Annotated in this window: 50 protein-coding genes and 1 pseudogene (1 of these 51 running past the window's edge); 23 read left to right on the forward strand and 28 right to left on the reverse strand. The window is 65.1% G+C overall.

Annotated features, from left to right (window positions below):
* Positions 1 to 176: 176 nt before the first annotated feature.
* Positions 177 to 935 (forward strand): GntR family transcriptional regulator, encoded by a 759-nt coding sequence (locus QA642_RS29985; protein WP_283080065.1) that lies wholly within the window; start codon positions 177 to 179, stop codon positions 933 to 935.
* Here the strand turns inward: QA642_RS29985 and QA642_RS29990 are convergent.
* The gene (locus tag QA642_RS29990) at positions 932 to 1,348 is read right to left on the reverse strand and encodes a nuclear transport factor 2 family protein (RefSeq protein ID WP_271572600.1); all 417 of its coding nucleotides are present in this window, start codon (positions 1,346 to 1,348) and stop codon (positions 932 to 934) included. The two genes, QA642_RS29985 and QA642_RS29990, sit on opposite strands and share 4 nt — an antisense overlap.
* Before the next feature lie 148 nt (positions 1,349 to 1,496).
* On the opposite strand from QA642_RS29990, the gene QA642_RS29995 reads away from it, so the two are divergent.
* Positions 1,497 to 2,738, forward strand: coding sequence for an amidohydrolase family protein (locus tag QA642_RS29995; RefSeq protein WP_283080066.1), 1,242 nt, complete (start codon positions 1,497 to 1,499; stop codon positions 2,736 to 2,738).
* Positions 2,739 to 2,940: 202 nt separating this feature from the next.
* Positions 2,941 to 3,279 (forward strand): hypothetical protein, encoded by a 339-nt coding sequence (locus tag QA642_RS30000; RefSeq protein WP_283087007.1) that lies wholly within the window; start codon positions 2,941 to 2,943, stop codon positions 3,277 to 3,279.
* On the opposite strand, the gene QA642_RS30005 is transcribed toward QA642_RS30000, so the two are convergent.
* The 7 genes from QA642_RS30005 to QA642_RS30035 form a co-directional block, all read right to left on the reverse strand.
* A complete protein-coding gene (locus QA642_RS30005) occupies positions 3,269 to 4,186 on the reverse strand; it encodes a DUF1932 domain-containing protein (protein ID WP_283087008.1) in 918 nt (305 codons plus the stop codon). The genes QA642_RS30000 and QA642_RS30005 overlap by 11 nt on opposite strands.
* The gene (locus QA642_RS30010) at positions 4,183 to 5,052 is read right to left on the reverse strand and encodes an ABC transporter substrate-binding protein (protein WP_283080067.1); all 870 of its coding nucleotides are present in this window, start codon (positions 5,050 to 5,052) and stop codon (positions 4,183 to 4,185) included. Before QA642_RS30010 ends, QA642_RS30005 begins: the two co-directional genes overlap by 4 nt.
* Before the next feature lie 18 nt (positions 5,053 to 5,070).
* Positions 5,071 to 5,754, reverse strand: coding sequence for a 4-carboxy-4-hydroxy-2-oxoadipate aldolase/oxaloacetate decarboxylase (locus tag QA642_RS30015; protein ID WP_283080068.1), 684 nt, complete (start codon positions 5,752 to 5,754; stop codon positions 5,071 to 5,073).
* A complete protein-coding gene (locus tag QA642_RS30020; RefSeq protein ID WP_283080069.1) occupies positions 5,751 to 6,464 on the reverse strand; it encodes a PIG-L deacetylase family protein in 714 nt (237 codons plus the stop codon). Before QA642_RS30020 ends, QA642_RS30015 begins: the two co-directional genes overlap by 4 nt.
* A gap of 67 nt (positions 6,465 to 6,531) precedes the next feature.
* Positions 6,532 to 7,830, reverse strand: a complete 1,299-nt coding sequence (gene dctA / locus QA642_RS30025) for a C4-dicarboxylate transporter DctA (protein WP_283080070.1) — start codon at positions 7,828 to 7,830, stop codon at positions 6,532 to 6,534.
* Entirely contained in the window at positions 7,827 to 8,711 is an 885-nt protein-coding gene (locus QA642_RS30030; protein WP_283080071.1) for an amidohydrolase family protein, read from the reverse strand. The genes dctA and QA642_RS30030 overlap by 4 nt, the downstream gene beginning before the upstream one ends.
* A 30-nt stretch (positions 8,712 to 8,741) precedes the next feature.
* Positions 8,742 to 9,452, reverse strand: a complete 711-nt coding sequence (locus QA642_RS30035) for a TetR/AcrR family transcriptional regulator (RefSeq protein ID WP_283080072.1) — start codon at positions 9,450 to 9,452, stop codon at positions 8,742 to 8,744.
* A gap of 111 nt (positions 9,453 to 9,563) precedes the next feature.
* On the opposite strand from QA642_RS30035, the gene QA642_RS30040 reads away from it, so the two are divergent.
* Together QA642_RS30040 and QA642_RS30045 are read left to right on the forward strand one after the other, a co-directional pair.
* Positions 9,564 to 10,544: a tripartite tricarboxylate transporter substrate binding protein gene (locus tag QA642_RS30040; RefSeq protein WP_283080073.1), complete on the forward strand. Its 981-nt coding sequence runs from the start codon at positions 9,564 to 9,566 to the stop codon at positions 10,542 to 10,544.
* A 10-nt stretch (positions 10,545 to 10,554) separates the two neighbouring features.
* Positions 10,555 to 11,349, forward strand: a complete 795-nt coding sequence (locus QA642_RS30045) for an ABC transporter substrate-binding protein (RefSeq protein ID WP_283080074.1) — start codon at positions 10,555 to 10,557, stop codon at positions 11,347 to 11,349.
* A 14-nt stretch (positions 11,350 to 11,363) separates the two neighbouring features.
* Here QA642_RS30045 and QA642_RS30050 read toward each other — a convergent pair whose 3' ends face one another.
* Positions 11,364 to 12,509 (reverse strand): mechanosensitive ion channel domain-containing protein, encoded by a 1,146-nt coding sequence (locus QA642_RS30050; RefSeq protein ID WP_283080075.1) that lies wholly within the window; start codon positions 12,507 to 12,509, stop codon positions 11,364 to 11,366.
* A 123-nt stretch (positions 12,510 to 12,632) separates the two neighbouring features.
* Between QA642_RS30050 and QA642_RS30055 the strand changes: the two genes are divergently transcribed.
* Complete coding sequence (locus QA642_RS30055) at positions 12,633 to 13,886, forward strand: DUF763 domain-containing protein (protein ID WP_283080076.1); 1,254 nt, start codon at positions 12,633 to 12,635, stop codon at positions 13,884 to 13,886.
* A 6-nt stretch (positions 13,887 to 13,892) separates the two neighbouring features.
* Here QA642_RS30055 and QA642_RS30060 read toward each other — a convergent pair whose 3' ends face one another.
* From QA642_RS30060 to QA642_RS30075, 4 genes are all read right to left on the reverse strand, one after another.
* Positions 13,893 to 14,126: a hypothetical protein gene (locus tag QA642_RS30060; protein ID WP_254124285.1), complete on the reverse strand. Its 234-nt coding sequence runs from the start codon at positions 14,124 to 14,126 to the stop codon at positions 13,893 to 13,895.
* 86 nt (positions 14,127 to 14,212) lie between these two features.
* Positions 14,213 to 15,448: a cytochrome P450 gene (locus QA642_RS30065; RefSeq protein ID WP_283080077.1), complete on the reverse strand. Its 1,236-nt coding sequence runs from the start codon at positions 15,446 to 15,448 to the stop codon at positions 14,213 to 14,215.
* 80 nt (positions 15,449 to 15,528) lie between these two features.
* The gene (locus QA642_RS30070; protein ID WP_283080078.1) at positions 15,529 to 15,855 is read right to left on the reverse strand and encodes a hypothetical protein; all 327 of its coding nucleotides are present in this window, start codon (positions 15,853 to 15,855) and stop codon (positions 15,529 to 15,531) included.
* A gap of 200 nt (positions 15,856 to 16,055) precedes the next feature.
* Entirely contained in the window at positions 16,056 to 16,829 is a 774-nt protein-coding gene (locus QA642_RS30075) for a ferredoxin--NADP reductase (protein WP_283080079.1), read from the reverse strand.
* 157 nt (positions 16,830 to 16,986) lie between these two features.
* Here QA642_RS30075 and QA642_RS30080 point away from each other — a divergent pair, with 157 nt between their 5' ends.
* On the forward strand, positions 16,987 to 18,183 hold the full coding sequence (locus QA642_RS30080) for an amidohydrolase family protein (RefSeq protein ID WP_283080080.1): 1,197 nt from the start codon (positions 16,987 to 16,989) through the stop codon (positions 18,181 to 18,183).
* Positions 18,184 to 18,300: 117 nt separating this feature from the next.
* Here the strand turns inward: QA642_RS30080 and QA642_RS30085 are convergent, their stop codons facing one another.
* The 8 genes from QA642_RS30085 to QA642_RS30120 form a co-directional block, all read right to left on the reverse strand.
* Positions 18,301 to 18,768, reverse strand: coding sequence for a MarR family transcriptional regulator (locus tag QA642_RS30085; protein WP_283080081.1), 468 nt, complete (start codon positions 18,766 to 18,768; stop codon positions 18,301 to 18,303).
* Positions 18,769 to 18,782: 14 nt separating this feature from the next.
* The gene (locus QA642_RS30090) at positions 18,783 to 19,487 is read right to left on the reverse strand and encodes an ABC transporter ATP-binding protein (protein WP_283080082.1); all 705 of its coding nucleotides are present in this window, start codon (positions 19,485 to 19,487) and stop codon (positions 18,783 to 18,785) included.
* Positions 19,484 to 20,275 carry an ABC transporter ATP-binding protein gene (locus QA642_RS30095; RefSeq protein ID WP_283080083.1) on the reverse strand — a complete coding sequence of 264 codons (792 nt, stop codon included), beginning with the start codon at positions 20,273 to 20,275 and terminating at the stop codon, positions 19,484 to 19,486. The genes QA642_RS30090 and QA642_RS30095 overlap by 4 nt, the downstream gene beginning before the upstream one ends.
* On the reverse strand, positions 20,272 to 22,161 hold the full coding sequence (locus QA642_RS30100; protein WP_283080084.1) for an ABC transporter permease: 1,890 nt from the start codon (positions 22,159 to 22,161) through the stop codon (positions 20,272 to 20,274). The genes QA642_RS30095 and QA642_RS30100 overlap by 4 nt, the downstream gene beginning before the upstream one ends.
* 131 nt (positions 22,162 to 22,292) lie before the next feature.
* On the reverse strand, positions 22,293 to 23,495 hold the full coding sequence (locus QA642_RS30105) for an ABC transporter substrate-binding protein (RefSeq protein WP_283080085.1): 1,203 nt from the start codon (positions 23,493 to 23,495) through the stop codon (positions 22,293 to 22,295).
* Positions 23,496 to 23,567: 72 nt separating this feature from the next.
* Positions 23,568 to 24,152, reverse strand: a complete 585-nt coding sequence (locus QA642_RS30110) for an amino acid synthesis family protein (RefSeq protein ID WP_027557295.1) — start codon at positions 24,150 to 24,152, stop codon at positions 23,568 to 23,570.
* Between the two features lie 15 nt (positions 24,153 to 24,167).
* Complete coding sequence (locus QA642_RS30115) at positions 24,168 to 25,067, reverse strand: UPF0280 family protein (RefSeq protein ID WP_283080086.1); 900 nt, start codon at positions 25,065 to 25,067, stop codon at positions 24,168 to 24,170.
* Positions 25,064 to 26,521 (reverse strand): 6-hydroxynicotinate reductase, encoded by a 1,458-nt coding sequence (locus tag QA642_RS30120; protein WP_283080087.1) that lies wholly within the window; start codon positions 26,519 to 26,521, stop codon positions 25,064 to 25,066. The genes QA642_RS30115 and QA642_RS30120 overlap by 4 nt, the downstream gene beginning before the upstream one ends.
* 243 nt (positions 26,522 to 26,764) lie before the next feature.
* Here QA642_RS30120 and QA642_RS30125 point away from each other — a divergent pair, with 243 nt between their 5' ends.
* Together QA642_RS30125 and QA642_RS30130 are read left to right on the forward strand one after the other, a co-directional pair.
* Positions 26,765 to 27,247, forward strand: a complete 483-nt coding sequence (locus tag QA642_RS30125; protein ID WP_283080088.1) for a (2Fe-2S)-binding protein — start codon at positions 26,765 to 26,767, stop codon at positions 27,245 to 27,247.
* Positions 27,247 to 30,765, forward strand: coding sequence for a molybdopterin cofactor-binding domain-containing protein (locus QA642_RS30130; RefSeq protein WP_283080089.1), 3,519 nt, complete (start codon positions 27,247 to 27,249; stop codon positions 30,763 to 30,765). Before QA642_RS30125 ends, QA642_RS30130 begins: the two co-directional genes overlap by 1 nt.
* A gap of 255 nt (positions 30,766 to 31,020) precedes the next feature.
* Here the strand turns inward: QA642_RS30130 and QA642_RS30135 are convergent, their stop codons facing one another.
* The gene (locus QA642_RS30135; RefSeq protein WP_283080090.1) at positions 31,021 to 31,989 is read right to left on the reverse strand and encodes a catechol 2,3-dioxygenase; all 969 of its coding nucleotides are present in this window, start codon (positions 31,987 to 31,989) and stop codon (positions 31,021 to 31,023) included.
* 448 nt (positions 31,990 to 32,437) lie between these two features.
* Here QA642_RS30135 and QA642_RS30140 point away from each other — a divergent pair, with 448 nt between their 5' ends.
* The 4 genes from QA642_RS30140 (at position 32,438) to QA642_RS30155 (ending at position 37,979) form a co-directional block, all read left to right on the forward strand.
* Positions 32,438 to 34,177 carry a DUF87 domain-containing protein gene (locus QA642_RS30140; protein WP_283080091.1) on the forward strand — a complete coding sequence of 580 codons (1,740 nt, stop codon included), beginning with the start codon at positions 32,438 to 32,440 and terminating at the stop codon, positions 34,175 to 34,177.
* Positions 34,178 to 34,390: 213 nt separating this feature from the next.
* Positions 34,391 to 34,972 carry a peroxidase-related enzyme gene (locus QA642_RS30145; RefSeq protein WP_283080092.1) on the forward strand — a complete coding sequence of 194 codons (582 nt, stop codon included), beginning with the start codon at positions 34,391 to 34,393 and terminating at the stop codon, positions 34,970 to 34,972.
* A gap of 10 nt (positions 34,973 to 34,982) precedes the next feature.
* Entirely contained in the window at positions 34,983 to 35,444 is a 462-nt protein-coding gene (locus QA642_RS30150) for an MgtC/SapB family protein (RefSeq protein ID WP_283080093.1), read from the forward strand.
* Between the two features lie 321 nt (positions 35,445 to 35,765).
* Positions 35,766 to 37,979 (forward strand): alkaline phosphatase family protein, encoded by a 2,214-nt coding sequence (locus tag QA642_RS30155; protein WP_283080094.1) that lies wholly within the window; start codon positions 35,766 to 35,768, stop codon positions 37,977 to 37,979.
* Between the two features lie 115 nt (positions 37,980 to 38,094).
* On the opposite strand, the gene QA642_RS30160 is transcribed toward QA642_RS30155, so the two are convergent.
* The 3 genes from QA642_RS30160 to QA642_RS30170 all read right to left on the reverse strand — a co-directional run bounded on the left by QA642_RS30160 (position 38,095) and on the right by QA642_RS30170 (position 41,103).
* The gene (locus QA642_RS30160; protein ID WP_283080095.1) at positions 38,095 to 40,647 is read right to left on the reverse strand and encodes a cation-translocating P-type ATPase; all 2,553 of its coding nucleotides are present in this window, start codon (positions 40,645 to 40,647) and stop codon (positions 38,095 to 38,097) included.
* A complete protein-coding gene (locus QA642_RS30165) occupies positions 40,644 to 40,886 on the reverse strand; it encodes a hypothetical protein (RefSeq protein ID WP_283080096.1) in 243 nt (80 codons plus the stop codon). The genes QA642_RS30160 and QA642_RS30165 overlap by 4 nt, the downstream gene beginning before the upstream one ends.
* 73 nt (positions 40,887 to 40,959) lie before the next feature.
* Positions 40,960 to 41,103: a hypothetical protein gene (locus QA642_RS30170; protein WP_283080097.1), complete on the reverse strand. Its 144-nt coding sequence runs from the start codon at positions 41,101 to 41,103 to the stop codon at positions 40,960 to 40,962.
* A 277-nt stretch (positions 41,104 to 41,380) separates the two neighbouring features.
* On the opposite strand from QA642_RS30170, the gene QA642_RS30175 reads away from it, so the two are divergent.
* Entirely contained in the window at positions 41,381 to 41,536 is a 156-nt protein-coding gene (locus QA642_RS30175; protein ID WP_283080098.1) for a hypothetical protein, read from the forward strand.
* 15 nt (positions 41,537 to 41,551) lie between these two features.
* Here the strand turns inward: QA642_RS30175 and QA642_RS30180 are convergent, their stop codons facing one another.
* Positions 41,552 to 42,181 (reverse strand): ParB-like protein, encoded by a 630-nt coding sequence (locus QA642_RS30180; RefSeq protein ID WP_283080099.1) that lies wholly within the window; start codon positions 42,179 to 42,181, stop codon positions 41,552 to 41,554.
* Positions 42,182 to 42,498: 317 nt separating this feature from the next.
* On the opposite strand from QA642_RS30180, the gene QA642_RS30185 reads away from it, so the two are divergent.
* From QA642_RS30185 to QA642_RS30210, 6 genes are all read left to right on the forward strand, one after another.
* Positions 42,499 to 42,840: a hypothetical protein gene (locus QA642_RS30185; RefSeq protein WP_283080100.1), complete on the forward strand. Its 342-nt coding sequence runs from the start codon at positions 42,499 to 42,501 to the stop codon at positions 42,838 to 42,840.
* A gap of 222 nt (positions 42,841 to 43,062) precedes the next feature.
* The gene (locus QA642_RS30190; protein WP_007592476.1) at positions 43,063 to 43,350 is read left to right on the forward strand and encodes an acyl carrier protein; all 288 of its coding nucleotides are present in this window, start codon (positions 43,063 to 43,065) and stop codon (positions 43,348 to 43,350) included.
* Positions 43,351 to 43,360: 10 nt separating this feature from the next.
* Entirely contained in the window at positions 43,361 to 43,831 is a 471-nt protein-coding gene (locus QA642_RS30195; protein WP_283080101.1) for a 3-hydroxyacyl-ACP dehydratase FabZ family protein, read from the forward strand.
* A complete protein-coding gene (locus tag QA642_RS30200; protein ID WP_283080102.1) occupies positions 43,828 to 45,033 on the forward strand; it encodes a beta-ketoacyl-ACP synthase in 1,206 nt (401 codons plus the stop codon). Before QA642_RS30195 ends, QA642_RS30200 begins: the two co-directional genes overlap by 4 nt.
* Positions 45,034 to 45,085: 52 nt before the next feature.
* Entirely contained in the window at positions 45,086 to 46,363 is a 1,278-nt protein-coding gene (locus QA642_RS30205) for a beta-ketoacyl-ACP synthase (protein WP_283080103.1), read from the forward strand.
* Positions 46,364 to 46,372: 9 nt separating this feature from the next.
* Entirely contained in the window at positions 46,373 to 47,305 is a 933-nt protein-coding gene (locus QA642_RS30210) for a lipid A biosynthesis lauroyl acyltransferase (RefSeq protein ID WP_283080104.1), read from the forward strand.
* Positions 47,306 to 47,435: 130 nt separating this feature from the next.
* Here QA642_RS30210 and QA642_RS30215 read toward each other — a convergent pair whose 3' ends face one another.
* Positions 47,436 to 48,134, reverse strand: coding sequence for a tetratricopeptide repeat protein (locus QA642_RS30215; RefSeq protein ID WP_283080105.1), 699 nt, complete (start codon positions 48,132 to 48,134; stop codon positions 47,436 to 47,438).
* 345 nt (positions 48,135 to 48,479) lie between these two features.
* On the opposite strand from QA642_RS30215, the gene QA642_RS30220 reads away from it, so the two are divergent.
* Positions 48,480 to 48,899, forward strand: a complete 420-nt coding sequence (locus tag QA642_RS30220) for a hypothetical protein (protein ID WP_283087153.1) — start codon at positions 48,480 to 48,482, stop codon at positions 48,897 to 48,899.
* A 50-nt stretch (positions 48,900 to 48,949) separates the two neighbouring features.
* Here QA642_RS30220 and QA642_RS30225 read toward each other — a convergent pair.
* Positions 48,950 to 49,075 (reverse strand): annotated as a pseudogene (locus QA642_RS30225) (winged helix-turn-helix domain-containing protein); the annotation flags it as partial.
* A 283-nt stretch (positions 49,076 to 49,358) separates the two neighbouring features.
* On the opposite strand from QA642_RS30225, the gene QA642_RS30230 reads away from it, so the two are divergent.
* Together QA642_RS30230 and QA642_RS30235 are read left to right on the forward strand one after the other, a co-directional pair.
* A complete protein-coding gene (locus QA642_RS30230; protein ID WP_283080106.1) occupies positions 49,359 to 53,906 on the forward strand; it encodes an autotransporter domain-containing protein in 4,548 nt (1,515 codons plus the stop codon).
* Positions 53,896 to 57,409: the 5' portion of an autotransporter domain-containing protein gene (locus tag QA642_RS30235; protein WP_283080107.1), read on the forward strand. It continues 713 nt past the right edge of the window; 3,514 of the gene's 4,227 nt are visible here — the first part of the coding sequence; the start codon lies at positions 53,896 to 53,898; the stop codon falls past the right edge of the window. Before QA642_RS30230 ends, QA642_RS30235 begins: the two co-directional genes overlap by 11 nt.

A 57,409-nucleotide genomic window follows, 5' to 3' on the forward strand; every position in this document is an offset into this window, starting at 1 on the left:
CAAGCTGGATGCCAGCCGTCCATTCCACCAAAATCAATGATTTGACCAATCGACGCGCCGATCGGCCGGATTCGGTTTGGGCAATCCAGGCACCAAACTGCATGCAATTGGTGCGCTGGATTGGCGCAGGTCTATGCTAAAGAGAGCCTTCGACCCTTCCCCTCAAGGATTCGCCGATGGCGGCGCGCCCCACCAGCAAGACTTCTGAATCGTCCGACAAGGTCAGCGTGATCTGCCGCGCGCTCCGGCGTGCGATCATCGAGCAGGCACTCGAGCCTGGCGCCAAGCTGCCGGAGGATTCGCTCGGCGAGCGTTTCGGCGTCAGCCGCACCATTGCCCGCCATGCACTGGGGCAGCTCGCCGCCGAGGGCCTGGTCGAGCTGCGCCGCAACCGCATCGCGGTGGTGGCGACGCCGAGCTGGCAGGAGGCGCGAGATGCCTTCGACATCCGCATCGAGCTCGAGCGCCTTGTCGTCCGCCAGCTCGCGGGCAAGCTGACCAAGCCCCAGATCGCCGAGCTGAACGCCCATGTCGATGCCGAGGACCGCGCGCGCGGCGGCACGGATGCGGTCTCGATCCGACTCGCCACCGAATTCCACATCCTGCTCGCGCAGATGACGAACAGCCCGATCCTGGTGCGTTATGTCAGTGAGGTCGCCTATCGCTGCTGCCTGACGCTGTCGCTCTACAGCCGGCCGCATTCGACCGAATGCGCCATCAATGAGCACCGCGCCATCATCTCGGCGCTCGCCAAGGGCGACGAGGCCAAGGTAATGGACTTGATGCATCATCACCTGGATTCCGTGGCCAATCGCGCGCTGGTCGCCCCCACTCCGCAGCGCGGCCGCGACCTGCTCGATATTCTCGCGCCCTATGCCGACGAGGTGACGAGCGACCGCGTCGTCAAGCTGCCGAAGATTGCGAGAAGAGGTTAGGCTTCGATGCCGCGCTGGACGAGGATGCGCTCGGCACTGTCGTTCCAGACATCCATCTTCACGATCTGCCCGCCCCTCACGACGAAGCGATCGACATAGCGATTGCCCTCGAACGGCGTACCGTCCATCCACTCGCCATAGAGCGTGCCGACGCTGTAGACGACCGTTTCGTCGGCGCCGGGGCAGACGTCGAACCGGTCCATCTTCTTCTTGACCCAGCGATAGCGCTTCGCATTGAAGCCGGTCGGCCCGCGCGGATGATCGAACTCGCGCCCGCCGGTGAACGTGATCACCGTCCCCGGCTTCATATAGGCTGCCGCTGCGTCGGGATCGGGTATCATGGAGGCCGTCAGATAGGCCTCCACGATCTCGGCGTCGGTCATCGGGCGTTCGGCTTTGGCGGGGGTGGACATGACGGGTTCTCCGTGGTGCCGGTACTCTACAATTCAGACCTCAAAGTGCATGCATATTTTTTGGACAGTTTGATGCCTCCACTGCACACAATCTAGAGCTGCCCGCTCCTCCAGCTTCCGCTAGGCTATCACAGCTGAATCCGCCGCCATGACCACCCAAGCCGCCTTCGACCTGATCTTCCGCAACGCGCTGTTGCGCTCATCCGCCGCACCCGTCGATATCGGTGTGAAGAGCGGCCACATTGCCGCGATCGAGCCAAAGCTCGCCTGTGAGGCCGTCGAAATCGATCTCGGCGGGCATCTGACCCTGCCCGGCTTCGTCGACACCCACATTCATCTCGACAAGGCCTGCCTGCTCGGCCGCTGCGGGCACGATCACGGCAGCGTCTCGGAAGCGATCCGTGCCGTGGCCGGCATGAAGAAGGATTTTACCATCAAGGACGTCTACACGCGCGGGGCAAAAGTGCTCGAGCGAGCGATCGTGCACGGCACGACGCGGATGCGCACGCATGTCGAGATCGACCCGCGCATTGGCCTCCGCGGCTTTGAAGCGGTCAAGGCGCTGAAGCGTGACTATGCCTGGGCGATTGACCTGCAGCTCTGCGTCTTCCCGCAGGAAGGCCTGACCAACGATCCCGGCGCCGAGGAGCTGCTGGTCCAGGCGCTGCGCGATGGCGGCGAAGCGGTCGGCGGCTGCCCCTACATGGACACCGACCCGAACGCCCATCTCGCGCGCATCTTCGATCTTGCGCAGGAATTCGACGTCGACGTCGACCTCCATCTCGACTTCGACCTCGATCCCTCCTGGTGGCATCTCGACGAAGTCTGCCGGCAGACCGAGCGGCGCAACTATGGGGGACGCGTCGCGATCGGCCATGCGACAAAGCTCTCGGCATTGCCGCCGGAGCGGCTGAAGGCCGCCACAGCGCAACTGGCGAAAGCGGGCGTTGCCGTCACCGTGTTGCCGGCGACCGATCTCTACCTCATGGGCCGCGAAGCCACCCACAACGCGCCGCGCGGGTTGACGCTGGCCCACAAGCTCGCCGGCGACGGCGTGCTGTGCTCGGTCGCGACCAACAACGTGCTCAATCCCTTCACGCCGTTCGGCGACGCCTCGCTGCTGCGCATGGCGAACTTTTACGCCAATGTCGCGCACGCCGCGGTCAGCGATTTCGACACCTGCCTCGATCTCGTGACCGAGCTGCCGGCCCGGCTGATGAATCTTGGCGACTACGGCATCAAAGTCGGCAACCCTGCCGATCTCGTCGTGCTCGACACCCAAGACAGCCGTTTTGCCATCGCCGAGCTGCCGGATGTCGTGATGGGGTTCAAGCGCGGCCGGCAGACGTTTGAACGGCAGCGCCCGGCACTGTTCCGGCCCGAGCACTGAACCACCGCCGCGCGGTTCCGACGGTAAGATGGTCGGGAGGCGCGCATCCTCATTGCGCTGCATCCATCCGCTTTCGGCTGCAATCGCTCACAAAATCCGAACCCGGTAGAATTCCGGACCGTAGCCGTGCGCATTGCACATTGGGCCTGCAGGATCATACTACAGGGCGCTCTGATCAGCGTTCTCTGAGGAAGTTATGGATTTGTTCAGCGCATTCGGCAGCATCGACTATCAGTCGATTCGGGCCAGCACGCCCGCCGAGACGGCCATCAAGCGATTGAACGGCATCGGCGAAGTACTGTCGGGCCTCGATGTCTCGGCGATCCGGACGGAGGGCGAGATGGCTCACGCGCTCTTGGCGCTCGATACGGCCGACAAGTGCATTCGCGTGATCCTGACCGAGTTCCGCGCCGAGCACAGCACCGAGGTCGTCCGCAAGGCCAAGAGCCTGATCGGCTTGATCGAGCAAGCGCGCGACGAAATTTCCGGCTATGGCGACGGCGGCAACACCCTGGGCCGAACGCGCGCGGTCAGCGCCTGATCTTCGCGAGGATGCGGTCCGCCTCGGTGCGCCAATCGGCGCTGCGGGCGAACTCCTTCGTTCCCTTCGTGCCAAACAGCCCTTCATCGGCGAGATCGGCAACCCACGCCTGGCGCTCGGCCGTGCCCTGCGCCGACCACGGCGTCAGCCCCGCCTCGCGCACGGTCTCGGCGACTTCGCGCACCTCCTCGGCACGGCGGCGGCCGTGCTCGATCACGCGCTGGAAGAAATAGGCGCCCTGCTTCTCCCAATTGATGGCGGGAAACGTTTCCGCCAGCGAAGCCAGCACCGCATCCTCGACGCCATAGGCGCGTGCGGTGGTGAAGCTTTCGATGACCATGGCCTCAAGGCCCTTGATCATGATGCTGCGGCACATCTTGACGGCCGAGGACACACCTAACTTGTCGCTCGCAACCTTCGCCGCAAAGCCGATCGCATTCAGCAGCGGCTCGAGCTCCTTCGCGCCGGGACCACCGAGCAGCAGCGGGACCTTGATGCGATAAGGCGGCACCGAGGTCATGACGGCGCCCTCGACGTAGCGCCCGGCGGCACCGTCGATCAACGCAGCGGCGCGCTGCTTGGCGCCGGGCGAGGCTGAATTGAAATCGAGAAACCAGGTGCCCTGGTTGATCGCGGCCGCGCAGGCCTTTGCGACCGGAACGGCCTGGCTCGCGGTGACGGCAGAGATGATGAAATCGGATTTTACGGTCAGCTCGGCGTGAGACGCCGCGAGCGCCACGCCGTGCTTCGCCGCATGCTCAGTCAGCGGCGCGCCCTGCTCGCCTCCGAGCTTGATGTCATAGGCTGCGACCTTGATGTCCTGCTGGCGCAAATCCTCGGCCAAGATCCTGCCGACCTCGCCATAGCCGACCAGCCCGATCTGCCACCGTCTCGGATCCGCCATCAGTTCAATCCTCGTGTCGTCTCGTCGAACAGCTCCTCGACCGCATAGCGGCGCGGGATCAGCGCCTGCTGGAATGCGTAGTCGACGATCAGCTCCAACGGCTTTCGGTTCGCCTCGATCCCGAACGGTACGAGGTCGGGTGTCGTCGCAACGCCCATCTGCAGCTTGTTCCGCTTGAGCAGATCATAGACGCCCACGACCACATCGGGACGCGATTTCGCGAGGCTGGCGGTCACGACCACGAGATGATTGACCGGGACGACACCGCGCCGCGCGTACCATTTGGCGGCCTCCGCAGAGGGATCGGGGAAGAGCGGCTTCAGCTTGGGATTATCAGACGTCTCACCAAGGACGGCATCGAGCTCGCCGTCGATGAGCATCTGCAAGACCTTCTTGTCCTTTGGCGCGCGCTCGGTGGCATCGACATATTCGGCGACGTGCGGATCCTCGGACGTCACCCAGTTGATCTTGTCGAGGTTGACGCCGTAGTCGTTGGCGAGGATGCCCCTGATCCAAGCGCCGGTCGTCGTCGTGAAGGAGCGGATGCCGACGCGCTTGCCTTCGAGATCGGACGGCCCGAGCAGCCCCTTCGCGGGATTGTAGAGGGCGTAGGCATGCTGGAAGCGGCCGAGCATGGTCGCCGGCAGCAGCACCAGCGGCTTGCCGTGCGCCTTTGCCATCAGATAGGTGACGATCGCCATCTCGCAGACGTCGAAGGCCTGCTCGCGCACCATCGGCTTGAATGCCGTGTTGGTCGGCGTGTACTCGACAAAGTCGAGATCGAAAAGGTCGGAGCGGAGCGCGCCGCTCTTCACCGCCTGGACATGGGGGTGACTGCCGAGCACGGCCTTCAGCTTGAGACGATCCATCCGCCCGCTCCGCTTGCCTTACATGTCCTCGGGATTGTCGACGTAGATGAGACCGGCCTTCGCCAGCGCTTCTCGCATGTTGTACATGTCGAGGCCCAGCTCGCCCGAGGCGAGACGCTTGCGCTTGCCGCCTTCGTCCGCGTTGCGCTTCCTGGCCTTCTCCGCGACCTCGGCCGCATAGCGCTTCGGCACCACGACGACGCCGTCGTCATCGGCGACAATGATGTCGCCGGGATCGACATTGACGCCGGCGCAAACTACGGGAACGTTGACCGAGCCGAGCGTCGCCTTCACCGTGCCCTTGGCCGAAACCGCGCGCGACCACACCGGAAAGTTCATCTCGTGCAGCGCTTTGACGTCGCGGCAGCCGGCGTCGATGATCAATCCCTGCACGCCCCGCGCCTGGAGCGAGGTCGCCAGCAGCTCGCCGAACATGCCGTCGGTATTGTCGGTGGTGCAGCCGACGACGAGGATGTCGCCCTTTTTGCACTGCTCGACCGCGACATGGATCATCCAATTGTCGCCGGGCTGCGCCAGCACGGTGACCGCGGGGCCGGCAATCGACGCCCCCGCCCAGATCGGACGCAGATAGGGCTTCATCAGCCCGATACGGCCATAGGCCTCGTGCACGGTCGAGACGCCGTATTCCGCCATGCCGGCGGGATCGGCGCGCTTGATGTTGCGAACGACGACGGGCTTCATACGAGCTCCTCAGCAACGGTCGGGAACAGGCGCTGATAGGCCTCGCCATAGGTCATGGGCACGCCGGTATTGCGGCTGCCCTGGATGCCGCGGTTGAGCGCGACGCGCTCGTAATAGCCCCAGAGATGCTTCTGCGCCGCGAGGATCTGGAACGCCTCGTACTTCTGCGTCCAGACCTCGTCGATCTTGAGCAGCAGGTCCGGCTTGTAGTTGCACTGCTCGGGCTGGTGCGGCTCGAACAGGAACACGGGCGGCGCCGAATATTTGTACTGCGCGCCGGGCTTGTGGCCCATGGCCTGCGCGACCACGCGCGTCTCCTGGGCGAAATGCGCCGCGTTCGGATGGTCGAAATTATAGGGGTCTTCCAGTGCGTGAGTCAGCACGAAGCTCGGATTGAGCTCGCGGTAGATATCGACCATGCGGTCGAAATGCGCTTCGGTCAGCTTGAGCGGATAGTCGCCGCAATCGAAGAACTCGATCTCGGCACCTAACAGCTTGGCCGCCCGCTCCGCCTCGTCCTTGCGGCCGGCCTTGACCGATTCCAGCGTCGCACCCTTCTCCTTCCAGGCGAACTGGCTCTCGCCGCGCTCGCCGAAGGACATGCACACGATCTTCATGCGATAGCCCTTCTTCGCATGCAGCGCGATGGCGCCGCCGGCGCGCCAGACGAAATCGCCAGGATGGGCGGTGACGACAAGACCTGTTTTCATGGGACAAACTCCCCTCTTTCGTTCGTAGGCATTTCGGCTGCCTGCGTCATGCAGGAAGCCGGTTCATTCAAGCCGCGGCGGCAGGTTGCTCGCCGTCGAGCACGCGCTTCAACCGCTCGCCGTCGAGCGCGCCTTCCCATTTGGCAATCGCGATGGTCGCAACCGCGTTCCCGATCAGATTGGTCGGCGTCAGCCCCTGCGACATCAGGCGGTGAATGCCGAGCACCAGCGCGACGCTCGTCACCGGAATGGAGCCGGTCGCCGACAGCGTCGCCGCCAGCACGACGAAGGCCGCACCCGCGATCCCGGCCGCACCCTTGGAGGTCACGAGCAGGATCAGCAAAAGCTCGATCTGCTCGGCGAGCCCGAACGGCGTGTTAGTCGCCTGTGCCAGGAATACCGAGGCGGCGGCGAGATAGAGACAAGTGCCGTCGAGATTGAACGAATAGCCGGTCGGGATCACCAGCCCCACCACGCTCTTCTCGCAGCCGGCCTTCTCCAGCTTGGTCAGCATTCGCGGCAGCACCGTCTCGGACGACGTCGTAGCGATGCAGATCAGCAGCTCTTCCCAGATGTAGCGGATCAGCTTGAGCAGCGAGAAGCCGCAGAGCCGCGCGATGGGGCCGAGCGCCACGATGATAAAGACCACGCAGGTGAGATAGAAGCCGCCGAGCAGCTTGCCGAGCGAGGCCAGCGAACCCGCGCCGAACTTGCCGACCGTAAAGGCGATGGCGCCGAACGCGCCGATCGGCGCCGCCCACATCACGAAGCCGACGACGGCGAAGACCATTTTCGCCGCGATGTCGATCAGATGGACCAGCGGCGCGGCCCGATCGCCGAGCTGCACCAGCGCGAAGCCGCACAGCACGGAGATGAACAGCACCTGGAGGATGTTGCCTTCCGCAAAGGCGCCGATGAACGTCGCCGGCACAATGTTCATCAGGAACGGCACGAAGCCGATCGCGCCGGTCTGCTTGACATAAGGCTCGATGGCGCTGGCATTGATACTGGCGGGATCGATGTTCATGCCGACGCCGGGCCTCAGCAGATTCACCGCGACGAGACCGATGATCAGCGCAATCGTCGTCATGATCTCGAAATAGATGATCGCCTTCACCGCGACGCGCCCGACCCGCGCCATGTCGGCCATATGGGCAATGCCGTGCACGACGGTGCAGAAGATGATCGGCGCGATCAGCATCCGGATCGCCTTGATGAAGGCATCCCCTAGCGGCTGCATCTTCGCGCCCGCCTCGGGGCTGACGATCCCAAGCGCGATGCCGGCCGCCATGGCGATGAGCACCTGGATCCAGAGCTCCCTCCACCAGGCGCGGCCACGCGGCTTGTCGATCGCCATCGCGGTCATTGATCGAACTCGAACAGGCGCGCGGGATTGTCGACGAGGATTTTTTGCTGGAGCTCCGGCTCCGGCGCGAACAGCGGGATCAGATCGACGAGGTCGCCGTCATTCGGCATCACCTTGACGTTGGGATGCGGCCAGTCGGTGCCCCAGATGACGCGGTCCGGCGCGGTCTCGACGATTTTTCGCGCGAATCGCACCGCGTCGGTGAAGGGTGGACCGGCTGAGGAGACCCGCTCCGAGCCGCAGATCTTGACCCAGCACTTCTCGTCGCGCTGCATCAGCTCGATCAAAATCCTGAACGGTAGTTGGTCGAGCCCTTCGGAAGCCTTCACCCGGCCCATATGGTCGATGGTGTAGCTCAGCGGCAGCCTGGTCAGCATGTCGGCATATTCAGGCAGATCGATCGCATCGAAGTGCAGGTCGATGTGCCAGCCGAGCGGCGCGACCATCGCGATGATGCGGTTGAACACGTTCTTGTCGGGAACGCCACCGAGATGGTGGACGAAATTGAAACGGCAACCGCGGAACCCACCCTCGTGCAGCACACGAAGCTCGCGCTCGGTGATGGTGTCGTCGATATTGGCGACAGCGCGGTAGGCGCCATTGCTCTGCGCGATCGCATCGAGCGCCACCGTATTGTCGGTGCCGTGCACGCTGGCATTGACGATGACGGCCCGCTCGACGCCGAGCTTGGCGTGCAGCGCACGAAAATCCTCCAGCGGCGCATCCGGCGGCGTGTAGGACCGATCGGGCGCGTAAGGATATTTCGCGCCGGGCCCGAAGATGTGGCAATGCGCATCGCACGACAGTTTTGGCAACTTGAACTTCGGCGTGCGCGTGTTCGGATCGGGCGGCGGAATGGTCGGCGTGTACATCATGGTCATCAGGTAAGCCGCCGAACGTGAGCGCTGCTTTCAAGTCTTGCTGCTGACGACCGCTCGCCGCCGTGCCGGCGCGGCCTGATCGAGCGCCGGCGCCTGGAACGCGGCAACGGTCGCCTGCACCAGTTGCTCGATCGCGCCCGCGGCATCGCTGCCGTCGGCCTCGCCGCGCGACAGGCGCGAGACGCGGTCCGGCGTCACCAGCGAATAATAGAGTGCGCCGAGCAGGAAGTGGCTGCGCCAGACGATGTCGGTGCGCGGAATGTGCGGCAGGCTCTCGTGGATCGCGTCGATGAAGGCATGGCTGGTGTCGTCGAAGGTCTGCGCGATGATTTTTCGCGCGACTTCGTTGCCCTCGGCGGACATCACGGCGCGCAGGCGCGTGAAGCGTGCGCCCCCGCCGGCGAGATCGCTGCCGGAGGTGAAGGCCGGCACAATATAGGCGCGAACGATCGCTTCCAGCCGGTCCTGGAGATCGCGCACGCGTTTTGCTGCGGCCAGCAGCTCGGAGCGGCGCAAATTCATCGGCCCGCAATGGCGCCGGTAGATCTCCAGCAGCAGGCCGTCCTTGGTCTTGAAATGATAGGTGACGCTGCCGGGATTGGCTCCGGCGGCCTGGGCGATATCGCGCACCGAGACGGCGTTGAAGCCGTTGGTGGCGAACAGCTCTTCCGCCGCGGCGAGGATCGCCTCGCGCATGTTCGGCTTGCGGGCCGTTTCCTTGCTGGTGGGCTTGCGTACCATGTGATTTGTACTATCGTACAAAAGATCAGGTCTCGTCAACAAAAACCATGGGCAGCGTCAGGACGGCTCGGAGACGCCGTCAGGCGCAAATGCCCGCAAGGAGTGCTGGGAATGCTGGGTTTGAACAAGACAATCGGCGGTCTAATGCTGGGTGCCGGTCTGCTGCTGGCGGGCGGCGCCGCGCAGGCTGCCGAAACTTATCCGAGCAAGCCCGTTCATATCCTGGTGCCATACGCCGCCGGCGGCGCGGTCGACGTCCTCGCCCGCACGTTGGGACAGGCGCTCGCAAAAACCTGGGGCCAGCAGCCGGTGATCGACAACCGCCCCGGCGCCGGCGGCATCGTCGCCTCGCAGGCGCTGACGCAGGCTGCGCCGGACGGCTACACGCTGATCCTGGTCGCCAGCGGCCATCCGCTCAACCAGTTCATCTATCCGAGCGTGCCCTACGACACGTTCAAGGATTTTACCGCGATCACCGAAGTCGCCTCCTCGCCGCTCGCGATCGTGGTGGCCAAGGACAGCCCCTACAAGACGCTCGGCGATCTCCTCACTGCTGCGAAGAAGGACCCGGACAAGCTCTCCTACGGCATGTCCGGCAATGGCACCTCGGCGCATCTCGCCGGCGAGCTGCTCAAATACATGTCCGGCACCAAGATCGTCGCGATCCCCTACAAGGGCGGCGCGCCGGCGCTGACCGCCGTGATCGCCGGCGAGATCCCGCTCAGCATCAATCCTCTCGCGGAGGCGATCGGCCAGCTCGAAGGCGGCCCGGTACGCGCGCTGGCGGTGACCTCGGCCGAGCGCTCCAAGGCGCTGCCGAACGTCCCGACCGTCGCAGAATCCGGCGTCCCCGGCTACGACGTCTCGGTCTGGTGGGGCGTGCTTGGACCTGCCAAGATGCCGCCGGAGATCGTCGCAAAGCTCGAGACCGATCTGAAGGCAGCGCTGCAGGATGCGAACGTACTGTCGACGCTCGGCAAGATCGGTGCGGCCCCAGTCGGCTCGTCCGCCAAGGATTTTGACGCCTACATGCACACTGAAGCGACCAAATGGGAGCCGGTGCTGAAGGCCGCCGACATTCGCGCACAGTGAGGCACTTCCTATGAAGACCTCCTCCGCTCACCTTGCGCGTATCGCCCTGCTCGCGGTCGCAATCGTCACCCTGCTCGGCGCGCCCGCGCGCGCCGATGGCGAGGCAAAGCTGCTGGCGCCGAGCGGCACCTTGCGCGTCGGCATCTATCCGGGCAGCCCGACCTCGATGGTGACGGATGCCACCGGCAAGCCGCACGGCCTCGCCTACGATCTCGGCGGCGAACTGGCCAAACGGCTCGGAGTTGGCGTCGACTATGTCCGCTTCCAGCGCGTCGCCGACATCGTCACTGCGATCCATGACGGCCAGGTCGATTTTACCGTGACCAATGCCACGCCGGCCCGCGCCAATGAGGTCAGCTTCAGCCAGCCGGTGCTCTCGATCGAGCTCGGCTATCTCGTTCCCGCGAATTCGCCGATCGGCAGCATCGAGGACATCGACAAGCCGGGCGTGAAGATCGGCGTCACCAAGGGCTCGACCTCCGAGCGCACCCTGCCCGCCAGGTTCAGGAACGCCACCATCGTCCCCGCCGAAAGCGTCAAGGTCGCCATCGGCATGTTCGGTAGCGGTGAGATCGATCTCTACGCCACCAACAAGCCGACGCTGTTCGAGATGTCCGACCAGATGCCGGGCGCAAAGATCCTCGAGGGCAATTGGGGCGCCGAGCATATGGCGATCGCGATCCCCAAGGGGCGCGAAGATACCCTCCCCCTGCTCAACCGCTTCGTGGCCGAAAAGCAGTCATCCGGCGCGCTCGACACGATCCAGCAACAGGCCGGCCTCCGCGGCGCGACCAAGGCTCAATAAGGAAGCCGCGCCAATCAATTGTGGGCGCTCGCCCGCATCTTTTCCGGCGCGGTGGGGTGCTGGACCAGTTCGATGTCGTCGCCACCGCCCTGCGGGATCAGGATCGCGCGTTCGCGCGGCAGGGCTTCCGGCATCTCGTCGCGGATGAAGGCGATCAGCTTCTCCCGCATCTCGCAGCGCAGGTCCCAGGATTGCGGCGCATTCCGCGCGCTGACCAGCGCGCGCAGCTCGATGGTGCGCGAATCCGCGTCGATCACCTGGAGATTGACCACCGCGCCATCCCACAGCTTGGATTCCTTTACCGCGCCCTCCAGCCAGCGCCGGATCCGCGGCACGTCGGCGCGATAGTCGACATGGAGCGCGATCACGCCGATCAGGGAGGCGGTGTCACGGGTCCAGTTCTGGAACGGCTTTTCGATGAAATAGGACAGCGGCACCACCATGCGGCGCCAGTCCCACAGCCGGATCACCACATAGGTCGCGGCGATGTCTTCGACCCAGCCCCACTCGTTCTCGATAATCACGGCATCCTCGATGCGGATCGGCTGGGTGATGGCGATCTGAAGGCCCGCGATCAGATTGCTGAGTAGCGGCCGTGCGGCGAGGCCGACGATGATACCGGCGGCACCGGCGGAGGCGAACAGGCTGACGCCATATTGCCTGACCGAGTCGAACGTCATCAGCGCGGTCGAGACCGTGATGATGACGATGATGATGTCGGTGACGCGCTTGAAGACGCGCACCTGGGTGACGTGCTTGCGCGCGACGAAGTTTTCGGTGACGTCGCGATAGTTCTGCAAGTAGCGCGCCGCGCTCATGTCGACGATCCGGATCGAGATCCAGCCGATCAGCGCGATGAAGGCGACCACGAACAGCCGGGTCAACGGCGTGCGGAACGCGTCGTCGAGCGGCGCGAGCGGCAGGACCAATGCGACCGCGGCAAGGCAAAGGGCCAGTTGGGCGGGACCCGACGTGCGCTCGATGAATACGCTGATGAGAGGCAGGCGAGTTCCGAAAGCGCGGTTGAGCAGCCAGGCCGCGAATCGATGGAGCGACAGCGCAAGCAGGATTGCCCCGGCAACCAGCCCGAGACCGACGATCCACGAGGGAATCCACCCGAACATCTTGTCGATGTCGGCCATGAGGGCCTGCCAATTCATTCACGTCCCCGGATTTGCATTCGCTGCTCGGCAACGCGTTCCGCGGGGCTTCGCTCCCCTGCGTCACGCAACGCAGCATTCTCCTGGTGCAACCGTGCCGAATTGCGCTAATTTGAAGCGTACATGACCAGACGCACCGGCAGCGCCGATCTTCCTCTCCATACCGGGCGGGTTCCGCCTTGGCTTGCGAGTCGCATGGCCTCGCTCGGCGCGATCGTCACGCAGGCGATCGTGCTTCATTACGGACGCGATGCATTCCTCCAGCGGCTGTCGCACCCGTTCTGGTTCCAGTCGTTCGGCGCCGTGATGGGGATGGACTGGCACTCCTCCGGCATCACCACCTCGGTGATCGGTGCGCTGAAGCGCGGGCTCGGACCGCTCCAGGACGAGCTCGGCATCTATGTCTGCGGCGGCCGCGGCCAGCATTCGCGCAAGACGCCGGACGAGCTGTTGCAGCTCGGCGACCGCGTCGGCTTCGACGGCGCCAAGCTGACGCGCGCCAGCCGTCTGGTGGCGAAAGTCGACAGTGCCGCCGTCCAGGACGGCTTCGATCTCTATCTCCACGGCTTCTTCGTCACAGCCGACGGCAAGTGGACCGTCGTGCAGCAGGGCATGAACGGCGACAAGCGGCAGGCCCGCCGCTATCACTGGCATTCCGAGGCGCTGAAGAGTTTTGTCGATGCGCCACACAGCGCGATCGACGGCCCACAGCAGGGCGAGATCGTCAACCTGACCGACCATCGCGCCGATGTCTCGCGCACCGCTCAGCTCGAGCTGCTCTCCGATCTCGGCCCGGATCGCATCCTCACCGAATTCGAGCGGCTCAGCGGAACGGCGGCAGAACCTGCGCAGGCCATGCTGCCGCACCTCATCATGCCAGCGCATCACGATGTCCGGCCGAAGGACGTGTTCGCGCGACGCCTGCACGGCACCCTCGCCGCGGCCGCCGAGCGCGGCCCGGTCGATTTCCCGGAACTGTTGCTGACGCCCGGCGTCGGCGCGCGCACGGTGCGCTCGCTGGCGATGGTCGCCGAGGTCGTGCATGGCGCGCCCTATCGTTTCAGGGATCCGGCGCGCTTCTCGCTCGCCCATGGCGGCAAGGACCGGCATCCCTATCCCGTCCCGATCAAGGTCTATGACGAGACCATCCGTGTGTTGAAGGGTGCGATCCAGAACGCAAAGCTCGGACGCGAGGAAGAGATGCAGGCGATCAAGCGCCTCGACGACCAGGCGCGGCGGCTCGAGCGCACCGCGCGCGGGCCGTCGGTCGAATCGTTCATCGCAGGTGAACGGGCCGCGTCGCCGGAACTCGACGGCCGCTCCGTGTTCGGATGGGAACGCGATCTCGTCGCGTCGCGTAAATCGACGGGATCCTGAGCGCGCCTAGTCTTCGGCCTCCTCGTCGTCGGTGAGCCGGTTGGCCGAATGATCCTGATATTGTTCGGTCTGGATGAATTTGCTGTCCATACCTCTGATGTCGGAGTGCTGCGCCTTATCGCGGTTCGACAGGATCATGTTGTCGCCGATCTTGTCCTTGGGGATGTCCGTCAGCGCGCCGTTGCCGGCGCCCTTGCCATGCGCGCCTGAACCGATATGCGTCTTGCCGCCGTGGGGCATGGATTGCTCCATCATTGTTTCCACATCTGGCCAACGCCGACGCCGCGGAGTTTGTTTCGCGGTTGCATGCGGGAACGACGGTTCCCTCAGCTTGCAAGCAATGACTCGGCCTTGGCCGGGTCCGGATTGGCGCGGTGGCTCGCGCCGGCATCGGCGACGACGGGCAATTTTGCAATCGCGCGGATGCCCGGCCGCTTGCGCCAGTGAATCTGCGAAGCATCGACCGCGAGGCCAAGCCGCGGCCAGCGGGTGAACAGCGCCTGGAGCGCGCACGCTCCCTCGATCCGCGCGAGCTGATGTCCCAGGCAGAAATGGATTCCCGTGCCAAAGGAGATGTGCCGGTTGGGCTTGCGTTCGAGATCGAGCCGTTCGGGCTGCTCGTGTACCGCCGGATCCATGTTCGCCGCCGCGAGCATGACCATGACGCGATCGCCTTTCCTCAGCCGCACGCCTTCGAGCTCGACATCCCGCCGCACATAGCGCGGTTTTGAAAATTGCACCGGCGAGACGAACCGCAGGAACTCCTCGACCGCGAGCCCAGCGCGGCTCCAGTCCTGTTCCAGCCAGTCACGCAGGCGCGGATTTCTGAGCAGCTCGTAAACCGAGCCGCTAATCAGATGCGTGGTGGTCTCGGAGCCCGCCGCGAGCAGCAGGAACACCATCGAGACCATTTCGTCCGGCGTGATCTCGCCGCCTTCGCGCTCGACCTGGACCAACTCGGCAATCAGGCCCTCACCGCCCCGCTCGCGCGCGATCTGCAATTGCTGTTCGAGATAGAAGCGCATCTTGCGGAATGCGAACATGAGCCGAAAGAAGCTGAACACGTTCGTCAGCGAGGACATCGCATTGGCCCAGGCGATGAAGCGCGGGCGATCGGCCATGGGCAGGCCGAGTAGCTCCGAGATCACCGAGAGCGGCAGGATGCGCGCATAGCTCTGGACGAGATCAGCCGGGCTCCCCTTCGCAAACAGCTCATCGGCCAGGCCGTCCGCGATGGCGCGGATGCGCGGCTCCATCGCGACGATGCTGCGCAGCCTGGTGTGATCCGGCTCGTCCATCGTCAGCATGTTGTTGGCGATGGTCCTGACCAGCGCAGGCATCCACCAGCGCAGGCCCGCAACGTCGCCGTCTTCCTTGCGCAGCGTGAAGATCGTGCTGTCCTTCAGCACCTGCGCGGTCGCATCGTGGGTCGTGGTGACCCAGACGTCGCCGACAAGAGGGAAACGTGTTGCGATGACGGGGCCGGCCGTCCGCAGGGCCGCGATGGCCTTGGCCGGATCGCGAAAGAAGGTCTCGCTGGTGAAATCGAGGCGCGGTGCCATAGGATCACCGGAGTGGTTGGTGGCGCCTCAACCAGATGGTGAGTGGGGTCGCCGGCGCAAGGGCCGGAACCAGCGCTTCGCTATCCCCGCCCCGACGAGCGCTGGCCGGTCTTGCGCTGCTGCTGGTTGGTGTAGGAGTCCCAATGGCTCCAGCTGCCACTGCTCAGGCTTTGGAGGTCGGTGCCGAGCGGACGGCGCGTGCGCTTGTCGTGATCGGCGATGGCGCGCTCGGACTGCGCGATCTTGCGCTTGAGTTCCGCGATCGCCTTCTGGGTCTGCCCGTTCCGCTTCGAGGACGCGATCTCGCCCATTGTGAAGCGCGCGGTCTCGAGCGCCTTCAACTCGGCGCGGTTCTTCTTCAACTGGACCCGGTGCCAGGCGATGTTGCTGTCGCTGTCCGCAACCATGTGGGAACTCCGCTGATTCGTTCCCACAGTGTATCAAGCGCCGAATCGGCGGGGCAACGGGCGCCCCGCGGCAAAAATGCGGTGTTATTGTGCGGGAATTCCGGGCCCATAGCGTTTTCAAGCGAAGTGGATACCGGTTCGCGTGAGGAAAACGCGCCAAATAAGACTCTAGAGCCTGTTCCGCTTCAGCGGAATTGGCTCTAGCGCTCGGCAAAGGCCTTTTCGACGACGAACTGGGCCGGCTCGCCGTGATTGCCCTCAACGAAGCCGCGCTCGCCGAGCAGCACGCGGGTGTCCGCCACCAGCGCCGGGCTGCCGCAGATCATGACGCGGTCATGCGCGGCTCCCAGCACCGGCAGGCCGATATCGCTGAACAGCTTGCCCGACGTGATGAGGTCGGTGATGCGGCCGCGGTTGCGGAAGGGGTCGCGCGTCACGGTCGGGTAGTAGATCAGCTGCTCGCGGATGTATTCGCCGAGCAGCTCGTCCTGCGGCAGGTGCTCGGTGATCATCTCGCCATAGGCGAGCTCCTTCACGTGCCGGCAGCCGTGCAGGAGCACCACCTTCTCGAACCGCTCGTAGGTCTCGGGGTCCTTGATCACGCTCAGGAACGGCGCAAGGCCCGTGCCGGTGCCGATCAGGTAGAGGTTGCGACCTTCTTCCAGGTTGTCGATCACGAGCGTGCCGGTGGCCTTGCGGCTGACGATGATCTCGTCACCTTCCTTGAGGTGCTGAAGGCGCGAGGTGAGCGGGCCGTCAGGCACCTTGATCGAGAAGAATTCGAGGGTGTCCTCGTAATTGGCGCTGGCGACGCTGTATGCCCGCAGCAGGGGCTTCTCGCCGACCTTGAGCCCGATCATGGTGAACTCGCCGTTGCGGAAACGGAAGGTCGGGCTGCGGGTGGTCTTGAAGGAGAACAGCGTGTCGGTCCAGTGGTGGACGCTCAAAACGCTTTCCTGATTGAAATTGCTCATCTCACCTTCCCTGTCGCGTCAATTGCGGTTCTCGAGGCGGGCAGCTATGCGTCGTTTGTACACGATCATTCGTATACTAATGAATAATCCTGCTTGATCCCGCGGTCAAGCCTGCCCAAGATCGAAAGCGTTGCAGTTAGGAATAAGGAGCCCTTCCATGGCGCATGACGCACCCCAGGCCACCGGACCCTCGAAGCTCGTGATCCGCAATATCGGCCTGATCCTGTCCGGCGCCCTGGAAAAGCCGATCCTGGACGGCGACACCATCGTCGCCGAGAACGGCAAGATCACCGCGATCGGCCGCTTCAAGGACTGCAACGTCGAGGGCGCGACCACCATCGTCGACGCCCAGGGCACCACGGTCGCGCCCGGCCTGATCGACAGCCACGTCCACCCCGTCGCGGGCGACTGGACGCCGCGGCAGAACCAGATCAACTGGATCGACAGCTACCTCCATGGCGGCGTCACCACCATGATCTCCGCCGGCGAAGTGCACATGCCCGGCCGGCCCCGCGACGTCGTCGGCCTCAAGGCCATGGCCGTGTTCGCCCAGCGCGCGTTCTGGACCCTGCGGCCGGGCGGCGTGAAGGTTCACGCCGGCGCGCCGGTGATCGAATGCGAGATGGTCGAGGAAGACTTCAAGGAGATGGCCGCCAACGGCGTCAAGCTGCTCGGCGAGGTTGGCCTCGGCGGCGTGAAAGACGGGCCTACCGCGCGGAAAATGGTCGGCTGGGCGCGCAAATACGGCATTCAGAGCACGATCCATACCGGTGGCCCCTCGATCCCCGGCTCCGGCCTGATCGACAAGGACGTGGTGCTGGAGGCCGACACCGACGTGGTCGGCCACATCAATGGCGGCCACACCGCCCTTCCCGACGACCAGATCCGTTGCATCTGCGAGGGCTGCAAGCGCGGCCTCGAGCTCGTGCACAACGGCAATGAGCGCTCGGCCCTATTCACGCTGCGCACCGCGCGCGAGATGGGCGATCTGCATCGGGTGATCCTCGGCACCGACGCGCCCGCTGGCTCCGGCGTGCAGCCGCTCGGCATTTTGCGCATGGTCTCGATGCTGTCCTCGCTCGGCGAGCTGCCGGCCGAGATCGCATTCTGCCTTGCCACGGGCAACACCGCGCGGATGCGACAGCTCGATTGCGGCCTCATTGAAGTGGGCCGCTCCGCCGATTTCGTCATCATGGACAAGGCGCAGCACTCGCCCGGCAAGAACATCCTGGACAGCGTCCAGCTCGGCGACCTCCCCGGCATCGGCATGACCATCATCGACGGCATCGTGCGCACCCAGCGCAGCCGCAACACGCCGCCGGCCGGCAAGGTGCCGGAGGTGGTGGCGAAGTAGCCAAGGAAATAGTGCCGTAGGGTGGGCAAAGCGACAGCGTGCCCACCAATACGTCGGCAAAGCAGTGAAAGATGGTGGGCACGGCGCAAGCGCGCCTTTGCCCACCCTACGAGACCTTCACCGCAGCTTGTTCAACAGCGCCATCAGCGTCTCACGCTCCTTGGCATCGAGCGGCGCCAGCGTCTCGCGCGTGATCGCCAGCGCGTTCGGCGCGAGCTTTTCCGCGAGCTGCTGGCCGGCGCGCGTGAGACTCACCAGCAGCCGCCGGCCGTCCTCGGGGTCCTGACTTGTCTCGGTCAGGCCGCGCGCGGTCAGGCGGTCGATCACGCCCTTGATGGTCGCGACGTCCATCGCCGTGAGCCGTCCAAGCTGGTTCTGCGAGCACGCGCCGGTCTCGGCGAGCTTCGACAACGCCGCCCATTGCGTCGGCGTCAGGTTGGTGCCGATGTCGCGGGAGAAGATCGCGCTGTGGCGCTGCCAGACCTGGCGCAGGATGAAGCCGACCTGCTCGTCGAGCACGTAAGGCGACCTGAAAGGCGATTTGGCCGGCTTGACGCCCTTCTTCACCGCGACGCTTCTCGCCATGCCTTCCCCACCCCTCACAACGACAGATGCGCGTCGCGGATATCCGGACGCGCATCGAGCTCGGCCATGGTGCCGCCGAAGCAGATGCGGCCGCGCTCGATGATGTAGGCGCGATCGGAGATCAACCGCGCGAAATGCAAATTCTGCTCGGAGACGACGATGCTGACGCCCTCCTTCTTCATGGTCAGGATGGCATCGACCATCTGCTCCACGATCTTCGGCGACAGGCCTTCCGAGGGCTCGTCCAGCAGCACCAGCGACGGATTGCCCATCAATGTGCGCGCAATCGTCAACATCTGCTGCTCGCCACCGCTCATGCGGCCGCCCGGGCGGTTCTTCATCTCGCCGAGATTGGGAAACAGCGCGAACAACTTTTCGCGCGTCCAGTGCGGCGCATTCCGCCGCTTCGGCTGCCGGCCGACTTCGAGATTTTCCTCCACCGTCAAATCAGTGAAGATGCGCCGCTCCTCCGGCACATAGCCGAGGCCCTCGCGCACGATCTCGTGGGTCGGCTTCGCCGAAACGTCCTTGCCCTCGAACGTGATGCGGCCGGAGCGCTGCGCCACGAGCCCGACGATGGACCGGAACGTCGTCGACTTGCCGGCGCCGTTGCGACCGAGCAGCGCGACGACTTCGCCCTCGCCGACCTCGAAACCGATGTCGAACAGGATATGCGCGGGGCCGTAATGGCTGTTGAGGTCCTGCACCGAGAGCTTCATGCCGAGGTCCCCTCGCGATGGCGGGCATCGTAGACGAGGCCCTCGCCGAGATAGACCGCCTGCACCTGCGGATTGCCGCGCACTTCGGCCGGCGAGCCCTCGGCGATCAGCGTGCCGCGGTTGAGCACGATGATGCGGTCGGCATGCTCGAACACCACGTCCATGTCGTGCTCGGTGAAGAGCACGCCGATCGATTTCTCGCGCGCGATTTGTGCCGTGAGCCGCATGAGGTCGACGCGCTCGCGCGGCGCCATGCCGGCGGTCGGCTCGTCCATCAGCAAGAGCTTCGGCTGGTTGGCGAGCGCCACCGCAAGCTCGAGCCGCTTGAGGTCGCCATAGGCGAGCTCGCCGCAGGGCCGATCGGCATAGCCGCCCATGCCGACCAGCTCCAGCAGCCGGCCGGCCTCGCCGCGATCGAAATTCGGCGCCGAGCCGAACAGATTGAACAGTTGCTTGCCATGCGAGATCAGCGCGACCTGCACGTTCTCGCGCACGGTCATGGTGGCGAAGGTCGCCGTGATCTGGAAAGTGCGCCCGACGCCCATACGCCAGATATCGCGCGGCTTCTTGCCGGTGGTCTCTTCGCCAAGCAGCCGGACATGACCGCTATCCGGCCTGTTCTGGCCGTTGAGCATGTCGAAGCAGGTGCTCTTGCCCGCGCCGTTCGGGCCGATCAGCGCAAGTATCTCACCGGCGCGCAGCGAGAACGAGACGCCGCGTACGGCGTGGATGCCGCCGTAGGATTTGGTCAGGCCTTCGACCGCGAGAAGTGGGGGTGCGACGCTCATTCGGCGGACTCGATCGGCTTGGCAAGCAAGGAGGATCCCGGCGGGGATGACTTCCGGCGGCGCTGCGCCAGCATCTCCAGCATGCCGACGATGCCCTTGGGGAAGACGACAACGATCAGCACGATGAAGCCGCCGAGCACGAGCTTCGAAAGATCGGTCTGGCTCACCAGCCAGATGTTCAATGCCTTGTAGACGATCGCGCCGATCACCGCGCCCGACACGGTCTCGACGCCGCCGAGCAGCACCATGACCAGCGCATCGACCGACAGCGAGATGCCGAGATTGTCAGGGAAGACGCTGCCCTTCAGGTACGCGAACAGCGCGCCGCCAATGCCGGCGGTGGTGCCCGCGATCACGAAGGCGGTCCACTGGATGCGCTTGGCGTTGATGCCGACCGCTTCGCTGCGCAGCAGCGAGTCGCGGGTCGCACGGAGCGCATAGCCGAACGGCGAGAACACCATGATCCGCAGCGCGATGGTGACGAGCGCGGCGACGCCGAGCGCCAGCCAGTAGAAATGCGACGGGCTCGCCGCCCACTTCTCGGGCCAGACGCCCAGAATGCCGTTGTCACCGCCCGTGACGCTCACCCATTGGAACGCGATCGACCAGACGATCTGGGCGAAGGCGAGCGTCAGCATGGCAAAATAGACGCCGGAGAGCTGCACGGCGAAGAAGCCGAACACGGCGGCACCCATGCAGCCGAGCAGCGGCCCGAGCAAGAGGCACACGATCATCGGCAGCCCCGCCATCTTGGCGAGGAAGGCGATGCCGTAGGCGCCGAGGCCAAAATAGGCGGCGTGGCCGAACGATGCGAGCCCGCCGACCGACATCAGGAAGTGCAAGGAGACGGCGAAGATCACGAAGATCGCGATCTCCGAGCCGACGGTGAGGAGATAATTGCCGGCAAACAGCGGCAGCATCGCCGCGAACACGACCGCGGCCAGCGCGGCCAGCCGCTCGTTCGAGGTCAGCGGCCGCCAGGGATTGACGGTGAGGCCCGGCGTCTTGCGCGCGGCCGCCTCCGGCTTGCCGAACAGGCCCCAGGGCCGGACGATCAGCACCACCGCCATCACCAGGAAGACAAGGATGATGGAGATTTTCGGAAAGATCAGGATGCCGAAGGCATTGAGCTCCGACACCAGCACGGCGGCGACGAACGCACCGACGATGCTGCCGAGGCCGCCAATCACGACCACCACGAAGACCTCGACGATGATGCGCAGGTCCATGGCGTGATGCACGGCATCGCGCGGGATCTGGAGCGCGCCGCCGAGGGCTGCGAGAAAGACGCCGACCGCGAACACCGACGTGAACAGCCATTTTTGGTTCACGCCAAGCGCGGCCACCATGTCGCGGTCCTGCGTCGCGGCGCGTACCAGCACACCCCAGCGCGTGCGCTGGAACAACAGCCAGAGAATGCCGAGCACGACCGGGCCGAGCACGATCAGGAACAGGTCATAGCTCGGGATGTTCTGGCCGAAGAAATCGATCGCACCCTTGAAGCCCGGCGCGCGGCGGCCGACGAGGTCGTCGGGGCCCCAGATCAGCACGACGAGATCCTCGACCATCAGGGTCAGGCCAAAGGTCGCGAGCAGCTGGAACAGTTCGGGCGCATGATAGATGCGGCGGAGCAAGACCATCTCGACCAGCACACCGATTAGCGCAACGGCCAGCGCCGCCAGCACGATGCTGCCCCAGAAGCCGAACGCGCCCGACAGCCGCTCGGTCAGCGTGAAGGCGATATAGGCGCCGATCATGTAGAAGGCGCCATGCGCGAAATTCACGATCCGCGTCACGCCAAAGATGATCGACAGGCCCGAGGCCACCAGGAACAGCGACGCTGCGCTGGCAAGACCTGTCAGAAACTGTACGACGTAAAAGGCCATCGGCGGTCCGGGTTAGTTAAGTCTGAGAAGTCGTAGGGTGGGTTAGCGCAGCGTAACCCACCACTTTTTCTCGTATGGTACCGAAAGCGGTGGGTTACGCCTTCGGCTAACCCACCCTACGGCAGTGGAGATCAATCCTTCGGCCGCAGCTTCTCGACTTCGGCATCACCAGGCAGATAGTCCGAGCCCTTCTTGTAGGACGAATCCACCATCACGCCCTTGCCGTCCTTCAGCGCGGTCTTGCCGACATAGGCGCCGAGCGTCGACTGATGGTCGATCTTGCGGAACGTGATCTCGCCGAACGGCGACGGCATCGACAGCCCTTCCGCCGCGGCAATCAGCTTCTCCGGATCGGTCGAGCCCGCCTTGGCCAAAATCGCCGCCGCCGCCTTGATGGTCTGGTAGCCGACGATCGAGCCGAGGCGCGGATAGTCGTTGTACTTGGCCTGGTAGGCCTTCAGGAACGCGTCGTGCTCGGGCGTCTTGATCGAGTACCAGGGATAGCCGGTGACGATCCAGCCCTCGGGCGTCTCGTCCTTGAGCGGGTCGAGATATTCGGGCTCGCCGGTCAGGAACGACACGACCTCGCGGCCCTTGAACAGACCGCGGGTGTTGCCTTCACGCACGAGCTTGACGAGGTCGGCGCCGAAGGTGACGTTGAGGATGGCTTCGGGGTTGGCGGCGGCAACCGCCTGCACCACCGGGCCCGCGTCGATCTTGCCCTGCGGCGGCCACTGCTCGTCGACCCACTGGATGTCAGGGCGCTTCTCCGACATCAGCTTCTTGAACACCGATACCGCCGACTGGCCGTATTCGTAGTTCGGCGCGATCGTCGCCCAGCGCTTGGCCGGCAGTTTTGCGGCGGCTTCCACCAGCATCGCGGCCTGCATGTAGTTCGAGGGGCGCAGGCGGAACGTGTACTTGTTGCCCTTCGCCCAGGTGACGGCGTCCGTCAGCGGCTCGGCCGCGAGGAAGAACACCTTCTTCTGGTTGGCGAAGTCGCTGACGGCCAGACCGATGTTGGACAGGAACGTGCCCGTCAGCATCGCCACGCCTTCGCTGGAGACGAGCTCATTGGCCGCAGTCTGCGCATCGGCCGGCTTGCCGCCGTCGTCCTTGGAGATCACGACGAGCTTCTTGCCGTTGATGCCGCCGGCCGCGTTGATCTCCTCGACCGCGAGCTGCCAGCCCTTGCGATAGGGCTCGGTGAACGCCGGCAGCAGCGAATAGCTGTTGATCTCGCCGATCTTGATGTCCTGCGCCATGGCCGAATGGGCCATGCCGCCGGCCAGAAGCGCGAAGGCCGCGCCGACGAAGTAATTTCTTGCTCGCATCCCAACCTCCAGTTTTGAACTTTTTCGCCTCGAACATGTCCCGAGAGCTGTGCCCGCCCCCCGGATCATGCCTCATCTCAAACCGTCTTCGCCCTTCACTTCCGCAACCGTCAGCCCGCCGACGCGCGGCAGCGGACGGCCGCTGTCTGTGACGGCGACCGCGACCATGATCTCGTTGGCGCGCGGGGCGTCGTTGATCTGCACTTCCATGCCATCGAAATGACTGCGGACGAAGGCCGCGTCCTTGTGCCCGAGCGGGATGTCCAGCGTCGTGCCGGGACCGCTGCGCTTTTTCGACGACGGGATCAGCGCCGCGCCCTTGCTCAAAACTTTCCGCACCGGCGCGCCCATCTTCGGATGAAGGATCGCGGCGGCGTGCTCCAGCTCACCATTCTCGCCGACGGCCGCGGCCTTGCCGTAGCTCTGCGCCTTCGCGCCATCGATACCCAGCGCGGCCACCGCGCGCTTCGACAAGAGCTCACCGAGCTCCTCGCCGATCGCGATCAAGGGCGAGAGATCCTCGACATATTTTCCGGCAAAGGGATTTTCGATCACGGCGATCGCGGCGGCGCGCCGCGTCGGCGGCGAGACCTGGCGGCCCATCTCCATCTGCGTCTCTTCGACGACGGTGACGATCTTGCGGATGATCGCGCTCATGTTTCGCTTCCCTGTTCAGGCACTGACCGCATTCTCCAGCACGAGCGGGCGCGGCCGTTGCTCTTCTATATCCTTGGTTCCGATGACAAGCATATCACCACAAAGCCTGAGCATGGCACCCTCGATCAGTCCACGATCGAATAATTGCCGTGCACATTCCGCGCCAGATTCCAGCGCAGCCGTGATCTCGTCTTGCGACAATTCACCGACGTCGCGGGTGACGAGACGTGGGCCGAGATCGCTGTCGGGCTGAAGCTCGTTCGCAGGCGTGCGCGTGATGGCGGGATGCCCGGGCAGATCGACAGCATTGGCGATGATCGTCGCCGCCGCATCGGCCTGCGACGCCGTCGCCGCCAGCACCGTCACCGCATCGGCAATGCCGAGCGAGAAGCTGCGGCCGTGGCGTCCGCTGGTCGCAATGCCCCGCACGGGATCATCCGAATCGATCCGCATGGCCCGCATCACGCCGTTCCGGTCAGGCCGGTCCATCAGGCCGACCGAGAAATGTTCGCCCGCGCCGAGGTGCAGCGCGATGTCGCCACCATTGTTGACATAGGCCTGGTCGAGCGTCGCGACGTGAAGCATCGCGCCCAGAATTTCCTCGGCCACGCTGCCCGCCACCGCGGCCATCGGCGTGATGAAGCGATCCCAGGCGTAGGGAGTGACGGCAGCAAACATGCGCCGAGCCACCGTGCCTTCCAGCGAACACGCCGCCGGCAGCGCCGCCCGCCGTAATTCCGGCAGCTCCGCGCAGAGTTCGTCGAGAAGGCCCGTGAACCTTCGCGCCGCAGCTTCATAAGCTGCGCGCACCTCGTCCGCGTGCCCCCTCGCCTCAACGATCAGATCAATCGGTCCATCCTGCAAATGCAGCCGCCGGCCATCAGACAGCAATGCGATTTGCGGGAGCCGTGTCATGCCCGCGGTCCCGGAATCGGGTTCTGCCAGGGCAACTGGCGGACGTCGTCACCGTTCTGCACCTCGGCGAGCGGCTTGACGTAATCCATGTGCCCGCCGAGCGCGGCATAGTCGGTCAGCTTCATCGTGAACTCGATCGGCGCGACCAGCGCCGGCGTCGGCACATAGCCGAACGCCCCCGCCGGCATCTGCGTGACGTCGACCATGTAGGTGATACCGCCGCCGGGCCAGACATAAACCGGTGCACCGCCGCTGGTGACGCGCGTGAGTGCATCCTTCACCGAGCGCGTCAGCCGCACCGGATTGTCGGTGACACCGGCGCGCAACGAGCCGCCGGCCCCCGCCATGAACAGCACCGTGCACAGCGCCGGCTCGCAATTCTCCTGGATCCGCTCGACCGAGAATTTCAGGTCGGCCGGCATCTCGGTCTCGACCGGGTTCAAGGTCTCGTCGAGCACGTAATAGGACGAATGCTCGCCGGTCGTGGAGACCATCAGCATGGTCAACCCGGCCTTCGCCTCCTTCTTGTCGAAGGGCCCGAGAATCGCCAGGGGATCGGAGATGTTGGTACCGCCCCAGCCCGTGCCGGGATCGGCGACCTGGAAATAGCGGCCGGGTGTCGAGCGCCGGCCCTTCATCTTGATGCCGGTGTCGGCGATGTCGAGCAGCTTGCCGGCCTGGTGCTCCGAGAGCACGCCGGTGATGTGGTCATCGACCACGACGACCTCGTCAACTTTGCCATGCCACTGCTTGGCGAACATGCCGATCGTCGCCGAACCGCAGCCGACGCGCATGCGCTCTTCCCTGACGCCATTGACGATCGGCGGCTGGCCGGCCTGCACCACGACCGTGGCGCCGCCGTCGATGGTGAGCTCGACCGCCTTGCAATTGGCGAGGTCCATCAACGTGTCGCAGGTGACGCGGCCCTCCTTCTTGGAGCCGCCGGTGAGATGATGCACGCCGCCGAGCGACAGCATCTGCGAGCCGTATTCACTGGTGGTGACATGGCCGACCGCCTCGCCCTGTGCGCGCACGGTCGCGGTTTCAGGGCCGAGATAGCGGTCGGTGTCGATCTTCACCTTGATGCCGCAATAGGAGAAGATGCCCTCGGTGACCACGGTCACCATGTCGACGCCATCGACCTCCGCGGAAACGATGAACGGCGCCGGCTTGTAATCGGGATAGGTCGTGCCCGCGCCGATCGCGGTGACGAAAGTGGAGGGCTCGTGGACGATCTTGCCGTCCCAGTCTTCGGTGCGGCTAAACGGCACCAGCTTCCCGCCGTGCTCGACGGTGCGCTCCAGGATCACGTGCGGATCGACGCGGACGAGCTTGCCGTCATGGTTGGCATAGCGGTCGCAAGCGCCCGCCGCGCCCGGCTTGATATAGCACATCACCGGACAGGCATCGCAGCGGATCTTGTCGGTGGCAGCGCTCGTTGTTTCCATCACCATATGGGGCCAGGAGACGTTATCATTCGTATACGAACGATGTTGCGCGCGGTCCCCCGGCGCTGTCAAGCACCGGTGCAGCGCAAAAGATGCCGCTGCCGCATAAAACCTCATTTGCCTAGCCGCGCTGTCCATAAACAAGGCAACCGCGCTGCAGTGCGGCATGCACGGCTTGCACGTTTGTGTACAAACGGTATCGTCGCGACATAGATTTGGCAGCACTTCGCCGAGCGCTTGGAAACGAGGATGACGCAGACACCGATCCGCCTCACCGTGAACGGAGGGATCCACGAGGTCACTGCGGCGCGGGACACGCCGTTGCTCTACGTGCTGCGCAACGATCTCGCGCTCAACGGTCCGAAGTACGGTTGCGGTCTCGGTGAATGCGGCACCTGTACTGTCCTGATCGACGGCGCCGCCGCGCGCTCGTGCGTGATTCCGGTCGGCGGCTGCACCGGGCGCGACATCGTGACGCTCGAAGGGCTCGGCACCCGCGACAAGCCTGACGTGGTGCAGCAGGCCTTCATCGACGAGCAGGCCGCGCAATGCGGTTACTGCCTCAACGGCATGATCATGACCACCAAGGCGCTGCTTGCGATCAATCCGCGGCCGACCGAGCAGGAGGCGCTGGCGGCGCTGCGCTACAATCTCTGCCGTTGCGGCACCCATGTCGAAATTCTGCACGCCGTGATGCGCGCCTCCGGCCAGCTCACCGAGGCCGAAGATTGATGGCCTTCCCTGCCTCGAACGGAGCTGAGCGGCCATCGGGTTCGCTCGTCGTCGTCCGCACCGTGGACGAGATCACATCCGAGACGTTCGTCCGCATCACCGCGGACGGCTCGGTCAGCGCCTATAACGGTCATGTCGATCTCGGCACCGGCATCCGCACCGCGCTCGGCCAGATCGTCGCCGAAGAGCTAGATGTGTCCTTTGCGCGCGTCGTCGTCGTGCTCGGCGACACCGCCGTGGTGCCGAACCAGGGCGCGACGATTGCCAGCGAAACCATCCAGATCACCGCCGTGCCCCTGCGCAAGGCCGCAGCCCAGGCGCGGCACTTCCTGATCGCGCGCGCGGCCGAGCGGCTGGAGCTGCCGGCGGCTGAGCTGAAGATCGAGGACGGTCTCGTCCGCGGGCATAATCGCAGCGTCAGCTACGGGGAGTTGATCGGCGGCGAAGAGATCCGGCTCGAGCTTGCCGACGACGTTGAGGTCAAGCCTGTCGGCGATTACGCCATCGTCGGCCAATCCGTCCCGCGCGTCGACCTGCCCGCCAAGGCCACGTGCGAATTGACTTTCGTGCACGATATCCGCCTGCCCGGCATGCTGCACGGCCGCGTGGTGCGCCCGCCCTATGCCGGCGTCGATGCCGGCCCGTTCGTCGGCACCAGCCTGATCGCCGTCGATGAATCGTCCGTCCGAGATATTCCCGGCATCGTGGCCGTGGTGCACATCGGTGATTTCGTCGGCGTCGTTGCCGAGCGCGAGGAAAATGCGATCCGCGCAGCCGAGCAGCTCAAGGTGAGCTGGAGGCCGACGCCTGCCCTCACCGACCTTGCCGACGTCGAGACCGCGCTGCGGGCCAATCCGTCGACGCCCCGGACGCTGATCGACAAGGGCGACGTCGACAAGGCGCTATCAGGCGCGGCGAAGCCGATGCAGCGCACCTACGTCTGGCCGTATCAGATGCACGCCTCGATCGGCCCGTCCTGCGCCGTCGCCGATGTCCAGGACGGCAATATCCGGGTCTGGTCGGGCACGCAGAACCCGCACCTCCTCCGCGCCGATCTCGCGCTGCTGATCGAGCGTCCCGAGAGCGAGATCGAGGTCATCCGCCTCGAGGCCGCCGGCTGCTACGGCCGCAACTGCGCCGACGATGTCACCGCCGACGCGCTGCTGCTCTCGCGCGCGGTCGGCCGTCCCGTCCGTGTCCAGCTGACACGCGAGCAGGAGCACACCTGGGAGCCCAAGGGCACCGCGCAACTCATCGACGTCAATGGCGGCCTCGATGCCGACGGCGGCATTGCCGGTTACGATCTCGCCACGCGCTATCCCTCGAATGCCGCACCGACGCTCGCACTGCTGCTGACTGGGCGCATTCCATCCGAGCCCGCCGTGCTCCAGATGGGCGACCGCACCGCGATCCCGCCTTACGATTACGACAATATGCGCGTGGTCGCCCACGACATGCCGCCGATCGTGCGCGCCTCCTGGTTTCGTGGAGTCTCGGCGCTGCCGAACACCTTTGCGCATGAATCCTATATCGACGAGGCCGCGACCGAGGCCGGCGTCGATCCCATCGAATACCGCCTGCGCTATCTGAAGGACCCGCGCGCGGTCGATCTCGTCAATGCGGTCGCCGAACGCGCGGGCTGGACGCCGCGCCCAATGCGCGAGGAGAAGGACGGCGAGATCGTGCACGGGCGCGGTTTTGCTTACGCGCTCTACGTCCACAGCAAGTTTCCCGGCTATGGCGCGGCGTGGTCGGCCTGGATCGCCGACGTCGCGGTGAACAAGACCACCGGCGATGTCAGCGTGACGCGCGTCGTCGCGGGACAGGACTCCGGACTGATGATCAATCCGGACGGCGTGCGCCACCAGATCCACGGCAACGTCATCCAGTCCACCAGCCGCGCGCTGATGGAGGAGGTCTCGTTCGAGCGCGGCGCGGTGGCGGCGCGCGAATGGGGCGCCTATCCGATCATCCCCTTCCCCGATGTTCCCAAGATCGACGTGTTGATGCTGCCGCGGCCGGACCAGCCGCCGCTCGGCGTCGGCGAGTCCGCATCGGTGCCCAGCGCAGCCGCGATTGCGAACGCCATCTTCGATGCCACCGGCGTTCGCTTTCGCGAGCCGCCATTCACGCCGGAGCGCATCCTGAAGGGCTTGCACGGCGAGACATCGCCCGTGCCGCAGGCCCTGCCCCCGCCCGCTGCGCCAAAGCCGTCGCGCATCTGGGAAATTCCCTTCGCCAAAAGCGTTGGCATTGTCGCAACGATCGCGGCGGTCTGCACCGCCGCCATCGGCATCGGCGCGGCGCTGCTACCCGGCCGCGCCATCGCGCCGATCGCGCGGCCCGATGCATCGGTCTACTCCGCCGCGACCATCGCGCGCGGCCAGCAGCTTGCGGCGCTGGGCAATTGCGCGGAGTGCCACACCAGCTTCAATGGCGTGCTCAACGCCGGCGGCCGTGCGCTGGAGACGCCGTTCGGCACAATCTATTCAACCAACATCACACCCGACGTCGAGACTGGCATCGGCGCCTGGTCCTATCCCGCCTTCGAGCGCGCGATGCGCGACGGACTGCATCGAGACGGACGGCAGCTCTACCCCGCCTTCCCGTACACGCATTTTGCCAGGACCAACGATGCCGACATGCAGGCGCTCTACGCCTATCTGATGGCGCAACCAGCGGTGCGCGCGACGCGGCCTGCGAACACGCTCGCCTTCCCATTCAATCTCCGCCCGCTGCTGGCCGGATGGAACGCGCTGTTCCATCAAGCAAAAGAGTTCAAGCCTGATCCCGCCAAATCGGAGGCATGGAATCGCGGCGCCTATCTCGTCGAGAGTCTCGGCCATTGCAGCGGCTGCCATTCGCCGCGCAATGCGCTCGGCGCCGAGCAGCGCAATGCTTATCTCGCCGGCGGCTTCGCCGAGGGCTGGGAGGCCCCGCCGCTGACCTCGCTCTCGCACGCGCCGATCCCCTGGAGCGAGGACGAGCTGTTCGCTTATTTGCGCACCGGCCATTCGCGTTATCACGGCGTCGCGGCCGGCCCGATGGCGCCGATCGTGAAGGACCTCAAGGCCCTGCCCGACCAGGATATCCGCGCGATGGCGGTCTATCTCAACTCGTTCAACGACACCGCGGACGAAGTGCCCGCACTGGCGGCGAAGCTCGAGAGCGCGACACAAGTCAGCGTCACCTCGTCCCCCGGCGCACGGCTTTACCAGGGCGCCTGCGCCGTCTGCCACGAGGTCGGCGGCCTGCCGCTGTTCGGCAGCCGGCCCTCGCTCGCGCTCAACAGCAACCTTCACAGTGCGAAGCCGGACAATCTCGTGCAGGTGATCCTGCACGGCATCATTGATCCCGTGTCGAGCGATCTCGGCTACATGCCCGCGTTCAGAAACAGCATGAGCGACACGCAGGTCGAGGAGCTCGTCAGCTTCCTGCGCGGGCAGTTTGCACCGGACAAGCCGGCCTGGACCGGCGTGCGGGAGACGATCGCGCGGGTGCGGGCGTCGGTGCACTAGCGCCTGACTGGGATCAGCCCCGATGCCGCCTCAGCGGAGGTGTGTTCCCTCCCCCCTTGTGGGGGAGGGCTAGGGAGAGGGGTGGCCCAGGAAAAGGCGCCAGTTGTTGACGATGCACCAAGTGCGGGTGCGCGACGGATAGAGTCCCCGTATGGTACCCCCCTCCCTGCCCCTCCCCCACAAGGGGGGAGGGAACGGATAGAGCGCCGCTGTCGGTCCGACTGAATTCGACATCAATCCGGTACGCTCAAATGCTCACCTGTGCTTCTTCATCTCCACCGGCGGGGTGCCGTGGGTGTGGAAGGACTCGATCGTCTTCAAGCCCCAGGCCTGGCCCTTCTTGCGCTCCTCTTCCGTCCACACGATCGGCTTCCAGTCGGGCGCAAGGATGAGGCGGGCGCCGGCGTTGGCGACCTCGACGCGGTTGCCGCCGGGCTCGTAGACATAGAGGAAGAAGGTCTGCTGGATCGCGTGCTTGTGCGGTCCGGTCTCGATATGCACGCCATTCTCCAGGAAGATGTCGGCGGCGCGAAGAATCTCCTCGCGGCTGTCGAGCGCGTAGGTGACGTGGTGAAAGCGGCCGGGCGTGCCGGAATGGTCGAGCGAATAGGCGAAGTCGTAGCTTTTGTTCGACATCGTCAGCCACATCGCGGCCTCGCGGCCATCATTGAGCACGATCTGCTCGGTCAGGCGGCAGCCGAGATAATTCTCGAAGAACTCGCGGTTGGCCTTGATGTCGACGGCGAGGCAGTTGAGATGATCGAGCCGGCGGACATTGACGCCGCGCGCGGGAAAACGTTGCGCCTGGTTCTTCAGCGCAGGCTTCAGCTCGGGCGGCGCCTGATACCACTCGGTCTCGTAATAGAGCTCGACGATGTGGCCGTCGGGGTCGCGGCAGCGGAAGGTCGGCCCCTGCCCCATGTCGCCGTCGATCCAGCCGATGTCGAAGCCAGAGCCCTTCAGCGCGGCGACGCGGCGCTCCAGCGCCTGCTGGCTGCGCGCGCGCAGCGCCATATGCTCCATGCCTGAGGTCTTCGATGCCGTGAGCTTGAGCGAATAGCGCTCGTAATCGTCCCAGCCCCGCAAGTACACCGACTCGCCCTTTTGCCCGCTCACCGTCATGCCCATGACGTCGACGAAGAATTTCAGGCTCTCGTCGGGCTTCGGCGTCAGCAGTTCCATGTGGCCGAGATGGGCGAGATCGAGGATCGGTTCGGGCTGCATCTTGTCCTCCAGGTCAGCTGCGATCAGGTCAGCTGCGATCCGCTGCACCGGGTCGCGCCATCGGGCGCGGCGCTGCAAGCGGCTCGCGCCGGGGCGGCACCGAGGCCGCGGGCTCATTTGTACTAATGTACAAATGATTAGGTCCCGTCAACAAATCAAACCGCGGAGCTTTTGATCGAGGGCCGCCCGTCCCCGATGACAACAATCCGTCAAACGACGGACCGACTGGCCGAATGGTAAAATCTTCCTTAAGCGTTTTCGGCCGCGCCGGCCCAGAAAAGCAGCATTTTCCAGCCGATTCCGCCGGCAAGTATGCATTGGGAACAAAGCGACGGGCCGAATTGTCGCGGATTTAACGAAGCGGGCGCGCCTGCCGTTTAACCGTTTGTCCAGCGACGGCCACGCATAGTTCGGACCAAACCCCTTGCTCTTGCCAGGTTCATTCATCGTGACATCCTTTGGACGCGTGATTTCGGTTCGCGGATCGCTCGCCCGGGTCGGGCTTCTGGCGGAAAGCCGGATGCCCATCTCGGAAGTTCGGGCGACAGTCGGCCGCTTCGTCAGCATTCGTTGCGCCAGCTCGGTCATCGTCGCCATGATCACCGAGGTCTCCTGCGAGAATTTGTCGAGCGCCGACAATTACATCGCCATCGCCTCGGTCGACCTGCTCGGCGAGATCCTCAACGCCGCCGACAAGGCCAAATTCCAGCGCGGCGTCACCAATTATCCGACCATCGGCGATGCCGTCGACCTGATCACCAGCCAGGAGCTGCGCACGATCTACGCGCCGACCGGCTCGGACCAGATCAATGTCGGTTTCCTCCAGCAGGACCGCTCCGTCGTCGCCTATGTCGACGTCGAGGAAATGCTGTCCAAGCATTTTGCCGTGCTGGGATCGACCGGCGTCGGTAAGTCCACCGGCGTGTCGCTGCTGCTCAACGAGATCCTCAAGGCGCGCCCGAACCTGCGCATCTTCCTGCTCGACGTCCACAACGAATATGGCCGCTGCTTCGGCGACCGCGCGCTGGTGCTGAACCCGCGGAACCTGAAGCTGCCGTTCTGGCTGTTCAATTTCGAGGAGATCGTCGACGTGCTGTTCGGCGGCCGCGCCGGCGTGCCCGACGAGCTCGACATCCTCGCCGAGGTGATCCCGCTCGCCAAAGGCGTCTACACCCAGTACCAGAACGCCGATCGCATCGGCCTCAAGCGCATCGATCCCAAGCAGATCGGCTACACCGTCGACACGCCGGTGCCGTACCGTCTCGTCGACCTGCTGTCGCTGATCGACGAGCGCATGGGCAAGCTGGAGAACCGCTCCTCGCGCATCATCTATCACAAGCTGATCTCGCGCATCGAAGCCGTACGCAATGATCCGCGCTACGCCTTCATGTTCGACAACGCCAATGTCGGCGGCGACACCATGGCCGAAGTGATCAGCCATCTGTTCCGCCTGCCGGCCAACGGCAAGCCGATGACGGTGATGCAGCTCGCCGGCTTCCCGGCCGAGGTCATCGATTCCGTCGTGTCCGTGCTCTGCCGCATGGCCTTCGACTTCGGCCTGTGGAGCGACGGCGTCTCGCCGCTGCTGTTCGTCTGCGAGGAGGCGCACCGCTACGCCTCCGCCGACCGCAACGTCGGCTTCGGCCCGACCCGCAAGGCGGTGTCGCGCATCGCCAAGGAAGGCCGCAAATACGGCGTCTATCTCGGCCTCATCACCCAGCGTCCGGCCGAGCTCGACGCCACCATCATCTCCCAGTGCAACACGCTGTTCACGATGCGTCTTGCCAACGACCGCGACCAGGCGCTGCTGCGCGCCGCGGTTTCGGATGCGGCCGCGAACCTGCTGTCCTTCGTGCCCTCGCTCGGCACCCGTGAGGTGCTGGCGTTCGGTGAAGGTGTCGCGCTGCCGACCCGCCTGCGTTTCAAGGAGGTGCCGCCGCACCAGCTGCCGCGCGGCGAAGCCACCATCTCGAGCGTGCCGTCGATGACCTCCGGTCACGATATGCATTTCGTCAGCGCCGTGCTCGAGCGCTGGCGCGGCGCCACCTCGCAGCGCGACGTGCCGAACGACCCGGTGTTCTCGGCCCCGCCGGCCAAGACGATGTCGAGCCTCGAAGCCCCGATGCTGCAACCGTCGATGGGCCTCGACCCCGATCGCTTCTCGCTGCTGAAGAAGCCGCTGCGGTAAGGACGCGCTTTTCCCACACCGTCATTGCGAGCGTAGCGAAGCAATCCAGAGTCTTTCCGCGGAGGGATTCTGGATTGCTTCGCTGCGCTCGCAATGACGGCGGACGGAGCGTCGCTCATAACTCGCACGTTCGTCGCGGCCAGTTCGGAAGGCCAGATTGAGCCCGCCGCCCGCATCGACTATGGTTGCCGGCCCCAAGCCGGAACCATGCCAATGACAAAGCCCGCCGCGCAACGCTTCCCCGCACCCGCCCTCGACACGCTGCCCGAGGACATCCGCACGCGCCTCCTCGCCGTGCAGGAGAAGAGCGGCTTCGTGCCGAACGTGTTCCTGACGCTGGCCTACCGTCCGGACGAGTTCCGCGCCTTCTTCGCCTATCACGACGCGCTGATGGAGAAGGACAGCGGGCTGTCCAAGGCCGAGCGCGAGATGATCGTGGTCGCGACCTCCGCGGCCAACCAGTGCCAGTATTGCGTGATCGCGCATGGCGCGATCCTGCGCATCCGCGCCAAGAACCCGCTGATTGCCGACCAGGTCGCGGTGAACTACCGCAAGGCCGACATCACGCCCCGCCAGAAGGCGATGCTCGATTTTGCGATGAAGGTGTCTGCCGACGCACAGCGCGTCTCCGAGGATGATTTTGCCGCGCTTCAACCCCACGGCTTCAGCGACGACGACATCTGGGACATCGCCGCGATCTCCGCCTTCTTCGCGCTCTCGAACCGCCTCGCGAACTTCACCGGCATGCGTCCGAACGAGGAGTTCTACCTGATGGGACGGCTGCCGAAGACGTGACCGACAAGACATGACCGAGCTGGACTGGCCCGAAATCCTGCTGCGCCTCGGCACGGCGACGCTCGCCGCCGGCGCGATCGGCCTCGACCGCGACCTGCACGACAAGCCGATCGGGCTGAAGACGCTCGGCATCGTCGGGCTCTCCACCGCCACTGTCGTGCTGCTCGCCGTGCAGTTCGCCGAGCCCGGCAAGATCACCGATGCGGCCAGCCGCGTGATCCAGGGCATCCTCACCGGAATCGGCTTTCTCGGCGCCGGCGTCATCGTGCGCGAGGGCCATCGCTTCCGCGTCCATGGCTTGACCAGCGCAGCCTGCGCCTTCCTCGCCGCCTGCCTCGGCATCGCCTGCGGCGCCGGCGAATGGAAGATCGTCCTGGTCGCGGTGGTGATCGCAATTGTACTGCTCACGGTCGGCCGGCCCGTCGAACGCTGGCTGCACCGCCTGCTTGGCGGCAATGACAGTCACACCTAGGCCGGAAGCGACGCCATAAGTCTGATGCGTGCGCGCAGATGCAGATCGAGATTGCAGGGTTCCATTCGTCGTTCACGTCCAGGCACGATTATGTTCGAAATCGCCATCATCGCGCTTTAGACCGTTGTTCGCGCGTGGTCTTTTCGACAAGCGATTGCGTCATCGTCCGCGTCATGCGCGGACGCTCGCGCGCCGACATCCTGTTGGCGTAATCGCTTCGACGTGCACGTGTCACATGCGCGTCGTCGGCCGCACTCGATAATCGCTCCCCGTTGCAGACAACATCCGCGCAGATTGCGCAGTCAGCCTGGGGGCGATCACATGAACAAGAAGATTCTTCTTTCCCTGATTGCGGCGATGTCGCTCGCCACATCGCTGGCCGGTGTTGCGACGCCTGTGCGTGCGGGCGATGACGACCAGGACCGCGACTTCGGCAATTTCCGCAATCGCGATCACGGTGGCGGCCATCATGGCCACAAGTCGAAGCAGGTCGTGCTGATCTCGCTCGACGGCGCCAAGCCCAATTTCATCCAGCAATTCATCGAGGAAGGCGTGTTGCCGCGTGACGGCGGCCTGGCGCGGCTGAGCCGCCACGGCGCAGTGGCGCTGCAGAACGTGACGGCCTCGCCATCGCTCACGGCAGTGTCGCATATCGAGATCGCCACCGGCTCGAACGCGGTTCACAACGACATCCCCTCGAACACGTTCCAGGCCGCCGTCGCGCCGATCTCCTCGAGCATCAGCGGCTTCGCGGCCCCGATTGGCGGTTATCAGGAGAGCCCGCTCGGGCCTTCGCCGCACCCGACGGCCGAACCGCTGTGGGTGCAGCTCCGCCAGCAGGGCAAGAAAGTCGCCACCGCGACCTGGCCCGGCGGCGACGGCGCCGACATCTCCATCAACGGCACCGTGGTGCAACCGGCGCAGCCGACCCGTGTGACCAACTACACCGTGCCGTTCGGTGCGTTCGGCGGCCTCTCCGCCCAGGGCTTCTCGCTGACCCAATCCGACTTCGCGCCCGATGCCGGCGTCGTCGCAGGACTCCAGGCAGCCGGCCATTTCTCCTTCAGCCCGGTGCTGGTGACGACCAACCCGATCGAGTCGTTCTCGTGCTCCTCGGCGCAGACCTCGACCTGCTCCAGCAACGCGGCGACGTTCGACGTCAAATATTCGATCCGCGTCGCGGCGATCGACACCACCAACGACAACAAGGTGAACTACGACACGCTGGTGTTCTTCGATACCACGCAGGGCATCAAGCGAGGACCGTTCCACGCTCCCTCGACCGGACCTGCCTATGCCAAGTTCGGCGACGAGAACGCGCCGTTCTTCTTCGAGGGCAGCGGCGCCAAGGTCGGTGCCGCCTATTACGTCTCGCAGCTGTCGCCCGATCTCTCCGTGGTGCGCTTCGCCCGCTACGGTGCCAACTACATCCCGCGCAACACGCCGGTGCTGGCCGATGTCGACGACATCAACAACAACATCGGCTTCTGGCGTCCGCAGGCCGATTTCCGCATTCCGGAGCGGCTGAGCCCCGGCTTCACCAATTTCCCCGACATCGAGATCGAGGCGATGTTCGAGGACATGGTCAAGACCTTCGTGCGCTACCAGGCCGAGATCGGTGAGCGCGCGATCCAGAATCATCCCGACGCCGACCTCGTCATGGTCTATATCGAGCAGCCGGACGGCTCCGAGCATCAGTTCCTGCTCACCGATCCGCGCCAGGGCACCAACCCGAAGGATCCGAACTCGATCGGCGCCGGCCAGGATCCTGCCAAGGTCAAGCGCTACGCCTCCTACATCCGCTTCGCCTATCAGGTCGCCGACAAGGCGGTGAAGAAGATCGCCGATGCGGCGGGCTCCGACAGCAACGTCATCGTGGTCTCCGACCACGGCTTCGCCCCGTTCCACACCTCGGTCAGCATGACCAACATCCTGAAGAACGCCGGCATCGACACCACGAAGCTCGCGATCCGCACCTCGGGTCCGGCGGTCAACATCTACGTCAACCTCCAGAACCGCGAACAGGGCGGCACCGTCGATCTTTCGACCTATAAGGCGCTGGTCGCGCAGATCGCTGACGCAGTGAAGAACGCGGTCGATCCCAATCCGAAGTTCAACTACTCGCTCGACAGTGGACGCATCTTCAACGTAGTGGAGACCCGGCCGCTGCAATGCAACGCCGGAACCGGGCTGTGCACCAGCAAGACCATCGGCCAGGATTTCGGCGATGTGTTCGCGCTGATGGCGCCGGGTTACAATTTCGACGGCATCCAGAACCCCGGCGTCGCGCGCCTCGGCGACCCCGCGTTCAACGCGGCAACGACCATGCTGTCGATGCCGAACTTCTACGGCGCGCACGGCCATGATCCCGAGCTGCCGGTGATGAGCGCGACCTTCATCGCCGCAGGTCCCGATATCCGCAAGACCACGATCCGGCGCATGCGCAACCTCGACGTCGCGCCGACGATCATGCAGATCCTCGGCGTCAGGCCGCACCAGGTCGACGGCGAGGTGCTGCGCGAGATCCTGCGCTGAAGCAGGCCGCAGTGAAGACTCAGCCGATGGACGCCCAGCAGCGCCCATCGGCTTCTTGCGGCCGCGGGTTCCACTCCTGGATGCCGTCCTGTCTCGAATGGTCTTATCCGATCAACTAGAACCGAAGCCGGCGCGCCCAGAGCGGCTTCAGAAATTCCAGCGCTGTCAGCACCAGCAGTCCCGCACCAAGCGGGACCATCAGATCGTTCAGATGCAACGGTCCGAATCGAAACAGCGCGGTGACCGGAGGCCAGAACAGCGTGGTGGCGAGGATGAGGGCGATCGACAGGAATATCCAGAGCAGTGCGCGATTGGGACGGAAGAATGCCGACAGGAATGATGCGCTGAAAGACCGGTTGACCAGAACCAGTGCGACGACACAGACGACCAGCGCAACGAAGGCGAGCGCCCGCGCCTCGTCCGGGGGCACCCCGGAGCGAAGCGCGACGACGAAGATGACGGCAATCAGCGCAAGGGACGGCGCACCCTGCAGAACGCTCCAGCCGACCAATGGCCACGAGAACAGCTCGGAATCGGCCCGCCGCGGCGGACGCGACATCACATCGCGCTCTTCGCGCTCGGCCTCGAACACGAGTGAGCAGACCGGATCGATGATCAATTCCAGAAACGCGATGTGAACGGGCCCAAGAATCAGGGGAAGCCCTAGCACCAGTGGGAGCAGCGCAAGCCCCGCTATCGGGACGTGAACGGCGAAGATGAAGGCCATCGCCTTGCGCAGATTGTCGTAGATTCTGCGGCCCAGGCGAATGGCCGACACGATCGAGTCGAAATCGTCGTCGAGCAGGACGATCGAAGACGCCTCCCGCGCAACGTCAGTCCCGCGCCCTCCCATCGCGATGCCGATGTGGGCCGCTTTCAGCGAGGGAGCGTCGTTGACGCCGTCACCGGTCATCGCCACGATCTCGCCGTTGCGTTTCATGGCTTCGACGATGCGCAACTTCTGTTCCGGCAGCACCCGTGCGAACACGTTCACATGCCGGACGCGCTCCGCAAGCTCCAGATCGTCCGCCAGCTTGATCTGATCGCCAGTCATGACGTCCCGGACGTCGATCCCTGCCTGGCTCGCGATGGCAACAGCCGTCGCCGGATAGTCGCCCGTGATCATGACGACGCGAATCCCCGCCGCACGGCATTCACGAACCGCCTCGGGCACATGGGGGCGCAGCGGATCGGCAAGCCCGACCAGGCCGACAAAGCGAAACGCGAAAGCCTCCTGGGACGGCGGGAGTGCCGCGTCCTCGCAGATGGCAACCGCCATTCCGAGCACGCGAAGCCCGTCCTTTGCCATTGCGCCGACGGCATCTCTCACCGTCTCTTGACCCGCGTCGCTGAGCCTGCACAGGCGCGCAATCGCCTCAGGCGCGCCTTTGGCGCAGACGAGGAGGTCCGCCCGGACGGACGTCCGCCAGACCTGCGTCATGGCGAGCAGTTCAGGGCGCAGACCATAGGTGCGCACGAGCGCCCTCTCGCGATCCGGCGCCTCGTCGTGCCGCAACGCATCGCGCGCAAACAGGTGCAGCGCCTTCTCCATCGGATCGAACGGGTCCAGCGAACTCGCCAGGGCGCCGCAGCGCGCCAACTCGACAAATTCGGGCCTGACGCGATCTGATCGGGCTGCCGCCGGGCGCATGCGTGCTCCATCGAGCAGTCGTAGTTCTGCGACAGACATCCGATTTTGCGTCAGTGTTCCGGTCTTGTCGGTGCAGAGGACGCTCGCAGAACCGAGGACCTCGATGGCTGCGCCTCGCCGCGTCAGAACGCGGGCTTGCGAAATCCGCCATGCTCCCATCGCCATGAAGACCGTGAGCACGACGCCAAACTCTTCCGGAAGCATCGACATGCCGATGGCGACGCCCGCAAGCAATGCTTGCAGCCAATCCCCCCGCAAGACGCCGTAGAGCGCAATGGCGGCCAGACTGACCGCAAGCCCGCCGAGGAAGCAAAGCCGCACCAGTCTTGCGGTCTGCTGCTGAAGCCGGGGCGGCTCGGCCTGTAAGCCACGCAGCGACAGACCGATCTTCCCGATCTCGCTGCGCGGTCCGGTGGCCTCGACCAACGCCCGTCCCTCGCCGCGCACGACAAGCGAGCCGGAATACGCGAAGGGCTGATCCTCCCCGCCTGGCCGGTGATCGACCACAGCGCCCTTGTCGAAGACCAGCTTGCTGACCGGCACCGACTCGCCCGTCAGCAGGGACTCGTCGATTTGCAAATCGCGCGCGTCGACAAGGACAGCGTCGGCTGGAATCCGGTCGCCTTCACCAAGGACGAGGAGGTCGCCGCGTACGACCTCACGGCCCGGGATTCGCTGAGCCGTGCCGTCCCGCACCACGAGCGCGCGCGGGCTGGTCAGGTCACGCAAGGCGTCGAGCACGCGCTCGGTCCGGGTCTCCTGCACCACCGTGATCACGATGGACATCGCACCGAATGCGAGGAGGATCAGCGCCTCCTTGAGGTCGCCGAGCACGAGGTAGATCAGCCCGCCGCAAAGGAGCAGCAAGAGCATCGGCTCGCGGAGCACTTCCACGACGATGCGCAAGGGGTTGCGTCGTTCGGGCCGAGGCAGCTCGTTGTAGCCGTCCTTTTCCAGCCGCGCCCGGGCCTCGGCCTGGCTCAGCCCGGATGGTCGCGTGCTCGCCGTGCCGCTCACGTCTTCCGCCGCAGGCTCCAAAGCGTTCCGGCGCCCAGAGCGGCGGTCACGAGCAGGATGGCGACGAAGGTCTGGATGATGGTGAAGTTGAGCGCGTCGCGCGCGACGAACAGCGCGGTAATGGCGCCGGCCGCGACAAAGAGAATGCGAAAGATCAGACTCATGGCCACGCCTCCAGGTTGGCATGACCTGGAGCCCGCGCCCTCGATATCGGGGCGCAGCGCGCCGTAGCCGATCATGCGGGGCGTACCTTAACTGGACGCCACGGCCCGGATTTTGCGGCAGATCAAGCCTGCCCTGAAGCGGATACCGCTACTGCTTCGCCATCAGATCGAGCGCCGGAGCAAAGCGCTCGGCAAACGTCAAGGTCTTGGCGTGGTGTACCGCGGCGAACGACGCCGATATTCCTGCCGAGGCAACTGCGAGCAAGGCAACGGCGAAAACCAGACGGCGCATTACGGCCTCCTGTGTGAGCTCGACTACCCCCAACACATGGGGCGGCTCTGTTTCAGGACGGTTTCGTCGCTGCGGAAAATGATGTCGCTCAAGCGGCTGTGATGAGAGCCACCTTATCGGGCCGCGCGCCGTGACCAACTAACGAAGTATCGCGATTGTCTTGCAGCGGACGCGGGCCGCATCGGGAATTTCGCACGCGCGATGACGATCGCGATTAGCAGGACCGCCGCGACAGGCGGCGTTTGCTGGAGTGCGGAGGTATCGAGGAATTACGCAGATGAAAATCGTCATCCGGAAGCTCAATGGCCTGTGGCACCTCTTCGTCGGATCGAGCCAGATCCGAACGCCCTTCCTGGACACCCAGGACCGCGCGCTGGTCGTCACTTACGCCCGTCGCGCCTATCCCGGCGCCAAGATCTTCCAACGCGATTGATATGGGCGCTGACGCCTAATCATCGTCCGCCGGACCGCACCAGCCGGGCAGATAGATTGCATCCTTGCTCTTGGCCGATGACAATGCCTTTTCCAGCGCCTTGTCGAAATTGGCGTCCACCGCCTTGCGCGTCAGCTTCCGGCGCAGAAAGTCGGCCCACAGGAATTCCGAGAACGGCGTGGTGTCCTTGGCAAAGCCGCCCATGCGGCGGAGCTCGCCGGCAAGGCTGCGGAACGGGTCGTCCTTGAGATCGGCGACCGATTTCGGCAGATCGCGGAACGGACGGCGCTCGCCCTTGGCGTCGTAGGGATAGACCCAGCGCTTGTTGTCCATCACGCCCCAGAACGCCTCGCGCTCGACCATCCGGAGGTCGCCGACGACGGTCACCAGCACCTCCTTGATGCCCTCGTCATGCAGCGCGCGGCCGAGATGATGATGGTCGATCACGTAGTAGCGCAGGTCCGGCCCGTAGACGACGGGGATCATGTGCGTGCCGAGCAGATCGGACTGCTTCTTCTTGCCATGCTCGCGCCAGCGCTTGCGCTTCTCCTTGACCTCCCGCATGCCGACCGTCATCTGCGTCGGCCGCAACGACAGGATCGGCACCGGATGCACTCTCGGCTCGCGCGCGTTGGTGGTGGTCATGGTCGAAGATCCCTCGCATCGTTTCGCAACCGGTGGTCCCGGTTCCCGGATTATGACACGGGCCCGTTAGCGGGAAAATGCATTCGGTTCCGGCAGCGGGGTCACAAGCCGATGTATACGCGATAACGCCGTGGCCGTTGCTGCAGCGCAAACCGCACCTTCCTGACTCAGAGATGACAACCGGCTCCGCGCTCGTCCACAGGGTCCCGCCGAAATAGTGCGAACGCATAATGCACGCGTGCATTGAGAAGATTTTCTGCAACGCCTTCACCACGTGTGCTATCTAAAAATCGCTGCTTCGGAGTTGATCCTCACACATGAAGACCCAGCGGCCCATAAGCTCTGATGACGAGCACCGGGTGCTCCAGTTCAGGCCGCGCAATTCGCCCTCCCCGACGGTCCACCGGGGCAGCGGTACCGTGCAGCCGCTGCGCGTTACGCCCGAGCAGCTCGACCTGTCGCGCTACGAGCAGCCCCGCACCGAGCCGGACGATTTCCGCCACCGTATGCTCGCCAACATCGCCGCCCTCGCCTTCACCGTCGCGCTGACCGCGATCGGGATCTGGCTCGCGGTGAGCATCGCCGATCTCAGGCGGACCCAGGATTGCGTGCTGATGGGCCGCCGCGACTGCGTCAAGATCACGACGCCGCATATCTAGGCCCATCCCCCCGCCGGTCCCGGCCCGAAACGGCTCCGGCAAGCATCCCCAGCCCTGTCCGAGGGGCCCGTCCGGCTCCATTGAACTCGGGGCGGCGCTCCGATATACGGGCTTTCGACCCGGCCAGAGGGGGGTTTGAGGGCGTCATCTGGGGCGCGATGCCCGCCCACCGTGCCACTCTGGAAATCTGACAAATATCCGCAATATATCAAAGGCTTAGTGATGTCTTCCACATTCGATCAGGTCGCCACGATCATCGCTGAAACCTGCGACATCCCGCGCGACACGATCACGCCGGATAGCCATGCCATCGACGATCTCGGCATCGACAGCCTCGATTTTCTCGACATCGCGTTTGCGATCGACAAGCAGTTCGGCATCAAGCTGCCGCTGGAAAAGTGGACCCAGGAGGTCAACGACGGCAAGGCGACCACCGAGCAGTATTTCGTGCTGAAGAATCTGTGCGCCCGCATCGACGAACTGGTTGCGGCCAAGGGCGCGAGCGCCTAAGGGCGCAGTCATGCAACTCGAATACTTCCACATGATCGATCGCATCGTCGACCTCAAGGTCGACGAGAAGACGATCGTCGTCGAGGCCCAGGTTCCGAAGGAGAGCACCATCTTCGAGGGGCACTTCCCGGGCTATCCCCTGATGCCTGGCGTGCTCCTGATCGAATCGATGGCGCAGGCCTCGGGCTGGCTTCAACTCGGCGTGTTCAAGTTCGAGCGCATGCCGATCCTGGCCGCCGTCAAGGAGGCCAAGGTCCGCGGCTCGGTGTTCCCAGGCGACCTCATGAGCATCGAGGCCACGCTGGCCCATGAGGGTTCCGGCTACGCCATGACCGAGGCCAAGATCAGGGTTGGCGGCAAGCTGCGCGCGAATTCGACGCTCACTTTTACGCTGATCCCCTTCCCCAATGCGGATATGCGCGGATACATGGCGCAGGTCGCCCAGCGCGTCGGATTTCCGCAACAGGCCGTATCGCCATGACTGAGACTGCTTCGAAGCCCGGCCAGACGGAAGTCTGGATCACCGGCATTGGGCTTGCCACCTCGCTCGGCGAGGGCCTGGACGCCAACTGGGCCGCGCTTGAAGACAAGCGCATCAATGTCGACGAGAAGGGCTTTGCGCCCAACGTCGTGCATCCCTTGATGCCCGTCTCCTTCGACAGCCAGATCCCGAAGAAGGGCGACCAGCGCCAGATGGAAGCCTGGCAGCGCATCGGCACCTACGCTGCCGGCCTGGCGCTCGACTCCGCGGGAATCAAGGGCAACAAGGACATCCTGGCGAAGATCGACATGGTGGTCGCCGCCGGCGGCGGCGAGCGCGATCTCAACGTCGACAGCGGCGTGCTCTCGGCCGAGGCCAAGGGGGCGAACGCGCCCGGTTTCCTCAATGAGCGGCTGATGAGCGACCTCAGGCCGACGCTGTTCCTGGCGCAGCTCTCCAATTTGCTCGCCGGCAACATCGCCATCGTGCACGGCTTGGGCGGCACCTCGCGCACCTTCATGGGCGAAGAGGTCGCGGGCGCAGATGCGGCCCGCATTGCGCTTGCGCGCATCGCCTCGGGCGAGAGCGACATTGCGCTGGTCGGCGGCTCGCATAATGGCGAGCGCAAGGACCTGATGGTCCTCTACGAATTCGGCGACTTCAATTTGAAGGACAAGTTCGCGCCCGTCTGGGCGCGCAAGGACCACGCCGGCTTCGCGCTCGGCTCGGCCGGCGCCTTCCTGGTGCTGGAATCGAAGGCGCATGCACAAGCGCGCGGCGCCAAGCCGTTCGCAAAGCTGACGAGCGTCGTTGCCGACCTCGCCCGGCGCAAGCAGCCGGGCGACATGGCCGCGACCTTGGAGAAGCTTTGGGAAAAGCTGCCGAAGCGCGAGGGCAAGGGCGCGATCATCTCGGGCGCGACCGGCACCGAGCCCGCGACCAGCGAGGAGCGCAGCTTCCTGAAGAACCATGCCGACTTCCCGGTCCGCGCGACCGGCACGATGTTCGGTCACACCATGGAAACGCAGTTCCCGCTCGGCATCGCGCTCGCCGCGCTGTCGATCTCGCGCGGCGCGCTGTTCCCGCCGAACGATTCGACCGGGACCGAGATTGAAATGCAGGGGGCGCCCACCCAGATTGTTGTCGTGGGAGCCGGACACTGGCGCGGCGAAGGCATGGCGCTGGTCGAGGCGGTGAGCTGAAGCGCGTTCGCGCTTTGGCTGGATGACGCTGTAGCTCTATCGGGGGAACGACATGACTGCACCACGCGACAAACTCGGGCGTCCCGTCGTCGTCGTCACCGGCATGGGCATCATGACCTCGCTCGGCGCCGGCAAGGCCGACAATTGGGCCAAGCTCGTGGCCGGCGAATCCGGCATTCGCACCATCACCCGCTTTCCGATCGAGGGCCTGAAGACCACGATGGCCGGTACCGTCGATTTTGTCAGCGTCGATCCGTTCTCCTCCACCGCCCTGTCCGAACGGATGGCCGAGATCGTGACGGAGGAAGCGCTCGAGCAGGCCGGCATCGGCGCCAAGGCCGATTTCCCGGGCCCCCTCTTCCTGGCGGTTGCGCCTGTCGAGGTCGAATGGCCGCAGCGCCGCGAGCTCGGCCGCGCCGTCGGCGCGCTCGACATCAATTATGACGATTTGCTGCGCATCTCCGGCGGCGGCAAGTACACAGCCTATCACCACCGCTTCATGTTCGGCTCGGTCGCAGCCCACCTCGCCGAGACCTTCGGCACCAAGGGCTCGCCGATCTCGCTGTCGACGGCGTGTGCGTCCGGAGCCACCTCGATCCAGCTCGGCGTCGAGGCGATTCGCCGCGGCGAGACCGATGCTGCACTGTGCGTTGCGACCGACGGCACCGTGAATCCGGAAGCGCTGGTGCGCTTCTCGCTGCTCTCGGCGCTGTCGACCCAGAACGATCCGCCGCAGGCGGCCTCCCGTCCCTTCTCCAAGAACCGCGACGGCTTCGTCATGGCCGAAGGCGCCGGCGCGCTCGTGCTGGAAAGCTATGAGGCGGCAACTGCGCGCGGCGCGAAGATCCTCGGCGTGATCGCCGGCTGCGGCGAGCTCACCGATTCCTTCCATCGCACCCGCTCCTCGCCCGACGGCAAGCCGATCATCGGCTGCATGAACAAGACGCTGGCCGATGCCGGCATGACGCCGGACCAGATCGACCACATCAACGCGCACGGCACCGCGACGCCCGAGAACGACAAGATGGAGTTCAACACGACATCGGCCGTGTTCGGCGATCTCGCGCAGAAGATCCCGGTCACCTCCAACAAGTCGATGGTCGGCCACACCATCTCGGCCGCAGGCGCAGTGGAGGCGATCTTCTCGCTGCTCACGCTCGAGCATCAGCGCATCCCGCCGACGATCAACTACGACAATCCGGATCCCACGATCCTGTTCGACGTCGTCGGCAACAAGGCGCGCGATGCCCGCGTCACCGCGGTGATGTCGAACTCGTTCGGCTTCGGCGGCCAGAACGCCTCGCTGATCCTCACGCGCGAACCGGCCTGAACCGGACGCATGGCGCTGATTTCTCTCGGCACGAAGATCCGCGCACGCAATGCTGCCAAATCGATCAGCGGAAGCCTGATCGGCGCTGCCACCGTCGGCATGCTGCGCACCACGCGCTATTTCGATCCGGTCAAGACCTCGGACTTTTTCGCGCGGATGACGAAGCTGATCGGGCCGCGCCTGCGCGAGCATCGCATCGGCCGCGCCAACCTCACCGCGGCGTTTCCCGAGAAATCGCCGGAGGAGATCGAGCAGATCCTGATGGGCGTGTGGGACAATCTCGGCCGCGTCGGCGCCGAATTCGCCCATATGGACCACGTCTGGGACTACGACCGCGACCATCCGGAGAAAAGCCGGATCGAAATCCCGGCGCGCAGCATCGAGCTGTTCAACCAGATCCGCGACGACGGCAAGCCAGCGCTGATCTTCGCCGCGCATCTGGCCAATTGGGAATTGCCGGCGCTCGCCGGCGTCGCGCACGGGCTGGACGCCGCGATCCTCTATCGCCGCCCGAACATCGCCTCCGCCGACCGCATCATCCAGGAGATGCGCCAGGTCAACATGGGCACGCTGATCCCGGCGGGCCGCGACGCCCCGTTCCGGCTCGGTCAGGCGCTGAAAGAGGGCAAGCATGTCGCGATGCTGATCGACCAGTATCTGACCGGCGGCGTCGAGGTCACCTTCTTCGGCCGCAAGACCCGCGCCAACCCGACGCTGGCCCGCCTGCTCCGCCAGGTCGAATGCCCCATCCACGGCGTCCGCATCATCCGCCTGCCCGACGGCCGCTTCACCGGCGAGCTGACCGAGGAAATCCCGCCGGTGCGCGATGCCGACGGCAAGATCGACATCCAGGGCACGATGCAGGCAGTCACCAGCGTGGTGGAGAGTTGGGTGCGCGAGCATCCCGAACAGTGGCTGTGGCTGCACAGAAGGTGGCGGTAGCCAGCACTGCTTTCTCCGTCATGGCCGGGCTTGTCCCGGCCATCCACGCGCTTCCAGAGGCGAGATCAAGGACGTGGATGCCCGGGACAAGCCCGGGCATGACGACTGAGCACGCCGCCTGCGCCGCCCCTCACTGCTCCGGCAATCCTGCATCCACCTCGGCCTGCACGACACGCTCCCAGGCCGCGATACAAACCGGACTTGCGTTCTTCATCGGCGGCCAGACGCTTTGCCGCGTCGTGCCGGGCCGCAAGCGCAATCCCTCCGCAATCGCGGCCTTCGCCTCCTCGGCCCGGCCCGTTCTCTGATAGGCAGCAGCGAGCAGGAAATGCGAGCGGCCGGTTCCCGGCGTGATGGCGATCGAGCGCTGCAGCCACGGCAGCGCCTCCTCGTAGCGGCCCATCAAGGCATGCGCCGTGCCTGCGCCGAGCAACCAGGTCCAGCGCGAGGCCGGTGGCGTGTCGTAACGATCGGCTTGCTGGAATGTCGCGAGCGCATCGTCGAAGCGGCCGAGATAGATCTGGCCCAACCCGATCAGATAGAGCGCAGACCCGTTCCACGGATCGAAGCTCAAGGCCTTGGCGCAGGTGACGAGGCTTTCGACGAAATGGTTGGTCGCGCTGAGGAAGCGGCAATAGGCCTCGAGCACCGGAATCGAATTCGGCTTCGACCGCAGCGCCTGCTCGAGCGTCGCATTGGCCCTCGCCTCGACCGCAGCAGCCTCCTCCGGGCCGAACCAGACCATCTGGATGCCGCGCATCTGCAGCGAGGCGAGCGCGACCGCGATGTCGAGATTGTCAGGATCGTCAGCGAGCGCCTTTTGCAGCATGGCCTGCGCCGCGCCAAAACGCTCGCGCGTGGTCTGGTTGATCGAGGCGAGCGCCTGCTCGACGGCCTCTTGTCGCCGCCGACCGAGGATTTGCGGCTCGCAGATGACGATACGCGCGGCTCCAGAATCTCGTTGAGACGGCGCGCGAGCACATGACCGACGCCGGCGACCAGCCGTGACTGCGCGAGTTGCGCGTCCGCATCGTCCGCGGCGACCGAAGCTGCAACGACCGACTGAACCTCGCCAGTGGCGGCCTTGATGATACGCGCGCGCAGCGTCCAGGATCGATCGCCATGCTGCAACTCACCATGCAGCTCGTAATCGGATGATCCGGCGGAGGAAGCTTTGCTCTCGCCGCCGGCGACCGTCAATCGTGGCGCAACCACGCTGATGTTCTGGATCTTGGCAAAACCATCCGTGAGGCGGGCGGTGACGTCTGCCGCCATCGCCGCGCCACGCGGGTCGTTGCTGTCATCAGCGATCGGCATCACGGCGAGCCGCGGCGGCGCTCGCCTGAACAGAAGGTCCGGCTTCAGCACGGGCGCGGCAACCGCAAGCCCCATGACGATCACGCAGAGCCCGGCCACGGCGGCGACCGTGGCCTGCCGGCTCAAGCCGAACATCGCGCGCCGCGGCCTCACGGGCGGCACAGCAACCTCGGCCGGCGGCAGGGGCGCGACCTCGTCGCCGGGGTCCGGCCGGGTCTCCTCGGCCTGCACCGGGCCGGATTCGGGCGCAGCCTCAACCTCCGCCGCCAGCAGATAGCCGCCGCCGGAGGCGAGCTTGATCAGCTGCCGCCGGTCGTCGCCGAGCGCGTTCCGAAGCTCTCGGATGCATTGAAACAGGCTGTCCTCGCCGACATGGACGTTCGGCCAGACCGCCTCCATCAGCTCCTGCTTGCTCAGCACGCGGCCGCCGCTGGTGGCAAAGAGCCGGAGCATCTCGAACGTCTTGGGCCGGAGCTTGATCGGAGCGCCATCGGCCCCGCGCAGCTCCGCGCGCTGCAGGTCCAGCTCGAAGCCGGCGAAACGAAGCAAGCTATCCCCCAAAACGTCTCTCAAGGTGGCCCATATAGCGGAAGTCTGCCGAAAATGCCCGGAAATCGGGTCTGAAACTGAAATATCAGAAACTTTCAGAAACTAGCCAACCCCTTATCAGGACACCACTCCCGCCCGGTGCGAAGAATCCTGTCGAGGACTCGGGACCCGCGTGTTGGGGGAAGTGGTGAGGACGGGGAAACATTATTTCAAAGCGACCCGCCACCTGCGGGCCGCCCTGCTGACGTCGTCGGCGCTGGCCCTGGCCTGGACGCTGCCGGCCGGGCCGGCGCGCGCCGCGTCGAATGGCACCTGGCTCGCCTCGCCCGGCAGCAACGACTATGGCACCGGATCCAATTGGGACGGCCGCTTCGTGCCTGTCAGCGAGGCCTCCTTCGGCACCTCTGCGACCACCAGCCTGACGATTTCAAGCGCCAGCGTCGGCGACTGGACGTTCAACGCCGGCGCCTCGAACTACACGTTTGACGTCAGCGGTCCGTTGAATTTCACCGGCACCGGCATCACGGTCAACGGCGGCAGCGTTACGATCAACTACGCCAACAGCGGGGCCCTCAACACGTTCAGTGGTTCAAGCACCGCCGGCAGCGCCACCATCAACAACAGTGGAAGCCTATCGTTCACACAGAGCAGCACCGCCGGCAGCGCCACCGTCACCAACAACGGCACTCTGGAATTCCACGACACCAGCACGGCGGGCAGCGCCGCCATCACCAACAACGGCGGCCGCGCGCTGAATTTCTACCTGACCAGCACGGCTGGCAATGCCAGCATCACCAACAACGGCAGCGTGACTTTCTTCGAGGCCAGCACGGCTGGCAATGCCGCCATCACCAACAATAGCAACGGCACCCTGCAATTCTACGGCAGCAGCACGGCGGGCAGCGCCACCATCACCAACAACCACGTCGTGGATTTCCTTGGCACCAGCACGGCGGGCAACGCCACCATCACCAACAACAGCAACGGCACCCTGACTTTCTACAACTCCAGCACGGCGGGCAATGCCGCCCTCATCAACAATGCCGGAGGAGTGGTAAACTTCACCTATACTGCCGGGTTGAACAACGACAGCAAGGTGAGCGCCGGCTCGATCGCGGGCGCCGGCTCCTACAACCTCGGCAGCAACGAACTGACGGTCGGCAGCAACAATTCCTCGACCGAGGTCAGCGGCGTCATCTCCGGCAGCGGCTCGCTGGTCAAGACCGGCATGGGCATCTTGTACCTGACCGGCGCCAACACCTATACCGGCGGCACCACCGTCAATGGCCTCGGTAGCGAACTATGGCTTGGCAATAACACCGGTGGGGTTGGCTCCATTCTGGGGGCGGTCACCGTCGGTGGTGGAGGCACGTTCAGGATCCTCAACGCCGACACAAGCGGCATCACGACGATCACGAACAATGCCACCACGGCTTTCTACAAGACCAGCACGGCGGGCAGCGCCACCATCACCAACAACGGCGAGCTGCTTTTCCTTGGCACCAGCACGGCGGGCAGCGCCACCATCACCAACACCAACACCATGGAGTTCGTTGACACCAGCACGGCGGGCCACGCCGCCATCACCAACAACGGCACGCTGTATTTCTACGCCTCCAGCACGGCAGGCAGCGCGAGCATCACCAACAACAGCGGCCTGCAATTCTTAAACACCAGTACTGCCGGCAGCGCAAACATCACCAACACCAGTGGCGGCTCCACGACGTTCTACGGCACCAGCACCGCCGGCAACGCGACGATCAACAACGATGGCACAATCAATTTCAGCCAAACAAGCACGGCGGGAAGCGCCGGCATCACCAACAACGGCACCTTGAACTTCAATGCTTCGAGCACGGCCGCAAGCGCAACCATCACCAACAACTTTTCGATGGCGTTCGTCGGCGTCAGCACGGCTGGCAGCGCGACCATCACCAACACCTATAATCTACTCTTCATGGGCTGGAGCACGGCCGGCAACGCGGTCATCACCAACAATGGCGGCGGTCCCTTCCACAATTCCATCGGAACGACCTATTTCCGGAACAACGCGACCGCGGGGAATGCGCAGCTGATCAACAACGACCCGGGCGCCGGCTTCGATTTTTCCGGCAGCACCGGCCCGAACGGCGACAACAAGCTCAGCGCCGGCTCGATCGCCGGCAACGGCACCTTCTCACTCGGCGCCAACGAGCTGACGGTCGGCGGCAACAATCTGTCGACCACCGTCAGCGGCGTGATCGCCGATGGCGGCTACTTCGGCGGCACCGGCGGTTCGCTGGTGAAGACGGGCACCGGCACGCTGACGCTTTCGGGCACCAACACCTATATCGGCGGCACCACCTTCGCCGGCGGAACGGTCAGCGTCTCCTCGGACGCCAATCTCGGCGACCTCGCGGGCAGCCTGACCTTCAACGGCGGCACCTTGCAGATAGCAGGCACCGCTTTCAACGCCACCACGCGCAGCATCTCCTTCGGTGCCGGCGGCGGCACGCTGGAGATTGCAGCGGCAGCCAACAATTTCGTCATCAGCCAGAATCTCAGTGGCGGCGCGCTGACCAAGTCCGGCGCCGGCACGCTGACCTTGACCGGCGCGGACAATTTGTCCGCCCTGACGATTTCTGCCGGCACGCTGGTGTTCAGCGGCAATGCCACGGCCGGCGGCACTCAAATCACCAACAACGCGCAGCTGACCTTCGATACCAACGCCACGGCCGGGAGCGCCACCATCACCAACAACGGCAACGTACTGTTCGACGGCAACGCCACGGCCGGCAGCGCACAGCTCATCAACGGCACGCCCAGCGCCGTCTTCGACTTCTCGATGAGCACCGGCCCGAACAGCGACAACAAGCTCAGCGCCGGCTCGCTCGCCGGTGGCGGCACCTTCGACCTCGGCGGCAAGGAGCTGACGGTCGGCAGCAACAACCTGTCGACCAACGTCACCGGCGTGCTTGCCGATGGCGGATCCGGCGGCGGCACCGGCGCCTCGCTGGTGAAGGTCGGCACCGGCAGGCTGACCCTGTCGGGCGTCAACACCTACACCGGCGCGACCCAGATCGACGGCGGCACGCTGGCGGTGAACGGCTCGATCGCGTCCTCCAGCAGCGTCACCGTGAACAGCGGCGGCACGCTCGGTGGCACCGGCACCGTCGGCAACACGACGATCGCGAGCGGCGGCACGCTGGCGCCGGGCAATTCCGTCGGCACCCTCACCGTCAGCGGCAACCTGACCTTCAACGCCGGCAGCTTCTACACCGTCGAGGTCTCGCCGAGCGCCGCCGACCGCACCAATGTCACCGGCATTGCGACGCTCACCGGCGCCACCGTGCAGGCGGTCGCCCTGCCCGGCAGCTTTCGGCAGCAGACCTACACCATCCTGAACGCCAGCGGCGGCTTCGGTGGAACACATTTCGCCAGCCTCACCGGCAGCAGCTTCGCGCCCGGCGCCCGCAATCCGCATCTCACCTACGACCTCAACAACGTCTACCTCGTGCTCGATCCCGGCGCGATCGTGCTGCCGGCGGGCACCGGCGCCAACCAGAGCAACGTGGCCGGCGCCATCAACGGAGCCGTCGCGAGCGGCGGGACGCCGCCGGCCGGCTTCGATGCGCTGCTCAACATGGGCCAGCCGCAGCTCAACCACGGGCTCAGCCAGGTCTCCGGCCAGCCCGGCGCCGCCGGCACGCAGGCCGCGTTCAATGCCACGCAGCAGTTCGTGGACATGCTTGATCCGTTCGGCGGCGGCTCGGACGGCGAGCGCGGCGGCACGGCCAGCGACGGCGGGACGCTGGGCTATGCTTCCACCGCACCAAACGACGCAAAAGTGCGCGAAGCTTACGCAGCAGTCACGCCGCGCGACGCGAGCGGCGATGTCGTCGACCGCCGCTGGGGCGTCTGGGCCTCCGGCTATGGCGGTGCCAGCACGTTGAACGGCAACGCCGCGGCAGGTTCGACCACCACCACCAGCCACATCTACGGCACCGTCGTGGGCGCCGATTATCGCGCCGCGCCGAACACGCTGCTCGGCTTCGCGCTCGGCGGCGCCGGCTACAATTTTGCGCTGTCGGACAGTCTCGGCGGCGGCCGCGCCGATCTGTTCCAGGCCGGCTTCTACGGCCGCCACACATTCGGGCCGGCGTATATCTCAGCAGCCCTCGCCTATGGCTGGCAGGACGTCACCACGGATCGCACTGTGACGGTCTCAGGCACCGACAAGCTCACTGCCAACTTCAAGGCCAGCACCTTCTCGGGCCGCTTTGAGGCCGGCTGGCGCTTCGCACCGATCCCCGCCTCCAGCTTCGGCGTCACGCCCTATGCAGCCGTTCAGGCGACCACCTTCCACCTCCCCGGCTACGGCGAAACCGCGATCGTCGGCAGCAACCAGTTCGCGCTGTCCTACACCGCGCAGGACACCACGAATATCCGCACCGAGTTCGGCGCGCGCACCGACCAGCGCTTCCTCGTCAGCGACGGCGTGCTCACGCTGCGCGGCCGACTCGCCTGGGCGCACGATTCCAACACCAACCGCCTCGTGAACGCCGCCTTCCAGACGCTCCCCGGCGCGGCGTTCACGGTCAACGGCGCGCAACCGGCGGCCGACTCCGCACTCGTTGGAGGCCGCGCCGAGATGAAGTGGAGGAATGGCTTCTCGCTCGCTGGAACAGTCGAGGGCGAGTTCTCGCAGAGCACGCAGACTTATACGGGCAAGGGCACGGTGCGTTATGAGTGGTAAGCGGAAAGATCGTCTCGCAGCGACCCGCCACCTGCGGGCCGCGCTGCTGACGTCGTCGGCGCTGGCCCTGGCCTGGGCGCTGCCGGTCGGGCCGGCGCGCGCCGCGTCGGATGGCACCTGGCTCGCCTCCCCCGGCAGCAACGACTATGGCACCGGCTCCAACTGGGACGGCGTTTTCGTGCCGGTCGGCACGGCCTCCTTCGGCACCTCTGATACCACCAGCCTGGTGATCTCCAGCGCCAGCGTCGGCGGCTGGACCTTCAATGCCGGCGCCTCGAGCTACACGTTTGACGTCGGCACGCTGAACTTCACGGGTGCCGGCATCACGGTCAACGGCGGTAGTGTCACGATCAACTACAACTTCGCCATGTCGTCATCGTTCACCGGTTCAAGCACCGCCGGCGACGCTACCCTCAACATCAACTACCTCGCCGACCTTGTGTTCTCCGGCAACAGCACGGCCGGCAATGCCGCCATCAACAACAACGGTCAAATCGAGTTTGCCACGACCGGTCCCGTCACGGCCGGCTCGATCTCGGGCAGCGGGTACTTCGACCTCGCCGGCAACCAACTGACGGTCGGCTCCAACAATCTGTCGACCGCCGTGACCGGCGATATTCTAAACGGCTCGCTGGTCAAGATCGGCAGCGGCACGCTGACCTTGTTGGGCGCCAAGACCTATGCCGGCGGCACCACGATCAACGGCGGCACGTTACAGCTCGGCAGTGCCGCCGGCGGCGGCGCCATTCTGGGGCCCGTCACCGTTGGCGTCAGCGGCACGTTCAGCGTCTTCAACGGCGACACCAGCGGCATCACCAGCATCACCAACAGCGGAACCACGATCTTCCACAACGGAAGCGGCGCCAGCTCCGCCAATATCTCAAACAGCGGCGGCCTCTCGTTCTACGACGACAGCACGGCCGGGAGCGCAACCATCACCAACACGGCCGCCGGCACCGTCAACTTCTACGACCGCAGCACGGGCGGAAGCGCAACAATCGCCAACATCGGCACCTTGACCTTCAACGGCTCAAGTACCGCCGGCAACGCGGCTATCACCAACAGCGGCTCCTTTGCCATGACGATTTTCGGCGAAAGCAGCACTGCTGGCAGCGCGACCATCACCAACAATATGTTGCTGAGTTTCGTCGACAACAGCACGGCTGGCAGCGCCACCCTCGTCAATAACTACAATATGTATTTCGGCGGCTCGAGCACGGCCGGAAGCGCCAGCATCACCAACACCGGCACCATCACCTTCAACCAATCGAGCACGGCCGGCAGTTCGACGATCACCAACCACGCCATCATCCATTTCTTGGACAACAGCACGGCGGGCACCGCCACGATCGTCAGCGACGGCACTCTGTCGTTCAATGCGAACTCCACGGCTGGCAACGCCACGATCGCCAATAACCACCTCCTCATTTTCGACGACAATAGCACCGCTGGCAGCGCCAACATCAGCAACCGCGACCGTGTGGAATTCCACGGCAGCAGCTCGGCCGGCAACGCGGCCCTCACCAACGGTCAGTACTTGCGATTCTTTGATGGGAGCACGGCTGGTGCCGCGACCATCACCACTGTCGGCAGCGGCACTCTGGAATTCCGCGACACCAGCACGGCCGGTAACGCCACAATCGTCAGCACCGGCAGCGCCACGCTGACTTTCTTCAACACCAGCAGCGCCGGCAGCGCAACCATCACGAACGAATATTTCGGGCTCTTCAGGGACAACAGCACGGCGGGCAGCGCCACGATCTCCAACGTCGGCTCTGGCACCATGAATTTCCTCGACGCCAGCAGCGCCGGCGGCGCAACCATCACGAACGCGAATGCTCTGTACTTCCGGGACAGCAGCACGGCGGCGAGCGCTAATATCACCAACAATGGCGGCATCGCATTCTACGGCTCCGCCACTGGCGGCAACGCAACCATCACCAACAACGGCAGCATAACGTTCTTCGCCAACAGCACAGCCGGCAACGCGGTCATCATCAGTAATGCCAGCAGCTTGGTCGATTTCAGTCCCGCCGCGGGCCCCAACGGCGACAACAAAATCAGCGCCGGTTCCATCGCGGGCGCTGGCCTCTACCTGCTCGGTGCCAATGAGCTAACCGTCGGCTCGAACAATCTCTCGACCGAGGTGAGCGGCGATATCAACGGCGCCGGCGGCTCGCTGGTGAAGATCGGCTCCGGCACGCTGACCCTGTCGGGGACCAATGCGTATACCGGCGGCACCACAATCAATGCGGGCACGCTGAAGATCGCGGGCGCCGGCACGCTGGGCGCCAGCAGTGCCGGCACAACTGTTGCGGGTGGCACGCTCGATCTTGGCGGCACGGCCCAGACCCAGGACGGCGGCGTGACGGTGACGGGCGGTCGCATAACCAACGGCACGCTGTCATCGTCCGGCTTGTTCGACGTACGAGCCGGCATTATCGACGCCAATCTCGCGGGCAACGGCGCGCTGACCAAGGGCGGCAGCGGCACGTTGACGCTGTCGGGCGCAAATACCTACACCGGTGCGACGATCGTGAACGACGGCACGCTGGCGGTGAACGGCTCGATCGCGTCCTCCAGCAGCGTCACCGTGAACAGCGGCGGCACGCTCAGTGGCACAGGCATCGTCGGCAATACGACGATCGCGAGCGGCGGCACGCTGTCGCCGGGCAATTCCATCGGCACCCTCACCGTCAGCGGCAGCCTCGCCTTCGGTGCAGGCAGCTTCTACCGGGTCGAGGTCTCCACGACCGCCGCGGACCGGACCAACGTCTCGGGCACGGCGACGCTCACCGGCGCCACCGTGCAGGCGGTGGCGCTGCCCGGCAGCTTCCGCAGCCAGACCTACACCATCCTCAATGCGACCGGCGGCTTCGGCGGAACGAAGTTCGCCGGACTGAGCGTGAGCGGCAGCTTCAGCCCCACCCGCAACCCGCACCTCACCGACGATCCGAACAACGTCTACCTCGTGCTCGATCCCAGCGCGATCGTGCTACCGGCCGGCACCGGCGCCAACCAGAGCAACGTTGCCGGCGCCATCAACGGAGCCGTCGCGAGCGGCGGGACGCCGCCGGCCGGCTTCGATGCGCTGCTCAACATGGGCCAGCCGCAGCTCAACCACGGGCTCAGCCAAGTCTCCGGCCAGCCCGGCGCCGCCGGCACGCAAGCCGCGTTCAATGCCACGCAGCAGTTCGTGGGCATGCTCGATCCACTCGGTGGTGGCGGCACAGATGGCGAGCGTGGCGCGACCGCCGGCGATGGCGGAGCAATGGGCTACGCGTCCACCGGCAATGCCGACGCCAGGGTGCGCGAGGCCTACGCCGCGGTGACACCCCGCGACGCCAGCGGCGACGTCGTCGACCGGCGCTGGGGCGTGTGGGCCTCTGCTTACGGCGGCGCCAGCACGTTGAATGGCAACACTGCGGCCGGCTCGAGCACCACCACCAGCCACATCTACGGCACCGTGGTCGGCGCCGATTATCGCGTCTCGCCGAACACGC

Origin of the sequence: Bradyrhizobium sp. CB2312, assembly GCF_029714425.1 — a bacterium.
GTDB lineage: Bacteria > Pseudomonadota > Alphaproteobacteria > Rhizobiales > Xanthobacteraceae > Bradyrhizobium.

Coding starts and splice junctions, on each gene's coding strand:
- QA642_RS29985 (WP_283080065.1), top strand. CDS start 177: ATGGCGGCGCGCCCCACCAGCAAGACTTCTGAATCGTCCGACAAGGTC.
- QA642_RS29990 (WP_271572600.1), bottom strand. CDS start 1,348: ATGTCCACCCCCGCCAAAGCCGAACGCCCGATGACCGACGCCGAGATC.
- QA642_RS29995 (WP_283080066.1), top strand. CDS start 1,497: ATGACCACCCAAGCCGCCTTCGACCTGATCTTCCGCAACGCGCTGTTG.
- QA642_RS30010 (WP_283080067.1), bottom strand. CDS start 5,052: ATGGATCGTCTCAAGCTGAAGGCCGTGCTCGGCAGTCACCCCCATGTC.
- QA642_RS30015 (WP_283080068.1), bottom strand. CDS start 5,754: ATGAAGCCCGTCGTCGTTCGCAACATCAAGCGCGCCGATCCCGCCGGC.
- QA642_RS30020 (WP_283080069.1), bottom strand. CDS start 6,464: ATGAAAACAGGTCTTGTCGTCACCGCCCATCCTGGCGATTTCGTCTGG.
- dctA (WP_283080070.1), bottom strand. CDS start 7,830: ATGACCGCGATGGCGATCGACAAGCCGCGTGGCCGCGCCTGGTGGAGG.
- QA642_RS30030 (WP_283080071.1), bottom strand. CDS start 8,711: ATGACCATGATGTACACGCCGACCATTCCGCCGCCCGATCCGAACACG.
- QA642_RS30035 (WP_283080072.1), bottom strand. CDS start 9,452: ATGGTACGCAAGCCCACCAGCAAGGAAACGGCCCGCAAGCCGAACATG.
- QA642_RS30040 (WP_283080073.1), top strand. CDS start 9,564: ATGCTGGGTTTGAACAAGACAATCGGCGGTCTAATGCTGGGTGCCGGT.
- QA642_RS30045 (WP_283080074.1), top strand. CDS start 10,555: ATGAAGACCTCCTCCGCTCACCTTGCGCGTATCGCCCTGCTCGCGGTC.
- QA642_RS30050 (WP_283080075.1), bottom strand. CDS start 12,509: ATGAATTGGCAGGCCCTCATGGCCGACATCGACAAGATGTTCGGGTGG.
- QA642_RS30055 (WP_283080076.1), top strand. CDS start 12,633: ATGACCAGACGCACCGGCAGCGCCGATCTTCCTCTCCATACCGGGCGG.
- QA642_RS30060 (WP_254124285.1), bottom strand. CDS start 14,126: ATGCCCCACGGCGGCAAGACGCATATCGGTTCAGGCGCGCATGGCAAG.
- QA642_RS30065 (WP_283080077.1), bottom strand. CDS start 15,448: ATGGCACCGCGCCTCGATTTCACCAGCGAGACCTTCTTTCGCGATCCG.
- QA642_RS30070 (WP_283080078.1), bottom strand. CDS start 15,855: ATGGTTGCGGACAGCGACAGCAACATCGCCTGGCACCGGGTCCAGTTG.
- QA642_RS30075 (WP_283080079.1), bottom strand. CDS start 16,829: ATGAGCAATTTCAATCAGGAAAGCGTTTTGAGCGTCCACCACTGGACC.
- QA642_RS30080 (WP_283080080.1), top strand. CDS start 16,987: ATGGCGCATGACGCACCCCAGGCCACCGGACCCTCGAAGCTCGTGATC.
- QA642_RS30085 (WP_283080081.1), bottom strand. CDS start 18,768: ATGGCGAGAAGCGTCGCGGTGAAGAAGGGCGTCAAGCCGGCCAAATCG.
- QA642_RS30090 (WP_283080082.1), bottom strand. CDS start 19,487: ATGAAGCTCTCGGTGCAGGACCTCAACAGCCATTACGGCCCCGCGCAT.
- QA642_RS30095 (WP_283080083.1), bottom strand. CDS start 20,275: ATGAGCGTCGCACCCCCACTTCTCGCGGTCGAAGGCCTGACCAAATCC.
- QA642_RS30100 (WP_283080084.1), bottom strand. CDS start 22,161: ATGGCCTTTTACGTCGTACAGTTTCTGACAGGTCTTGCCAGCGCAGCG.
- QA642_RS30105 (WP_283080085.1), bottom strand. CDS start 23,495: ATGCGAGCAAGAAATTACTTCGTCGGCGCGGCCTTCGCGCTTCTGGCC.
- QA642_RS30110 (WP_027557295.1), bottom strand. CDS start 24,152: ATGAGCGCGATCATCCGCAAGATCGTCACCGTCGTCGAAGAGACGCAG.
- QA642_RS30115 (WP_283080086.1), bottom strand. CDS start 25,067: ATGACACGGCTCCCGCAAATCGCATTGCTGTCTGATGGCCGGCGGCTG.
- QA642_RS30120 (WP_283080087.1), bottom strand. CDS start 26,521: ATGGTGATGGAAACAACGAGCGCTGCCACCGACAAGATCCGCTGCGAT.
- QA642_RS30125 (WP_283080088.1), top strand. CDS start 26,765: ATGACGCAGACACCGATCCGCCTCACCGTGAACGGAGGGATCCACGAG.
- QA642_RS30130 (WP_283080089.1), top strand. CDS start 27,247: ATGGCCTTCCCTGCCTCGAACGGAGCTGAGCGGCCATCGGGTTCGCTC.
- QA642_RS30135 (WP_283080090.1), bottom strand. CDS start 31,989: ATGCAGCCCGAACCGATCCTCGATCTCGCCCATCTCGGCCACATGGAA.
- QA642_RS30145 (WP_283080092.1), top strand. CDS start 34,391: ATGACAAAGCCCGCCGCGCAACGCTTCCCCGCACCCGCCCTCGACACG.
- QA642_RS30150 (WP_283080093.1), top strand. CDS start 34,983: ATGACCGAGCTGGACTGGCCCGAAATCCTGCTGCGCCTCGGCACGGCG.
- QA642_RS30155 (WP_283080094.1), top strand. CDS start 35,766: ATGAACAAGAAGATTCTTCTTTCCCTGATTGCGGCGATGTCGCTCGCC.
- QA642_RS30165 (WP_283080096.1), bottom strand. CDS start 40,886: ATGATCGGCTACGGCGCGCTGCGCCCCGATATCGAGGGCGCGGGCTCC.
- QA642_RS30170 (WP_283080097.1), bottom strand. CDS start 41,103: ATGCGCCGTCTGGTTTTCGCCGTTGCCTTGCTCGCAGTTGCCTCGGCA.
- QA642_RS30175 (WP_283080098.1), top strand. CDS start 41,381: ATGAAAATCGTCATCCGGAAGCTCAATGGCCTGTGGCACCTCTTCGTC.
- QA642_RS30180 (WP_283080099.1), bottom strand. CDS start 42,181: ATGACCACCACCAACGCGCGCGAGCCGAGAGTGCATCCGGTGCCGATC.
- QA642_RS30185 (WP_283080100.1), top strand. CDS start 42,499: ATGAAGACCCAGCGGCCCATAAGCTCTGATGACGAGCACCGGGTGCTC.
- QA642_RS30190 (WP_007592476.1), top strand. CDS start 43,063: ATGTCTTCCACATTCGATCAGGTCGCCACGATCATCGCTGAAACCTGC.
- QA642_RS30195 (WP_283080101.1), top strand. CDS start 43,361: ATGCAACTCGAATACTTCCACATGATCGATCGCATCGTCGACCTCAAG.
- QA642_RS30200 (WP_283080102.1), top strand. CDS start 43,828: ATGACTGAGACTGCTTCGAAGCCCGGCCAGACGGAAGTCTGGATCACC.
- QA642_RS30205 (WP_283080103.1), top strand. CDS start 45,086: ATGACTGCACCACGCGACAAACTCGGGCGTCCCGTCGTCGTCGTCACC.
- QA642_RS30210 (WP_283080104.1), top strand. CDS start 46,373: ATGGCGCTGATTTCTCTCGGCACGAAGATCCGCGCACGCAATGCTGCC.
- QA642_RS30215 (WP_283080105.1), bottom strand. CDS start 48,134: ATGCTGCAAAAGGCGCTCGCTGACGATCCTGACAATCTCGACATCGCG.